41 protein-coding genes and 1 tRNA gene (2 of these 42 running past the window's edge) are annotated in these 57671 nt (G+C 72.6%); 27 read left to right on the forward strand and 15 right to left on the reverse strand.

The annotated features are described in order from the left end of the window. Both ACIP4Z_RS03010 and ACIP4Z_RS03015 read left to right on the forward strand, forming a co-directional pair. Positions 1-1774, forward strand: partial view of an alpha/beta hydrolase gene (locus ACIP4Z_RS03010; protein ID WP_401304609.1) — the 3' portion only. Its footprint begins 164 nt before the window's first position; the window shows 1774 of its 1938 coding nt (coding positions 165-1938); the start codon falls outside the window, past its left edge; the stop codon is at positions 1772-1774. An 11-nt stretch (positions 1775-1785) separates the two neighbouring features. Further along, on the forward strand, positions 1786-2289 hold the full coding sequence (locus ACIP4Z_RS03015) for a hypothetical protein (protein ID WP_401304612.1): 504 nt from the start codon (positions 1786-1788) through the stop codon (positions 2287-2289). 192 nt (positions 2290-2481) lie between these two features. Here ACIP4Z_RS03015 and ACIP4Z_RS03020 read toward each other — a convergent pair whose 3' ends face one another. Further along, positions 2482-3018 carry an HNH endonuclease gene (locus ACIP4Z_RS03020; protein ID WP_075016193.1) on the reverse strand — a complete coding sequence of 179 codons (537 nt, stop codon included), beginning with the start codon at positions 3016-3018 and terminating at the stop codon, positions 2482-2484. Between the two features lie 232 nt (positions 3019-3250). Between ACIP4Z_RS03020 and ACIP4Z_RS03025 the strand changes: the two genes are divergently transcribed. The 15 genes from ACIP4Z_RS03025 (at position 3251) to ACIP4Z_RS03095 (ending at position 23036) form a co-directional block, all read left to right on the forward strand. Beyond that, positions 3251-4318, forward strand: coding sequence for a mechanosensitive ion channel domain-containing protein (locus ACIP4Z_RS03025; protein ID WP_391046747.1), 1068 nt, complete (start codon positions 3251-3253; stop codon positions 4316-4318). Positions 4319-4488: 170 nt separating this feature from the next. Continuing rightward, a complete protein-coding gene (locus ACIP4Z_RS03030) occupies positions 4489-5724 on the forward strand; it encodes an ROK family transcriptional regulator (RefSeq protein ID WP_401304617.1) in 1236 nt (411 codons plus the stop codon). 248 nt (positions 5725-5972) lie between these two features. Then, positions 5973-7304, forward strand: coding sequence for an extracellular solute-binding protein (locus ACIP4Z_RS03035; protein ID WP_391160396.1), 1332 nt, complete (start codon positions 5973-5975; stop codon positions 7302-7304). Beyond that, positions 7304-8254 (forward strand): sugar ABC transporter permease, encoded by a 951-nt coding sequence (locus ACIP4Z_RS03040; protein WP_355337169.1) that lies wholly within the window; start codon positions 7304-7306, stop codon positions 8252-8254. The genes ACIP4Z_RS03035 and ACIP4Z_RS03040 overlap by 1 nt, the downstream gene beginning before the upstream one ends. A 2-nt stretch (positions 8255-8256) precedes the next feature. Beyond that, a complete protein-coding gene (locus tag ACIP4Z_RS03045) occupies positions 8257-9171 on the forward strand; it encodes a carbohydrate ABC transporter permease (protein WP_355337167.1) in 915 nt (304 codons plus the stop codon). Beyond that, positions 9168-10430: a 6-phospho-beta-glucosidase gene (locus ACIP4Z_RS03050; protein ID WP_401304621.1), complete on the forward strand. Its 1263-nt coding sequence runs from the start codon at positions 9168-9170 to the stop codon at positions 10428-10430. The genes ACIP4Z_RS03045 and ACIP4Z_RS03050 overlap by 4 nt, the downstream gene beginning before the upstream one ends. Next, positions 10427-11449 (forward strand): BadF/BadG/BcrA/BcrD ATPase family protein, encoded by a 1023-nt coding sequence (locus ACIP4Z_RS03055; RefSeq protein WP_355337163.1) that lies wholly within the window; start codon positions 10427-10429, stop codon positions 11447-11449. Before ACIP4Z_RS03050 ends, ACIP4Z_RS03055 begins: the two co-directional genes overlap by 4 nt. A 201-nt stretch (positions 11450-11650) precedes the next feature. Further along, positions 11651-13057: a hypothetical protein gene (locus ACIP4Z_RS03060; protein WP_391046756.1), complete on the forward strand. Its 1407-nt coding sequence runs from the start codon at positions 11651-11653 to the stop codon at positions 13055-13057. Positions 13058-13164: 107 nt separating this feature from the next. Next, positions 13165-14142 (forward strand): transporter substrate-binding domain-containing protein, encoded by a 978-nt coding sequence (locus ACIP4Z_RS03065; protein ID WP_391046758.1) that lies wholly within the window; start codon positions 13165-13167, stop codon positions 14140-14142. A 57-nt stretch (positions 14143-14199) separates the two neighbouring features. Then, a complete protein-coding gene (locus ACIP4Z_RS03070; RefSeq protein WP_401304625.1) occupies positions 14200-15495 on the forward strand; it encodes a hypothetical protein in 1296 nt (431 codons plus the stop codon). A 139-nt stretch (positions 15496-15634) separates the two neighbouring features. Further along, positions 15635-18250, forward strand: a complete 2616-nt coding sequence (locus ACIP4Z_RS03075) for a tetratricopeptide repeat protein (protein WP_355337159.1) — start codon at positions 15635-15637, stop codon at positions 18248-18250. A gap of 14 nt (positions 18251-18264) precedes the next feature. Continuing rightward, on the forward strand, positions 18265-19704 hold the full coding sequence (locus ACIP4Z_RS03080; RefSeq protein WP_401304628.1) for a PP2C family serine/threonine-protein phosphatase: 1440 nt from the start codon (positions 18265-18267) through the stop codon (positions 19702-19704). A 14-nt stretch (positions 19705-19718) separates the two neighbouring features. Then, positions 19719-21065, forward strand: a complete 1347-nt coding sequence (locus ACIP4Z_RS03085; protein ID WP_355337155.1) for a VWA domain-containing protein — start codon at positions 19719-19721, stop codon at positions 21063-21065. 106 nt (positions 21066-21171) lie between these two features. Then, positions 21172-22323: an FHA domain-containing protein gene (locus tag ACIP4Z_RS03090; protein ID WP_401304631.1), complete on the forward strand. Its 1152-nt coding sequence runs from the start codon at positions 21172-21174 to the stop codon at positions 22321-22323. Beyond that, positions 22293-23036 carry an N-acyl homoserine lactonase family protein gene (locus ACIP4Z_RS03095; RefSeq protein ID WP_401304634.1) on the forward strand — a complete coding sequence of 248 codons (744 nt, stop codon included), beginning with the start codon at positions 22293-22295 and terminating at the stop codon, positions 23034-23036. The genes ACIP4Z_RS03090 and ACIP4Z_RS03095 overlap by 31 nt, the downstream gene beginning before the upstream one ends. 56 nt (positions 23037-23092) lie before the next feature. On the opposite strand, the gene ACIP4Z_RS03100 is transcribed toward ACIP4Z_RS03095, so the two are convergent. Continuing rightward, positions 23093-24163, reverse strand: a complete 1071-nt coding sequence (locus ACIP4Z_RS03100; RefSeq protein WP_401305035.1) for a methyltransferase domain-containing protein — start codon at positions 24161-24163, stop codon at positions 23093-23095. 229 nt (positions 24164-24392) lie between these two features. Between ACIP4Z_RS03100 and ACIP4Z_RS03105 the strand changes: the two genes are divergently transcribed. From ACIP4Z_RS03105 to ACIP4Z_RS03120, 4 genes are all read left to right on the forward strand, one after another. Continuing rightward, entirely contained in the window at positions 24393-24797 is a 405-nt protein-coding gene (locus ACIP4Z_RS03105; RefSeq protein WP_355337149.1) for a globin, read from the forward strand. 132 nt (positions 24798-24929) lie between these two features. Continuing rightward, positions 24930-28469: an ABC transporter permease gene (locus ACIP4Z_RS03110; protein ID WP_401304637.1), complete on the forward strand. Its 3540-nt coding sequence runs from the start codon at positions 24930-24932 to the stop codon at positions 28467-28469. A gap of 217 nt (positions 28470-28686) precedes the next feature. Next, positions 28687-31443 (forward strand): FtsX-like permease family protein, encoded by a 2757-nt coding sequence (locus tag ACIP4Z_RS03115; RefSeq protein WP_401304640.1) that lies wholly within the window; start codon positions 28687-28689, stop codon positions 31441-31443. Continuing rightward, positions 31440-32492: an ABC transporter ATP-binding protein gene (locus ACIP4Z_RS03120; protein WP_401304642.1), complete on the forward strand. Its 1053-nt coding sequence runs from the start codon at positions 31440-31442 to the stop codon at positions 32490-32492. Before ACIP4Z_RS03115 ends, ACIP4Z_RS03120 begins: the two co-directional genes overlap by 4 nt. Before the next feature lie 151 nt (positions 32493-32643). Here the strand turns inward: ACIP4Z_RS03120 and ACIP4Z_RS03125 are convergent, their stop codons facing one another. The 7 genes from ACIP4Z_RS03125 to ACIP4Z_RS03155 all read right to left on the reverse strand — a co-directional run bounded on the left by ACIP4Z_RS03125 (position 32644) and on the right by ACIP4Z_RS03155 (position 41729). Then, entirely contained in the window at positions 32644-33327 is a 684-nt protein-coding gene (locus ACIP4Z_RS03125; protein WP_401304645.1) for a hypothetical protein, read from the reverse strand. Further along, complete coding sequence (locus ACIP4Z_RS03130; RefSeq protein WP_355337139.1) at positions 33324-33743, reverse strand: thioesterase family protein; 420 nt, start codon at positions 33741-33743, stop codon at positions 33324-33326. The genes ACIP4Z_RS03125 and ACIP4Z_RS03130 overlap by 4 nt, the downstream gene beginning before the upstream one ends. 16 nt (positions 33744-33759) lie before the next feature. Further along, on the reverse strand, positions 33760-35424 hold the full coding sequence (gene ettA, locus ACIP4Z_RS03135) for an energy-dependent translational throttle protein EttA (protein ID WP_401304648.1): 1665 nt from the start codon (positions 35422-35424) through the stop codon (positions 33760-33762). Positions 35425-35792: 368 nt separating this feature from the next. Next, complete coding sequence (locus tag ACIP4Z_RS03140; RefSeq protein WP_391046788.1) at positions 35793-37223, reverse strand: LAETG motif-containing sortase-dependent surface protein; 1431 nt, start codon at positions 37221-37223, stop codon at positions 35793-35795. Between the two features lie 248 nt (positions 37224-37471). Beyond that, complete coding sequence (gene ssb, locus ACIP4Z_RS03145; RefSeq protein WP_401304652.1) at positions 37472-37996, reverse strand: single-stranded DNA-binding protein; 525 nt, start codon at positions 37994-37996, stop codon at positions 37472-37474. Positions 37997-38121: 125 nt separating this feature from the next. Further along, positions 38122-39834, reverse strand: coding sequence for a dynamin family protein (locus ACIP4Z_RS03150; RefSeq protein ID WP_401304655.1), 1713 nt, complete (start codon positions 39832-39834; stop codon positions 38122-38124). 209 nt (positions 39835-40043) lie between these two features. After that, a complete protein-coding gene (locus ACIP4Z_RS03155; protein WP_391160611.1) occupies positions 40044-41729 on the reverse strand; it encodes a dynamin family protein in 1686 nt (561 codons plus the stop codon). A 339-nt stretch (positions 41730-42068) separates the two neighbouring features. Between ACIP4Z_RS03155 and ACIP4Z_RS03160 the strand changes: the two genes are divergently transcribed. Continuing rightward, a tRNA-Arg gene (locus ACIP4Z_RS03160) sits at positions 42069-42141 on the forward strand. Between the two features lie 255 nt (positions 42142-42396). Here ACIP4Z_RS03160 and ACIP4Z_RS03165 read toward each other — a convergent pair. Then, positions 42397-43134 (reverse strand): SDR family NAD(P)-dependent oxidoreductase, encoded by a 738-nt coding sequence (locus ACIP4Z_RS03165; RefSeq protein ID WP_401304658.1) that lies wholly within the window; start codon positions 43132-43134, stop codon positions 42397-42399. 105 nt (positions 43135-43239) lie between these two features. On the opposite strand from ACIP4Z_RS03165, the gene ACIP4Z_RS03170 reads away from it, so the two are divergent. Together ACIP4Z_RS03170 and ACIP4Z_RS03175 are read left to right on the forward strand one after the other, a co-directional pair. Next, positions 43240-43770 (forward strand): TetR/AcrR family transcriptional regulator, encoded by a 531-nt coding sequence (locus ACIP4Z_RS03170; RefSeq protein WP_401304661.1) that lies wholly within the window; start codon positions 43240-43242, stop codon positions 43768-43770. Between the two features lie 220 nt (positions 43771-43990). After that, positions 43991-44896, forward strand: a complete 906-nt coding sequence (locus ACIP4Z_RS03175; protein WP_401304663.1) for an NADP-dependent oxidoreductase — start codon at positions 43991-43993, stop codon at positions 44894-44896. A gap of 128 nt (positions 44897-45024) precedes the next feature. Here ACIP4Z_RS03175 and ACIP4Z_RS03180 read toward each other — a convergent pair whose 3' ends face one another. Continuing rightward, positions 45025-47214: an ATP-binding protein gene (locus ACIP4Z_RS03180; RefSeq protein ID WP_401304666.1), complete on the reverse strand. Its 2190-nt coding sequence runs from the start codon at positions 47212-47214 to the stop codon at positions 45025-45027. A 130-nt stretch (positions 47215-47344) separates the two neighbouring features. On the opposite strand from ACIP4Z_RS03180, the gene ACIP4Z_RS03185 reads away from it, so the two are divergent. From ACIP4Z_RS03185 to ACIP4Z_RS03195, 3 genes are all read left to right on the forward strand, one after another. Further along, positions 47345-48169, forward strand: coding sequence for a nuclear transport factor 2 family protein (locus ACIP4Z_RS03185; protein ID WP_401304668.1), 825 nt, complete (start codon positions 47345-47347; stop codon positions 48167-48169). 192 nt (positions 48170-48361) lie between these two features. Then, on the forward strand, positions 48362-49741 hold the full coding sequence (locus tag ACIP4Z_RS03190) for an MFS transporter (RefSeq protein WP_401304671.1): 1380 nt from the start codon (positions 48362-48364) through the stop codon (positions 49739-49741). A gap of 41 nt (positions 49742-49782) precedes the next feature. After that, positions 49783-51240 carry an aldehyde dehydrogenase family protein gene (locus tag ACIP4Z_RS03195; protein ID WP_391160441.1) on the forward strand — a complete coding sequence of 486 codons (1458 nt, stop codon included), beginning with the start codon at positions 49783-49785 and terminating at the stop codon, positions 51238-51240. Between the two features lie 166 nt (positions 51241-51406). Here ACIP4Z_RS03195 and ACIP4Z_RS03200 read toward each other — a convergent pair whose 3' ends face one another. From ACIP4Z_RS03200 to ACIP4Z_RS03215, 4 genes are all read right to left on the reverse strand, one after another. Next, the gene (locus ACIP4Z_RS03200) at positions 51407-52198 is read right to left on the reverse strand and encodes an ATP-binding cassette domain-containing protein (protein ID WP_391047183.1); all 792 of its coding nucleotides are present in this window, start codon (positions 52196-52198) and stop codon (positions 51407-51409) included. Positions 52199-52307: 109 nt separating this feature from the next. Next, positions 52308-53306, reverse strand: a complete 999-nt coding sequence (locus ACIP4Z_RS03205; RefSeq protein WP_401304674.1) for a sortase — start codon at positions 53304-53306, stop codon at positions 52308-52310. A gap of 241 nt (positions 53307-53547) precedes the next feature. Then, positions 53548-55800: an Ig-like domain repeat protein gene (locus ACIP4Z_RS03210; RefSeq protein WP_401304677.1), complete on the reverse strand. Its 2253-nt coding sequence runs from the start codon at positions 55798-55800 to the stop codon at positions 53548-53550. A 154-nt stretch (positions 55801-55954) separates the two neighbouring features. Then, positions 55955-57671, reverse strand: partial view of a hypothetical protein gene (locus ACIP4Z_RS03215; protein WP_401304680.1) — the 3' portion only. The gene runs 1040 nt beyond the window's last position; only the last 1717 of its 2757 coding nucleotides appear in the window; the start codon falls outside the window, past its right edge; it ends in the stop codon at positions 55955-55957.

Here is a 57671-nt window from a genome sequence, read left to right on the forward strand (position 1 = left end):
GGCAGCGGACGCCTTTCGGTCCAAGCTTTCGGCTCAGCGCGTCATGATCGGGAAACTCCGGGCCTCGTACGAGGACAACGCGACACTGCTGACGGGGTGGGCGGGCCAACTCACCGAGTTTCAGCGGGAGGCCGCCGCGCTGGAGCTTCGGGCCGCAGGGCTCGACGAAAAGCGCCGGTGTCAAATCATCGGCCCGCAGAACATCCCTGTGCCGATGCTACAGGCCAGCCCCGCTCCGCCCGGACAGACCCCGACGCCATCGATACCGCCTGAGCAACTACAGGAAGAGATATCCCGAGTTCATCATCAGGCAGAGCAGTTGCACGAGCGATATCTCGATGCTGCTCGCGCCCTTGCTCGGACGGTGGAAAATCTGCTGCCCTTGCCGACAGGGAACAGGGGCTGGTACGGGCAGGACATCGACGCCGCGCAGGAGTCCATGCTCGTCCAGCAGGAGGCGACACGTAAGGGTGGCCCGGTCCCCGTCGATCCCGCGCTGCGGGCGATTTGGTGGAACAGCCTCACCCCGGACGAGCAGGCCGTAGCGGCCCGCGAATACGCCAACGCCCCAGCCGCCGACGTCTACTCGACCCAGGGCCTGCCTGCCGGCGCGGCCGACAGGCTGAACCGGCTGAGGCTTCAGGCAGAGGTGCGGAAGCCGGGCTGCCCGCAGCGGCTGAAAGATCTGTGGGATCGGCTGACCAATAAGCATAGATACGACTTCCAGGACGACGTCTTCCTGTTGGGCTTCGACGACGTGGGCAACGGTCACGTGGCTGTATCGTTCGGCAACCCTGACACTTCGTCCAACACCGCCGTCTACGTGCCCGGAACGGGTTCTTCCCTGGACAAGGCCAACGGAGATCTGAACCGGGCGCAGACGCTGTACGCGTCGGCGAACAGCCAGAATTCCCACTCGACCGCGTCGGTCTACTGGCTCGGCTACGACGCACCCGGCTGGGACGTTCCCGGTCCGGCGTCGCAGAGCTTCGCCGACGCGGGTGCCCCGAAACTGGCCGCGTTCGTCAATTCCCTCGGGGCGACCCACCGTGGCGCGGGCCATCTCACGGTGATCGGGCACAGTTACGGTTCCACACTCGTCGGTGACGCCTTCGCGCACGCCGGAATGAAGGCCGACGACGTGATCTTCGTCGGATCACCGGGCGTCACCGTGGACAGTGCATCGCAGTTGGGCCTCGATCCCAGCCACGTGTGGGCGAGCAAGGCGAAGTTCGACCCCGTACCCGAGATCTCGGCACCGCTGAATCCGTTGAAATGGACCGACGACCACAGTGTCAGATACGGCAACGACCCGACATCCACGGCGTTCGGCGGCCGGACCTTCGACGCCGGTGACGGCACCCGCGTCGGGCACGCGCACAGTGAATACTGGGACCCAGGTCCGTCCCTGGACAACATGACGCGTATTGTGACCGGCCAGCCCGACAGGGTCACGGCAATGCCGACCGAGCACAAGGTCGGCGTCCTCCCGAACCTCGCGGACCTGCCGGTACCTGTCATCGCTGCTCCGGAGTTCGGCGGAGCGGCCCTCCAGAACCTCGGCCACCACGTGGGAGGCTACTGGGGCAAGCCGATGGAGGACGCCGGCGACGCCCTGCACGAATTCGGGCAAGCCGAGAACAACGTGGCCAACATCGGCGGTGACCTCCTGACCGGCGACCTCCACGGCGCGGGCACCGATGCCAAGGACCTCGGCAGCGACTTGAAGGACAGCGGCAAGAACGCCATCAAAACCGTGACCGACTTCTTCTAGCGGTGGGAAGCATGAGCAAGAGCGAGCGAATGGCGAAAAGCGCTGCGGTCGGCACCCTCATGGTGCTGGCGGCAACTGGGTGCGGAGGTGCGATGAACAACGGCAACGTCTCGCCCGACTCGGTCGAGAAGAAGGCACACACGCTCACCCAACAGGCCCTCGACGCCCTCACCCCGGTCATCGGCTCCGCCGACACGTCGGTCGAGCACCAGGGCTGGAAGCAGTGCTCAACCGAAACACCGGGTAATCACCGCTTCGAATACACCTACATCCTGAAACTGGATGTCCTCGTGCAGGACCCGGAGGCTGCCCTGGCCGCCGCCAAAGCCCATTTCGCGAAGGAGGGCTACCTTCCCGGCCCACCGCAGACGGGCCGGGTCAGCGCCAGTGAAGCGCATTCCACGTGGGGGGTGGCCGTAGGAGTGGACGATGACAAAAAGTCCATGTTCATCAGTGTCGACTCGGACTGCGTCTTCACCACCCACGACCCCCCGAAGACCGGCAGCTCGTCGTAGCAGGCTGCTCGCCGTCCGCAGACATCGAGGGCGGGAGGCCCGCATATATATGCGGGCACATGCACACGTCATCTCACTGAAGTTTACGCCATCAGTGGTAACGCGCCGTTCCCCGGAGGACGCTCCCGCACCCGCATCCGCGCGGATCGGGAGCGTCCTCCCGGGAATACCGGAAATAGCTGAGCCCGGATCTCAGGCTGATATGCCGTCGATCCGGGCCAGGGCGTCGTCCGCGCCGAACGGTTGCAGGTATGGCAACCAGCGCGGGTCCCTATGTCCGGTCCCGATGATCCGCCAGGCGAGCCCGGACGGCGGGGCGGGTTGATGGCGCAGCCGCCAGCCGAGTTCCGCCACGTGGCGGTCGGCCTTCACGTGATTGCAGCGTCTGCACGCGGCCACCACGTTCTCCCAGGCGTGCTGGCCGCCCCGGCTGCGCGGAATGACGTGGTCGACGCTGGTGGCGGCGGCTCCGCAATACGCGCACTTGCCGCCGTCGCGGGCGAACAGCGCCCTACGGGTCAGCGGCACGGTGCCCCGAAAGGGGACTCGCACGAATTTGGTGAGCTTCACGACACTGGGCGCGGGCAGCGCCTGTGTCTCACTGTGCAGATAGGCGCCGGATTCCTCGAGGCAGACGGCCTTGTTGTTGAGCACGAGGACAAGCGCACGGCGGAGCGGTACGACGCCGAGCGGCTCGTACGACGCGTTCAGGACCAGGACATGCGGCACGGATGCCTCCTTTAACGCCGGCGGCGCGTGGCTCGCGCCGGGACGATCTGGCCTAAGTCTCTCCGGAAGGCGGCCCATGGCGCCACCATGCCCGGGTAACGGACCGAGGGTGTTTTGCAGCACACCTGTGTTCATCCCCACGATCGTGGCCTGCCCCTCCTCCCGCACGGCAACGAGACGGCATCGGTCGTCCCGTTAGTGTGGAGGCTTGTTTCCCACCGGAGGTTCCGCAGTGCCCACCGCGACGTCCACCGCCGCCGCCGTACCGTCCCGCCTGTTCCCGCTCGCCGCCGGAGACCGTGATTCGTCGGTCTACCGGGCCGGCGGCTGGATACAGGAGAACTGGGCGAGCTGGCTGAGCGCGGGGCTGCGCATTTTGTTGATCGTCGCCATCGCGATCGTGCTGCGTTCGGTGGTGCGGCGGACGATCAGCAGACTCATCGACCGGATGAACCGGGGCGCGGAGGCCGCGGCCTCCACCGCGCTGGGCGGCCTGCTGGTCAACGCGGAGCGGCGCAAGCAGCGCAGCGAGGCGATCGGCTCGGTGCTGCGCAGTGTGGCGTCCTTCCTGATCCTGGGCACGGCCGCGCTGACCGTGCTGTCGGTGCTCAAGATCAATCTGGCGCCGCTGCTGGCCAGCGCCGGGGTCGCCGGGGTCGCGATCGGCTTCGGCGCGCGCAATCTGGTGACGGACTTCCTGTCCGGCGTCTTCATGATCCTGGAGGACCAGTACGGCGTCGGCGACGTGATCGACGCGGGGGTGGCCAGCGGCACCGTCATAGAGGTGGGGCTGCGGGTCACCAAGCTGCGCGGTGACAACGGCGAGATCTGGTACGTGCGCAACGGCGAGGTCAAGCGGATCGGCAACCTCAGCCAGGGCTGGGCGACGGCCGTGGTGGACGTGCAGGTCGGCGCGGGCGAGGACCTTGAGCGGGCGCGCCAGGTGATCGCGGCCACCGGCGAGGACATGGGCAAGGAGGACCCCTGGGACGAGATGCTCTGGGAGCCCGTACGGGTCCTCGGCCTGGAGTCGGTCGGCACGGACTTCGTGGTGATCCAGACGCACGCCAAGACGATGCCGGGGCGGGCCACCGATGTCGCCCGTGAGCTGCGCTGGCGGATCAAGCGGGCGTTCGACGAGGCGGGCATCGTGATCTCCGGCGGCACGCCGACGGTGGAGGTCACCGAGGCGACGGTGCCCGAGGGCGCGTCGGAGGTGGCCGAGATGCGGCGGCAGACCGCCGTGGAGGACGCGCGCCCCGCGGCGCCCGTGCCGCCGCCCGCCTCCGGCGAGCGCTGACCCCCGGCACCTGTCGCTTTGCCGAAGCCCCTGGCACCCTGATGGCGCCGGGGGCTTCGTTCATAACGACTTGGCCGTCCTGCCGTCGACCCCCCTTGACGCTCCGCCAATGGCGGGCCTACCTTTCGTTTTGCCAATAGGAAACTTTCCTAACAGTGAACTGAGGGAGGATGGCGCGCATGGCTGGCACCCCTGGAACGCCGCGCGTACTGCGCGCCATGAACGACCGCGCCGCACTCGACCTCCTGCTGGAGCACGGCACGCTCTCCCGTACCCGGATCGGTAAGCTGACCGGACTGTCCAAGCCCACCGCGTCGCAGCTGCTGGCGCGCCTGGAGGCGGCGGGGCTGGTCCAGGCCACCGGCACCACGGCGGGCCGCCCCGGCCCCAACGCCCAGCTCTACTCGGTCAATCCGGCCGCCGCGTACGTGGCGGGACTCGATGTCAACTCCGAGCGGATCAGGGCCGCGGTCGCCGACATCACCGGCCGTACCGTCGGCACCTTCAAGCTGCTCACCCCGCGCCGCCGCACCGCGGGCAACGCGGTGGAGCAGGTCGTGCAGGCGGTGGACGGCGCGGCCAAGGCCGCCGGGCTGAACCGCTCCGACCTGCACCGGATCGTCATAGGCACGCCCGGCGCCTTCGACCCCAGCACCGGACGGCTGCGCTACGCCAGCCACCTGCCCGGCTGGCACGCCCCCGCGCTGCTGGACGAGCTGGCCGCCGCGCTGCCGATGCCGCTGGAGTACGACAACGACGTCAATCTCGCCGCCGTCGCCGAACAGCGGATCGGCGCCGCCCGCGAGCACGACGACTTCGTGCTGCTGTGGAACGAGGAGGGCATCGGCGCCGCCATCGTCATCGGCGGCCGGCTGCACCGCGGCTGGACCGGCGGCGCGGGCGAGGTCGGCTTCCTGCCGGTGCCCGGCACCCCGCTGGTCCGCAACGTCACCAAGGCCAACAACGGCGGCTTCCAGGAACTCGCGGGCTGCAACGCCGTGTTGCGGCTGGCCAGGGAACTCGGCATCGACGTCCCGGCCGGCACCCAGCAGGACGCCGCCGCCGAACTGCTCGCCGAGGCCGCGCTGCGGCGCACCGCGAGCGAGGAGACCGGCGCCGACAGCGGCCCGTACGGCGAACTGCTCGCCCGGTTCGCCACCGGCACCGCCATCGGTCTGGCCTCGCTGGTCGCCGTGCTCGACCCGGCGATGATCGTGCTGTCGGGCGATGTGACCGTGGCGGGCGGCGAACCGCTGCGCGCCCTGGTCCAGGCCGAACTCGCCGAACTGGCCGTACCCCGGCCGCATCTGGTGCTCGGCACGGTCCAGGACCACCCCGTACTGAGCGGGGCGCTGGAGAGCGCGCTCGCCACCACCCGCGACGAGGTGTTCGACACCTCGCGCTGACCCCGCCCCGACAACGGACCCCGCCACCCCGAACCGCCCGAGCCAGAGCCAGAACCGCCACAGCCAGAACCACCAGAGCCCAGAACCCGCGTACCCCGCAGATCCAGCGGACCGGCACACCCCGCCGCTCCGGTGGTCCCGCACACCCTCAGCACACCCTCAACAGGCCCTCAGCACACCCTCGACCAGTCCTTGAAAGCAGTACTTGAAAGGCCCGCAAGGCCCGAAGATCCCCCGGAGGAAGCGCAGTGTCCCGTCTGACGAAGGCAGCCGCCGCCGTAGCGGCCACCGCCGCGATATCGCTGCTCGCGAGCGCATGTACCGGCCAGAGTTCCGGCTCGGCCGACGACGACGCCAGCAAGGACGTCTCCATCACGTTCTGGCACGGCTGGACCGCGCCCAACGAGCTGAAGGCCATCAACGACAACGTCGCCCGGTTCGAGAAGGCCCACCCCAACATCCACGTCAAGGTGCAGGGCAACATCACCGACGACAAGATCAACCAGGCGCTGCGCGCGGGCGGTTCGAAGGCCCCCGACGTCGTCTCCTCCTTCACCACCGACAACGTCGGCCAGTTCTGCTCCTCCGGCTCGATGGCCGACCTCGGCCCGTTCCTGACGAAGTCGAAGATCGACCCGGCCGCCACCTTCCCCAAGCCGATGCTGGAGTACACCCAGTTCAACGGGACCCGCTGCACGCTGCCGCTGCTCGGTGACGCGTACGGGCTGTACTACAACAAGAAGGCGTTCGCCGCCGCCGGGATCAGTGCGCCGCCCAAGACGATGAGCGAGTTCAAGGCCGACGCGATCAAGCTGACGAAGTCCAAGGGCGACTCGTACAGCCAGCTCGGCTTCATGCCGAACTTCCACGGCTACGAGTCCACCACCACGCACCTGGCCGCGCAGTGGGGTGTGAAGTACTTCGACGCGAGCGGCAAGTCCCAGGTGGCCAAGGACCCCGGGTTCGCGAAGATGTTCGGCTGGCAGCAGGACATGGTCAAGTCGCTGGGCGGCTTCGGCAAGCTGGAGAAGTACCGCAACACCTTCGGTGACGAATTCGGCGCGAAGAACCCGCTGCTGACCGGCCAGGTCGCGATGGGCATGGACGGCGAGTGGCGGCTGGGCATGGCCAAGGACGCCGGGATGAACGACCTCGGCGTGGCGCCCTTCCCGGTCCCCGACGACCAGGCGAGCACGTACGGCAAGGGCTACCTGTCCGGCACGATCATCGGCATCGCCAACACCAGCACGAAGAAGAACGCGGCCTGGGAGCTGGTGAAGTTCATGACCACCGACACCGACGCGGTCGTCTCCTTCGCCAACGCGATCCACAACGTGCCCTCCACGCTGGCCGCGCTGAAGTCGCCGAAGCTCGACGCCGACCCCGGCTTCAAGACCTTCATCGACATCGCGCAGAACCCGAACAGCACCACCACCCCGCCGAGCATCAACGGCGGCGCGTACCAGCTCACGCTCCAGGACTTCGGTTACGCCTACGAGTCCGGCAAGTCCAAGGACCTTGAGCAGGGTCTCCAGGGTGTCGACGCGCAGGTCGACAAGGACATCGCGCAGGCCAAGTGATGACCGCCGCCCTCCATCCCCTGCTGAAGGCCAAGCGCCGCAAGTCGGCGCTGCGCACCCTGGCCTTCCTGTCCCCCTGGATCATCGGGTTCAGCGTCTTCTTCGTGTACCCGCTGGTCTCCACCGTCTACTTCTCGTTCATGAAGTACAACGGCATCAACGCGCCGACCTGGGTGGGCGGCAAGAACTGGTCGTACGTCTTCTCGGACTACCCGTTCTTCTGGCCCGCGCTGCGCAACACGCTGTGGCTGGTCGTCGTGATGGTGACGCTGCGGGTGCTGTTCGGACTCGGCATCGGCCTGCTCATCACGAAGATCAAGACGGGCGCGGGCTTCTTCCGTACGGCGTTCTACCTGCCGTACCTGGCCCCGCCGGTCGCCGCGACGATGGCGTTCGTCTTCCTGCTCAACCCCGGTACGGGACCGGTCAACCACCTGCTGGGCGACTTCGGTCTGCCCACCCCGGGCTGGTTCACCGATCCGCACTGGTCCAAGCCCGCGCTGACCATGCTGGCCGTGTGGGGCATCGGCGACCTGATGGTGATCTTCATGGCCGCGCTGCTCGACGTGCCCAAGGAGCAGTACGAGGCGGCGGAGCTGGACGGCGCGGGCCCCTGGCACCGCTTCCGGTTCGTGACGCTGCCGAACATCTCGCCGATCGTGATGTTCGCGGTGGTCACCGGTGTCATCCAGACCATGCAGTACTACACACAGCCGCTGGTCGCGGGGAAGGTCGCGAGCGGGGTGATCGGCAACTCCGGCCAGCAGGTGGAGCCCGGCTACCCCGACAAGTCGACCCTCACCCTGCCGCAACTGGTCTACGAACGCGGCTTCCAGCGCTTCGACTACGGCTCGGCGTGCGTCATCGCCCTCGTGCTGTTCGTGCTCTCGATGGCGTTCACGGCGCTGCTGCTGCGCCGCCGCAACGGCTTCCTGTCGGCGGAGGACTGATCATGACCCAAGCGACCATCGCGCCCGGCGGCGCCGTCCGCGACTCCGCCGCGGGCCGCGGCCCCGACCTCCGCGCCCGGCGCAAGGCGCGCCGCAAGGAGACCCTGCACTGGATCGCCGTGCACTCGCTCGGCATCGCGGCGGCGGCCTTCTTCGTGCTGCCCTTCGTCTTCGTCTTCCTCACCGCGGTGATGAGCGACAACCAGGCGCTCACCCGCGACCTGTGGCCCGACCACTGGCAATGGTCCAACTTCCGCACGGTGTGGGACACCCCGGGCTTCCTGACCTGGTGGCGCAACACGCTGGTGTACGCGGTCGGCGGCACCGTGCTGACCGTGGTGTCGTCCCTGCCGGTGGCGTACGCGCTCGCCAAGTTCCGCTTCCGCGGCCGTAATCTGGTCATGGTCCTGGTGATCTCGACGATGATGCTGCCGCCGCAGGTGGTCATCATCCCGATGTACCTGTTCTGGACCAAGCAGTTGGGGATGGACGGCAGCCTGTGGCCGCTGATCATCCCGATGGCCTTCGGTGACGCGTTCACCATCTTCCTGCTGCGGCAGTTCCTGCTGACGATCCCCAAGGAGTACACCGAGGCCGCCAAGGTCGACGGCTGCGGTGAGCTGCGCACGCTGCTCACCGTCATCGTCCCGATGATCAGGCCGGCCCTGGCCGCGGTGGCGCTCTTCCAGTTCTTCTACTGCTGGAACGACTACTTCGGGCCGCAGATCTACGCCAGCTCCAACCCCGGGGCCTGGACGCTCAGCTACGGACTGGAGTCCTTCAAGGGCGCACATCACACCAACTGGAATCTGACCATGGCGGCCACCGTTCTCGTGATGGCCCCGGTGATCGTGGTCTTCTTCTTCGCGCAAAAGGCCTTCATCGAAGGCGTGACCCTGACGGGAGTCAAGGGATGAAACTGGCAGTCGTGGGCGGCGGGTCCACGTACACCCCCGAACTCATCGACGGATTCGCGCGGTTGCGCGACACTCTGCCGATCGAGGAACTGGTGCTGGTCGACCCGGCCGCGGACCGCCTGGAGTTGGTCGGCGGGCTCGCCCGGCGGATCTTCGCCAAGCAGGGCCATCCGGGCACCATCACCACCACCGCCGACCTGGAGTCGGGGGTGGCCGGCGCGGACGCCGTGCTGCTCCAGCTCAGGATCGGCGGGCAGGCCGCGCGCAACCAGGACGAGACGTGGCCGCTCGAATGCGGCTGCGTCGGCCAGGAGACCACCGGCGCGGGCGGTCTCGCCAAGGCGCTGCGCACGGTCCCGGTGGTCCTCGACATCGCCGAGCGGGTGCGCAGGGTCGCGCCGCAGGCGTGGATCATCGACTTCACCAACCCGGTCGGCATCGTGACCCGGGCGCTGCTCCAGGCCGGGCACAAGGCCGTCGGGCTGTGCAATGTGGCGATCGGCTTCCAGCGCAAATTCGCCAAGCTGCTGGACGTCTCGCCGGAGCAGGTGCACCTGGACCACGTCGGGCTCAACCACCTGACGTGGGAGCGCGGGGTGCGCCTGGGCGGGCCGCAGGGCGAGGACATGCTGCCCAAGCTGCTCGCGGAGCACGGCGACACGATCGCCGCCGACCTGCACCTGCCGCGCGAGATCGTGGACCGGCTCGGCGTCGTCCCCTCGTACTACCTGCGTTACTACTACGCGCACGACGAGGTGGTGCGCGAACTGCGGACCACGCCGTCGCGGGCCTCCCAAGTGGCCGCGATGGAGAAGCAGTTGCTGGAGATGTACGGCGACCCGGCGCTGGACGAGAAGCCGGAGCTGCTGGCCAAGCGCGGCGGCGCCTTCTACTCGGAGGCCGCGGTGGCGCTGGCGTCCTCGCTGCTGCGCGACACCGGCGATGTCCAGGTGGTGAACACGTACAACAACGGCACGCTGCCGTTCCTCGCCGACGACGCCGTCATCGAGGTGCCCGCGGTGGTCGACGGGAACGGCACGAAGCCGCTGCCGGTCGCGCCGCTCGACCCGCTGTACGCGGGCCTGATCGCCAATGTCACGGCGTACGAGGACCTGGCGCTCGAGGCCGCGCTGCGCGGCGGCCGGGACCGGGTGTTCAAGGCGCTGCTGTCGCACCCGCTGATCGGCCAGTACGAGTACGCCGAGGCGCTCACCGACAGTCTCGTCGCGCACAACCGGGAGCACTTGGCGTGGGCGTGAGCCGGGAACCGCTCGTCCCCGGTGGCGTCCTCGCCATCGACGCGGGCAACAGCAAGACCGACGTGGCGCTGGTCGCCGCCGACGGAACGGTGCTCGGCGCCGCCCGCGGCGGCGGCTTCCAGCCGCCGGTCGTCGGGGTCGGGGCAGCCGTCGACGCCCTCGCGCGCATCGTGGAGCGCGCGGCGGCCGACGCGGGCCTGCGGCGTGCCGCGGACGGTTCCGACAGCGCCGATACGGGGACACCTCTGGTGGAGCACACCTCGGCCTGTCTGGCCAACGCGGACCTGCCGGTCGAGGAGCAGCAGCTCGAAGCGGCGGTGCACGGGCGCGGCTGGGCGAGGTCGACGCGCGTCGCCAACGACACCTTCGCGATCCTGCGGGCGGGCGTGGACGCGCCCCGCGGGGTGGCGGTGGTGTGCGGCGCGGGCATCAACTGCGTGGGCATGCTGCCGGACGGCAGGACGGCCCGTTTCCCGGCGATCGGCAAGATCTCCGGGGACTGGGGCGGCGGTTCGGGTCTCGCCGAGGAGGCCCTGTTCCACGCCGCCCGCGCCGAGGACGGCCGGGGCGGACCGACGGCGCTGGCGGCCACACTGCCCGCGCACTTCGGACTGCCCACGATGTACGCGCTGATCGAGGCGCTGCACCTGGAAACGATTCCGGCGGCCCGCAAGTACGAGCTGACGCCCGTGCTGTTCGCGACCTCCGACGCGGGGGACGCGGTAGCCCGCTCGATACTCGACCAGCAGGCCGACGAGATCGTGGCCCTGGCCACGGTGGCGCTGGCCAGACTCGACCTGCTGGACGAGGAGGCCGACGTGGTGCTGGGCGGCGGGGTCATGGCGGCCAGGAATCCGTATCTCATGGACGCCCTGACCGAACGGCTCACCGCCCGCGCCCCCAAGGCCCGGCCGCACGTCGTGACGGCGCCGCCGGTGCTCGGCGCGGCCCTGCTGGGTCTGGACCACCTGGCGGCCCCGCCGCGGTCCCACGCGGCACTGCGGGCCCACTACGCGTAACGCCTCACACCGCCCTGTTCGGTTCCCGGTCACCCGGGAACCGAACAGGGCGGTGACGCGTGTGGGGGGTTAGGGGAGCAGGCAAGGCGGTCGTGCGGCAAGATCCACCGGTTGGCTAGGTGGATGCAGGTGGCTGCGGCCATACTGCTGGCTGAGAGCGTGACTTCCGCGGACGCGGTGGTCGGTCCCGGGGGAGGGTGAGTGACGCAGACGCCGACGATGGGCGGGGGTTCGAACGGGCTGAACCGGGCGGGGGTACCGGCGCAGCGCCGCCGGGCCTGGGTGGAACGTACGGATCAGCTCAAGGCCGCCGCCACCACGGAGCCGGGCCGGCTGCGGATCATCGGCGCCGTACTGGCCCTGCTGGTCGTGGCGTTCGGCGCCGTCACGGCCTGGCAGGTCAGCGACCGTACGACGGCCGCGGGCAGCGTGCTCCACCACAGCGGGCCGCTGAGCGCGGACGCGGCGGAGATCTACCGCAGCCTCGCCGACGCCGACGCGACGGTGGCGGGCGGCTTCCTCGTCGGCGGCCAGGAGCCGCGCTCGGTCACCGACCGCTACGACAAGGACATCGACACCGCGGCCGAGCTGATCACGCACGCCGCCGCGAACACGCAAGGGTCCGCGGAGGCGAGCGCGCAGATCTCCTCGCTCAACCAGCAGCTCCCGCGGTACACCAAGCTGGTGGCCACCGCCCAGGCCAACAACCGGCAGGGCCTGCCGCTGGGCGGCGCCTACCTGCGGTTCGCCAACGAGCAGATGCGCAAGCCCGGCGGGCTGCTCGACGCCTCCAAGAAGCTGTACGAGGCGGAGTCGGCGCGGCTGGACGACGACTACTCCGGCGCCAAGGCGCTGCCCTACGCCTCGTGGGCGCTGGGCATTGTGGCGCTCGGCGGCCTGGTGTGGGCGCAGCGCCGCCACTACCGGCGCACCAACCGGGTGTTCAACCACGGCATGCTCGCCGCGTCCGCCGCCTGCGCGGTGGTCCTGCTGTGGCTGGTGGTGGGACACACGGTGGCGCGTACGCAGCTCGACAACTCCGACGCGCACGGCGCGGAGTCGATGAAGGTGCTCAACAGCGCGCGGATCGCGGTGCTCCAGGCCCGCGGCGACGAGAATCTGACGCTGGTGGCCCGCGGTTCCGGCAGCGCATACGACGCGACGTTCCAGAGCGGCATGGAGACGCTGGCGGGCAAGGACCCCAAGGGTGTGGGCGGTGAGCTGGCGAAGGCGCTGAAGCTGGCCGACAACACGGCGGGCCGCACCCCGGTCGATTCCGCGATCAAGGGTGTGCAGGCGTGGCGCGGCAGGCACGATGTGGCCAGGGCGAGTGACAACAACGGTGACTACGCCACGGCGGTCGCCGAGGTGATCGGCGGCAAGGACAGCAAGGGCAAGACGGTCACGGAGACCACCGGGCAGTGCTTCGACGTGGTCGACGCCAGTCTGGAGAAGGCCGTCGCGCAGGAGCAGCACGAGTTCCAGCAGGCCGCGAGGAACGGCCACGGCGCGCTGTCGCTGCTGCCGTACGGCGCGGCGGTGCTCGCGGTGCTGGCGGCGGCGGGCGCGGTGTTCGGCATCGGGCGCCGCCTGTCGGAGTACCGGTGATGAGCGTGCGGAACGAACCCGGGGTGAGGCGGACTGTGGAAGCGATACGGCCAGGACGCGGCAGGCGGGCCAGGGCCAGGCTGCGCGGCTGGGGCGGCGTCGCGGGGATGGCCTCGGCGTGCGCGCTGGCGCTGAGCGCCGCGCTGCTGCTGCCGTCGGACACCGCTCCCGCCGCCGACGCGGGCAGGACCGCCCCGCGGGCGCCGGTGACGCACGCGCAGTACGCGGCCGACGACGCGTGCGAGAACTCCGCGACGGCCCTGGACCCGGCGACCGGCGCGGTCACGAGCCTCGACCCCGACGGCGGGACGCGGGACGGCGCGGCGGTGGAGCGGATCAGGCGGAACAAGCGGCTGATCGTCGGTGTCGACCAGAACAGCTATCTGTGGGGTTACCGCGACCCGGTCTCCGGTGAGATCACCGGCTTCGACATCGCCATCGTCAAGGCCATCGCGAAGAGCATCCTCGGCGAGAACGCGCAGGTGCAGTACCTGACGATACCGACCGACCAGCGCGTCCCGATGATCCTGACCCACAAGGTCGACATGGTGGTGCGCACGATGAGCATCACGTGTTCCCGGCTGACCGAGAAGGACAAGCAGATCGCCTTCTCCAGCGCCTACTTCATGGCGGGCCAGCAGCTTCTGGCGCCCGAGGGCTCCCCCGTCACCGGCTTCGACGACTCGCTGAGCGGCAAGAAGGTCTGCACCGCGTCCGGTTCGACCGGTGAGACCAAGCTCCAGGCGGACCCGCACGGCGCGAAGATCATGCTGGTGCCGAACCAGCTCGACTGTCTGGTGCGGGTGCAACTCGGCCTCGCAGACGCGGTGTTCACCGACAACGCGCTCGCGGCCGGCCAGGCCGCGCAGGACCCGTCGATGCGGCTGGTCGGCAAACCGGTCACCACCGAGCCGTACGGTGTGGCGATGAACCTGGCGGACACCGACCTGATCCGGCAGGTCAACCAGGTGCTGGCGACGTACAGCGGCGGCGGCGCCGACAGCGAGTGGATGCGGCAGTACCACCGCTGGCTCGGCCAGCACCTGTCCGGGATCACCGGCCCGCCGGAGGCCCACTACAAGTAACGGCGCGACGCAGTCGGGGGCACCAACAGCGCACACGGACAGCGGAAAGAGGGTGTGATGGCGGTCGCTGGACCCACCGGACCGGTCATGGGACGGGAAGAGGTCGACCGTGCCCTGGAGCGGCTCGGCACCGAGCACGAGGCGATCGAGTCCTCGCTGCTCGCCCTCCAGGACCACTCGGGCCGCCGTCTGCTGGAGGGCGCCGAGCTGACCGGCGTCACCAAGGAGCGCTGGGCGGAGACCGACGCGGCGATCACCCTGCTGTGGGCGCATTTCGAGGCGTACACCGAGGCGTTGGACAGCGCGCGTGAGCTGCGGGCCAAGCGCCGCTGGCCGACGCAGACCGAACTGCTCCGGCTGACCGAACTGCTGCGCGGCGAGGGCGTGACCGTCACCGGGGCCGCCACCCCGGACGCCGCCAGGTCGCTGACCGGCCCGGCGAAACTGACCGAGAAGTTCAGCCTGGAGCAGTTGCTCGCGCGGATGAACGGCTGGTACGACCAGGCCATGGAGACGGTGGCCGCCGCCGACTCCGTGTGGTCGGCGCTGCCCGCCAGGATCGACCTGCTGGCCGCCGAGACCCGGCGGGTCCAGTCGCTGGCGGACTCGGTGGGCGTACGGCCGGGCACGCACCCGGCGGGCGACGAACTGGCCGGTCTGATCGACGACTTGGGCGTGCTGCGCGCCCGTACCGTCTCCGACCCGCTCGCCTTCTGGCGGGCCGCACCCTCGCCCGGCCGCCCCGACACCGAGCGGTACGAGCAGGCGGGCCGCCAACTGGAGCAGATCCGCCGCGAGGTGGAGGCGGTGCTGCACGTACGGGACGACGCCGAGCACCGGCTGCTGCGGCTGCGTGACGTGCTGTCGCGCGCCGACCGCACGCTGACCGAGGCGCGCAGCGCCCGGGTCGAGGTGCTGTCGAAGATCCTGGCGTCCGACGTGCCCGCGGTCAGCGGCCCGGCGGCGGCGCTGCACGAACAGCTCGCGTCCGCCGAGGCGTTCTGGCGCGGCTCGCAGTGGCACCGGCTGTCCCCGCTGCTGGACGGCCTGGAGGAGCGCGCGGACGAGGAGCTGCTGCGGGCCCGTGACTCGCTGACGGCGGTGACCGCGCCGCTGGCGGTCAGGGCGGAGCTGCGCGGCAGACTGGACGCGTACCGCGCGAAGGTGGCGCGGCTGGGGATGGCCGAGGACCCGCTGCTGATCGAGCGGTACGACCAGGCGCGCCGTCTGCTGTGGAGCGCGCCGTGCGACCTGGCCGCGGCCGAGCGCACCGTGCAGCGGTATCAGCAGGCGGTCGCGGAGGTCACCGTGCCGCGGACGTCGGGGCCGCAGGACAGCAGGGGGCCGGTATGACCGGGACCGCCGGAATGTCGTCGTCGGACGGGACCGTTGCGTACAGGGCGCGCGTGGCGTACGCGCGACAGGGGAAAGGCTGAGGGGGAACACCGTGAGCAAGTGCCAACGGCCCGGTTGCGGCGGGACCTTGGAGGACATGGGCGGCGGCGAGCTGTACTGCGACACCTGCGGCCTCGCGCCGCTGCCGGTGGCCGCGCAGGGCGGCGCGGGTCCGGTGGGCGCGGCGGGCTCGGTGCCCGGCGCGCGCGGCGCGGACTCGGGCCGCTCCGGCCGTTCGGTGTCCTCGCAGACCTCGTCGCACTCCTCCTCGCGGTCCTCCAAGTCGTCCTCCCGCGCCTCGCGCCGTTCGGTCTCCGGGCGGCTGTCGCGGTCGCTGAGCGGCACCGCCACCGGCCGTTCGGTGTCGGTGCGCAGCAGCCGCAGTTCCAGCAGCGGCTCCACCCGCGGCAAGCTCGGCGCGGGCCTGGTGTCGGTGCCGACGGTGCCGCGGCCGGACCCGGCCGCCGCGGTGCTGGAGAACCCCGAGGTGCCCGAGCGCAAGCGCTTTTGCAGCAAGGGCGACTGCGGCGCGCCCGTCGGCCGCAGCCGCGGCGACCGCCCCGGCCGTACCGAGGGCTACTGCAGCAAGTGCGGCCACCCGTACTCGTTCTCGCCCAAGCTGCGGCCCGGCGACATCGTGCACGGCCAGTACGACGTGGTGGGCTGCCTGGCGCACGGCGGTCTCGGCTGGATCTACCTGGCGGTGGACCGGGCGGTGTCCGACCGCTGGGTGGTGCTCAAGGGCCTGCTCGACACCGGGGACGAGGACGCGCTGGCCGCGGCCGTCTCCGAGCGGCGCTTCCTCGCCGAGATCGAGCACCCCAACATCGTCCGGATCTACAACTTCGTCGAGCACCTCGACCAGCGCACCGGCACCCTCGACGGGTACATCGTGATGGCGTACGTCGGCGGCAAGTCGATGAAGGAGATCGCCAACGAGCGGCGTACGCCGGACGGCAGGCGCGAGCCGCTGCCGGTCGCGCAGGCCATCGCGTACGCCATCGAGGCGCTGGACGCGCTGGGGCACCTGCACAGCCGCAATCTGCTCTACTGCGACTTCAAGGTCGACAACGCCATCCAGACCGAGGACCGGCTCGAACTCATCGACATGGGCGCCGTGCGGCGGATGGACGACACCGAGTCGGCGATATACGGCACGGTCGGCTACCAGGCGCCCGAGGTCGCCGAGGTCGGCCCCTCGGTCGCCTCCGACCTGTACACGGTGGCGCGGACGCTCGCGGTGCTGACCTTCGACTTCCAGGGCTACACGAACGTCTTCGTGGACAGCCTGCCCGACCCGGGCAACATCGAGGTCTTCTCCCGCTACGAGTCCTTCTACCGGCTGCTGGTCCGCGCGACCGACCCGGACCCGGACAAGCGGTTCTCCTCCGCCGAGGAGATGTCCGACCAGCTCCTGGGCGTGCTGCGCGAGGTCGTCGCCCTGGAGACCGGCCGCCCGCGGCCCGCGCTGTCCACCCTCTTCGGCCCCGAACTGCGCGTGGTGGACACCGAGTTGGTACGGCCGGTGACCGGTGACACCTCGACGCTCGGCGCCGACCGCGCGCTGGAGAAGGCGTCGCGGCGCCGCGACCGGGTCGGCGGCAACGGGTCGGCGCCCGCGCTGCCCGCCGGAAGCATCCCGGCCCAGCCCGCGGGGCTGCCCGCGGTGCCCGGCCCCGGCGCGTACAGCCCGACCGTGATCGGCGCCCCGCTGCCCAACTGGGGCCCGCCGCCCGCCACCAGCCCCACCGTGTCGCGGCTGAACGCGGGCGCGGCCGTACTGGCGCTGCCCGTACCGCATGTCGACCCCGCCGACCCCAACGCGGGCTTCCTGGCCGGGCTTTCGGCCGCGGCCCCGGCCGAGCTGGTGGCGGCGCTGCACTCCGCGCCGCAGGACTCGGTGGAGAAGCGGCTGCGGGAGCTGCGGGCGCGGCTGGAGATGGCCGACCTCGACGGCGCCCAGCAGGTGATGGCGACGCTCGCCGACGCCGAGGACGACGCCATCGACTGGCGGGTGGTGTGGCACCGCGGCCTGGCGGCGCTGTGCACGGGCGACCACGAGACGGCGGCGCTGAGCTTCGACGCGGTCTACGACGCGTTCCCCGGTGAGCCCGCGCCGAAGCTGGCGCTGGGCATCTGCGCCGAGGTGCTGGGGCAGTTGGACAACGCGGCCGAGTACTACCGGCTGGTGTGGACGACCGACCAGAGCTATGTGAGCGCGGCCTTCGGTCTCGGCCGGGTGCTGCTGGCCTCCGGCGACCGGCAGGGCGCGGTACGCGTCCTGGAGTCGGTGCCCGAGTCGTCGATCCACTTCACCGCCGCGCGGGTGGCGGCGATCAGGGCCCGGCTGCGGGACAGATCGCCGCAGGAGCCGCTGCTGGCCGACCTCCAGGCGGCCGGGCTCCAGGTGGAGGAGCTGCAACGGCAGGGCCTGGACTCCGACCGGCGCGAGCAGCTCGCCACCGAGGTGCTGGGCAGCGCGCTGGACTGGGTGCTGGCGGGCCGTGTCGGGGACCTCCCGGCGGGCGCTCCGGGCGTACCGTCAACAGCCGGACCGCACAAGGCCGTTCTGGGCTCCGCCCTGAACGAGCGGGACCTGCGGTTCGGCCTGGAGCGCTCGTACCGGGTGCTGGCCAGGCTCGCCCAGCAGGGCAGTACGAGGATCGAACTGGTGGAACGCGCCAACCGCTTCCGCCCCCGGACGTGGGTGTAAACGAGATGCCGCCAATGCCCGAGTCGCCGCCTTCCACGACGACGCTGTGCCCCTCCTGTGCGGAGCCGCTGGACGCGGAGGACCGCTTCTGCGAACACTGCGGCGCGGACCTCAGCCTCAGCGCCTCCGGCGCGGACCCGTCAACGGCGGGGTCCGCCGCGTCGCCTTCCGGCGCGGAAGCGCCCGGCGCCGCGGGCGGTCCGGCGGGAGCCGCGCCCTCGTCCGCCGGACCGGCGGGCACGGACGGCGACCCGCACGGCGGCGCGCGCCCACAGGCCGCAGGCGGCGGCCAGGAGGGTCAGCTCGGCGGCGGGCTCGGCGGCACCGGGCAACCCGGCGGTGGAGCCGAAGGCGAAGGCCCCGCGACCGACGCGTTCCTGCTCGCTCCCCCGCAGGCCGCGGCGCAGCCGGGCGGCGGCGGCGACACGCTCGCGCTCGGGGTGCCGCTGGCCGGTGCGAAGGTGTCGGATCCGCGCGAGGAGGAACCGGCGGAGGAGAACGGCACGGTGTGCGTGGCGTGCGGCCTCGGCGGGGTCGACGCGGACGGGTACTGCGAGCACTGCGGGCACGCCCAGCCGCGCAAACGGGACCACCAGGAGCAGGAGTTGGAGGGCGTGGCCGCGGTGAGCGACCGCGGGCTGCGGCACCACCGCAACGAGGACGCCTTCGCCCTGTCCACGACCTCGCTGCCGGACGGCACCCCGGCGGTCGCCGCGGTGGTCTGCGACGGCGTGTCCACCGCGTACCGCCCGGACGACGCGTCGGCCGCCGCGTCGGTGGCGGGCAACGAGTCGCTGCTGGCCTCGCTGGAGCGCGGCGCCCCCGCCGAGGAGGCCATGCGCGGCGCGCTGATGGCGGCCTTCGACGCGGTGAGCGCGCTCGCCGAGGAGGAGACCCAGGACGGCGTCCCGCACCACAACGCACCGGCCTGCACCTGCGTCAGCGCCGTCGTCACCGGCCCGGTCTTCACCGTCGGCTGGATCGGCGACAGCCGCGCGTACTGGATCCCCGACGACCGCGACCGCCCGTCGGCCCGGCTCACCGAGGACGACTCGTGGGCGGCCAGGATGGTCTCCGCCGGTCTGATGACCGAGGCGGAGGCGTACGCGGACGACCGGGCGCACGCGATCACCGGCTGGCTCGGCGCGGACGCCGTCGAGGTCGACCCGCATGTGGCGGCCTTCCAGCCGGAGAGCCCCGGCGTCATCGTGGTGTGCACCGACGGGCTGTGGAACTACGCGGAGTCGGCCGCCGAGATGGCCGAGGTCGTACCGCCGGACGCCAGGACCCGCCCGCTGCACAGCGCGCGGACGCTGGTCGGGGTGGCGCTGGACGGCGGCGGCCACGACAACGTAACGGTCGCGGTGCTGCCGTTCCCGGCCGCCGTGTCGCGGGCAGGATTCCCACCCGCCCAGGTCACGGAGGGCCTGGGCGGGGCTGTGAACGGGCTTTAAGGAGCGCAGTACCGATGGCCAAATTCTCGAAGTCGAACGTGCCGCAGTTCTCGGTCGACATCTATCAGAACGAGTTCCTTCCCGAGGGCGGCCGCGAGGTCAACGCCATCGTCACCGTGACGTCGACCGGCGGCGGCACCTCGGGCGGTCAGCCGCTGCCGGGTCCGGCGTCCGCCGCCGGGGGCGCGGCGCCCAGCGCGGGCGTGGTCATCATGGTCGACTGCTCGGGCTCGATGGAGTATCCGCCGACGAAGATGCGCAACGCCCGTGACGCCACGGCCGTCGCGATCGACACCATCCGCGACGGCGTCGCCTTCGCGGTGGTCGGCGGCACCCACCAGGCGCGCGAGGTCTACCCGGCCAACGGCACGCTGGCGGTGGCCGATCCGACCACCCGCGCGCAGGCCAAGCAGGCGCTGCGCAAGCTGACGGCGGGCGGCGGCACCGCGATCGGCACCTGGCTGCGGCTGGCCGACCGGCTGCTGGCCAGCACCGACGTGGCCATACGGCACGGCATCCTGCTCACCGACGGCCGCAACGAGCACGAGAAGCCGGAGGACCTTCAGGCCACCCTCGACGCGTGCACGGGCCGTTTCACCTGTGACGCGCGCGGTGTCGGCACCGACTGGGAGGTCAAGGAGCTGACCGGGATCGCCTCGGCGATGCTCGGCTCGGTCGACATCGTCGCCGATCCGGCCGGACTCGCCGCGGACTTCCAGGCGATGATGGAGAACGCGATGGGCAAGGAGGTCGCGGACGTCAGCCTGCGGCTGTGGACCCCGCAGGGCTCCGAGATCGCGTTCGTGAAGCAGGTCGCGCCGACCGTGGAGGACCTGAGCGCGCGGCGCACCGAGGCCGGTCCGCGCGCGGGCGACTACCCGACCGGGTCGTGGGGCGACGAGTCCCGCGACTACCACGTGTGCGTGCGGGTGCCGGTGGCCGGAGTCGGCCAGGAGATGCTGGCGGCGCGGCTGTCGCTGGTGCTGCCGCAGCCGGACGGCACCGTCGAGGTGCTGTCGCAGGGCCTGGTCCGCGCGGTGTGGACGGACGACATGGCCGCCTCCACCCGGATCAACCCGCAGGTCGCCCACTACACCGGGCAGGCGGAGCTGGCGCAGGTCATCCAGCAGGGTCTGGAGGCCCGCAAGTCCGGTGACATGGACGGCGCGACGGCGAAGCTGGGCCGCGCGGTGCAGCTCGCGAGCGCGTCGGGCAACGAGGACACCGCGAAGCTGCTGTCGAAGGTCGTGGACGTGGTCGACGCGGCGAGCGGTACGGTGCGGCTGAAGGCCAGGGTCGCCGACGCGGACGAGATGACCCTGGAGACCCGGTCGACGAAGACCGTGCGTGTGAAGAAGTGACCCGTGCGGTCGCGACATGTGACGACGTAACGTGTGAGGACGTAACCGTCAGCAGCTCGCACGGATTGTGACCCCGCCCTCGGCGGGCGGAGGGGGAGCCAGCACCATGCCGACTTGTCCGAACGGCCATCAGTCCGGGACCGACGACTGGTGCGAGGTCTGCGGGATGCGGATCGCCGTGCCGTCGTCCTCGTACGGGACCCGGCCGCCGTCCTCGTCGGCGTCCGCGTCCGCGTCGGCGTCCAGTTCGCCGGTGTCGACCTCGCCGGGGGCGTCGTCGCGCGGCTACGAGCCGGACGGGCAGGCGGCGCCGGAGGTGTGCCCGCAGTGCGGGACGCCGCGGGAGGGGATGGCGCTGTTCTGCGAGGAGTGCCGTTTCAACTTCCAGACGCACACCTCCACCACCTTCGTCGCGCCGCCCGCCCCGCCCGTTCCGCCGCCGACGGCGTCCGGTTTCCCGCCGTATCCGGACTACGGCTCGCAGCGGTCCCGCCCCTCGCAGGTGAACCGGCCGGCGGAGCCGCTGCCGTCGCAGTCGGTGACGTCGGGTTCCGGGGACTTCCTGCTGGACCCGCCGTCCTCGCAGGTGAAGGCGGTGGGGACGGGTCCGGCTCCGGTGGCGGAGCCGGAGGTCTCCGCCGAGCAGCCGCCCGCCGCGCGGCCGACGCCCACCGAGGCGTCTGCGGCTCCGCCCGCGTCCGCCACGCGCCGCCCGATCGAGGGCGGCGGCCCCGAGCACGCGCCGTCCTCGCCGGCGGCGCCTCCGTTCCAGAACCCGTATCTGTCCGGTGAGCAGTCCGGGCCCTCGGTCTCCCCCGGGTCCGGCCACGAGCCGCCCGCGGCGTCCGCCGGTACGGCGTGGGTCGCGGTGATCGGCGCGGACCGGGAGTACTTCACCGCGATGATGGCCCGCAGCGGCCCGGACGCGGAGGGCCTGTACTTCCCCGCGTTCTCGCCGGAGATCCAACTGCCCCTGATCGGCAACCAGATCACCATCGGACGGCGCCGCCAGAGCACCGGTGAGGCCCCCGACATCGACCTGTCCCGCCCCCCCGGGGACCCGGGCGTCTCCCACCAGCACGCCGTGCTGGTCCAGCAGCCGGACGGCTCCTGGGCGGTGGTCGACCAGGACTCCACCAACGGCACCACGGTCAACCTGGGCGAGGACGCGATCCGCCCGTACACCCCGATCCCGCTCTTCGAGGGCGACCGGGTCCACGTGGGGGCGTGGACGACGATCACACTCCGCCGGGCGTGACGCGGGTGTCCGGTACGGGAGCGGCCCTGCGCCGCCTCGACCTGGGCCGGTTCGTCCGGCCGGGCTCCGAGACCGCCGACGGGAAGCCGCGGGTGGAGCCCGCGCTCGGCTATCTGGTCGAGCACGACGGCGAACTCCTGCTCTTCGACACCGGGATCGGCACCGCGGACCCCGAGACGGACGCGCACTACCGCCCGTACCGCCGTCCGCTGCCCGACGCGCTCGCCGCGGCGGGGGTGACGACCGCGGACATCGCGCTGGTGGTCAACTGCCATCTGCACTTCGACCACATCGGCGGCAATCCGCTCTTCCCCGGCACTCCGGTGCTGGTGCAGGACGCCGAGCTGGCGGTGGCGCGCGGCGGCAACCACACGCCCGAGCATCTGGTCGGCTTCCCCGGCGCCCGCTACGAGGAGCTAACCGGTGAAGTGGAGATCCGTCCGGGGCTGTGGATTCTGCCGACGCCTGGTCACACGGTCGGTCACCAGTCGCTGGTGATCCGCAGGCCGGACGGGACGGTGATCCTGGCCGGTCAGACGCACACCTCGGCGTCCGACTTCGCCGCCGCGCAGGGCGCGGTCCTGGCCGCCGCCGGCGGTGCGGGAGCGCCGCTGCCCGAGCCCGACCCGTGGGTGGAGCGGCTGCTGGCGTACGACCCGCGGCGGATTCTGTTCGCGCACGACGCGGCGGTCTGGGAGCCGCTGTCCGGCTGAGGGCTTCTCGGCCGCCGCGGCTCAGAGCGGCGGGGGGCTTTTCCGGCCGCCGCGGCTCACAGCGGCCAGCGGTACGGGCCCGCCGGGTCGTCCAGCCAGGTCCACTGGCGGGGGCCGTCGACGGTGAGGCCGAAGCGGGACCTGGCCGGGTGGCCGAGGTCGCGGAAGACGGTGTGCGCGGACTCGGCGAGCGCCCACAGGTCGCGGGGGCCGCTGACGCGGGTCGTGCCGTCGGCGGTGACGCGGGCGGTGGAGCCGTCGGCGGCCAGCAGCCGGGCGGTGCCGGTCCCGGGCGACCAGGTGAGGTCCAGCGGGCCCGCGACGAGGGTGAGCAGGAAGCGGAAGAGGTCGTTGCCGATGATCCGCGGCGGTGTGCGGGTGGCCCGTACCGCCTGCGCCGCGTCGTCGGCGGCGGGCGCAGGGGCCGTCGTGGAGGGGCCGCGCAGCGGGACGAAGAAGGCCGGGGTGGCCAGGAAGTGCCCTTCGGCCTCGGTGGCGCTCCGTACGGTGAGCGCGATCAGCCCGGTCCCGAGGGGCGCGAGGATCCGGGCGCCCGGCCGGCACTGGGCGAGCCAGGCCGCCGGGATCGCGGGCAGTTCGCAGGTCGCGATCACCCGGTCGTACGGGGCGCCGGCCGGGTGGCCGAGCGCGCCGTCGCCGGTGACGACGGTGACGGAGCGGGCGGCGGGTGTGCCGTACGCGGCCAGGTGCGCGCGGGCGGCGGCGGTGATCCGCTCGTCCAGGTCGATGGTGGTGACGGCGTCGGGGCCGAGCCGGTGGGCCAGCAGCGCCGCGTTGTAGCCGGTTCCGGCGCCGATCTCCAGGACGCGGTGGCCGTCCGCCACGTCGAGCGCTTCGCACATCAGGGCCATCAGCGAGGGCTGGCTGCTGGAGGAGAGCAGTTCGCCGTCCACCACGTCGGTGGCGATCGGCCGGTCGGCGTAGCTGCCCGCGAGCCAGCGCAGCCGGTGGCGCGGGTCGGGGTCGGCGGCGGTGAGCCGGTCCTGCCCGCCGCCGTGCGCCGAGCGCTGGTAGTCGGGTACGAACAGGTGGCGCGGCACCTCGGCGAAGGCGGCCCGCCAGGCCGGGTCGGTGAGGCCGCCGCCCGCGACGATGCGGCGGACCATGCGGGTGCGCAGCGCGGAGGCCGCGGCCCGGTACCGCCCGGCCGCGCCCGTACCCGTATCCGCGACCGCAGCTGTATCCGTATCCGTATCCGAGGTCGTACCGTCCGCGCCCGTGTCCGTACCCTCCGTGCCCGCTTCCGCGTCTGTGTCGGCCATGCCTCCATCGTGCGCCCGCGGGCCCGGTCCTACGACTCCGGTACTCGGCCGGTCCTTCTGCGACCATGGGGGTGTGAATGAGATCCCGCGCGGCACGGTGCAGCAGCAGACGTTCTACGAGCTGGTCGGCGGCGAGGAAACCTTCCGCCGTCTGGTGCACGTCTTCTATCAGGGGGTGGCGGGCGATCCCGAACTGCGGGCGATGTACCCCGAGGAGGATCTCGGCCCGGCGGAGGACCGGCTGCGGCTCTTCCTCATGCAGTACTGGGGCGGTCCCCGCACGTACAGCGACGAGCGCGGCCACCCGCGGCTGCGGATGCGGCACGCGCCCTTCGAGGTGAACAAGGCGGCGCACGACGCGTGGCTGCGCCATATGCGGGCGGCGGTCGACGAGTTGGGCCTTGAACCCGCGCACGAACAGCAGTTGTGGGACTACCTGACGTACGCCGCCGCGTCGATGGTCAACACCCCCGGCTGAAAACGGCCCTGAGCGGAGGCGAATCGTCCGCTCAACGGTCGGTCACGATCGTATTCCGACAACCTCCGGCACCGTTCACCACGCCCTCCCCCTTTGAGACCATCCGGTCAGCGACAGGACGGGGGCTCGCCGGTGACCGGTTTCGTGCTGCTGCGCGTCCGCGCGCACCGGTTGCTGCTCGCCGCCGCGCTGCTCACGGTGGTCCTCACCACCTCCGTGCTGGCCACCTTCACCGCCTTCACCGGCGCGATCGGCGACGCGGCGCTGCGCCGCACCCTCCAGCACCAGGCCGCGGACCGGTCGACGGTCGAGGTGCAGGCATCGGTCACCGGGCCGACGCGGGACGGGCTGGATTCGGCCGTACGGCGCATCGTGCCCGACGCCTTCGACGGGCTCCCGGCCACGGTCAGGTCGAGCACCAGGTCGGGCCCGTACGGGCTGCCGTTCGCGCTGCGCCCCGCCGGGTCGCCGAAGGGCGGGGACCCGGATCTGACGCTGCTGGCCACCTTCGACCGCTCGCGCGTCACGATCACCGAGGGCGCCTGGCCGACGCCCGCGGCCAAGGGCTCCCCCGAGGTGCGGGTCGCCATGCCGGTGGTCGCGGCCCAGGCGCTCACCGTGCGCACCGGCAGCGTCATCACGCTCACCGACCGGCTCGGCGGGCCGCCGCTGCGCATCCGCGTGACCGGCCTCTACCGCCCCGCCGACCCCGCCGCGCCGTACTGGCATCTGGACCCGCTGCGCGGACGCGGCATCCACACGCTGTCGTTCACCACGTACGGGCCGATGCTCGTGGACGGCGGCACCTTCGGCTCGGGGCGGGTGGCGCCCGCCGAGATGTCCTGGCAGGGCACGGCGGACTTCGGCGGCGTGGGCGTGGGCCGGATGGACGCGCTGGAGCGCAGCGCGAAAGCGGCCGTCGCCGACCTCCATGACGCGAAGCCGACCGGCTCCGCGCAGGTGTCGAGCGAGCTGCCGACGCTGCTCGACGGGCTGCGCCGCAGCCTGCTGGTGACCCGTTCGACGCTGCTGATCGGCGCGCTCCAGCTCGTCATCCTGGCGGCCTTCGCGCTGCTGCTGGTCGCGCAACTGCTGGCCGAGGAGCGGGCCGGGGAGACCGCGCTGCTGCGGGCCCGCGGCGGCTCCCGCTCGCGGGTGGCCCGGCTGGCGGCCGGGGAGGCGCTGCTGCTGGCGGTGCCCGCCGCGCTGATCGCGCCGCTGCTCGCCGGTCCCGTCACGCGACTCCTGGCGGGGACCGGCGCGCTGGCCCGTACCGGCGTCACACTCGGCGGCGGCAGTGGCGGCGCGGCCTGGCTCGTGGCCGTGTGCGCGGCGCTGGCCTGCGCCTTCGCGGTGATCGTGCCCGCGGTGCGCGGCGGCGGCTCCTTCACGGCCGAGCGCGCGGCGCGGTCCCGGCGGGGCGCGCTGCCGGGCGCCCTCCAGGCCGGGGCGGACGTCGGGCTGCTGGTGGTCGCCGGGGTCGCGTACTGGCAGTTGCAGCGCCGGGCGTCCGGCGGCGGCGTGCTGAGCGCCGACGGCGCGGGCGGTCTCGGCGTGGACCCGGTCCTGGTGGCCGCGCCCGCGCTGTGCCTGCTGGCGGGCACGGTGCTGGTGCTGCGGCTGCTGCCGCTGGCGGCCGGGCTCGGTGAGCGGCGCGCGGCGCGCGGTCGCGGGCTCGCGCCGGCCCTGGCGGGCTGGCAGTTCGCCCGCCGTCCGCGGCGCGGCGCGAGCGCGGTGCTGCTGCTGGTACTGGCCGTGGCGATGGGGATGTTCGCGATCGGGCAGGGCGCGAGCTGGGACCGTTCGCAGCGCGACCAGGCGGACTTCACCGTCGGCTCCGACATCAGGGTCACCGGGATGACGACCCCGCCGTTCGGGCAGGCCGGGATCTACGCGAAGGTGCCGGGCATCACGGCGGTGGCCCCCGCGGCCCGCGACGAGGTGCTGCTGACCCAGCAGCGGCACGCGACGGTCCTGGCCATCGACACCGAGCAGGCGGGCAGGGCGATGCGGTTCCGCTCCGACCTCACGGCGGGGCGGCCGGTCGCGGAGCTGCTCGCGCCGCTGAGGGCGGGAGGGAAGGGCGGGGCCGCGGGGAGTGGCGGGGATTCGGGCCGGGCTGCCGGGGATTCGGGCGGGGCCGCCGGGAGCGCAGGGGATTCGGGCGGGGTCGCCGAGGATTCAGGCCGGGCTGCTGGGGATTCGGGCGGGGCCGCCCGGAGCGCCGGGGATTCGGGCGGGTTCGCCGTCCCCGGTGACGCGCGCCGGGTGGAGTTCACCGCGTCACTGCGGGCGGTGGACCGGCACGGCCGCCCGATGGCGTCCGCCAACGGCCCCGACCACCTGACCGCCGCGCTGACGGACGCCACGGGTGTGGTGTACGAGTTCGAGCTGGGCGATCTGCCGCCGGACGGCGCCCCGCACCGGCTCACCCTGGACCTGGCCTCTGCGGCGGGCACGGCGGGCGGCGGGCCTGCGGGACCGCTGCGGCTGACCCGGATCGACACCGTCTTCTCGCTGCCGGGCGTGAAAGAGACGCACCGACTGACGATCTCCTCCGCGCGGGTCGTCGGGCCGGACGGCGGCGGCGAGGCGCTGAGCGCGGCGGGTACCGGTACGGGGCGGGGCGCCGCCTCGTGGGACGCGCGCGCGGACTTCGACGACCCGAGCCTGGCGGGCGATCCCGGTGCGGTGCCGCCGTCCGCCGAACCGCCCGTGCTGGCCGGCCCCGCGCTATTCGGCCTGGAGTACGCCACCGGTTCCACGGAGGTGGTCCCGGACAGCTGGCAGGCGCCGCCGACCGCCACCGTACGCACCCGCGTCGAATCGCTCGTGCCGCCCGAACTCCCGGCCGTCGCCACCGACTCGTACCTCAAGGCGGTCGGCGCGAAGGTCGGCGGCACCGTCCGGCTCCAGCTCAACGGTGTGGACATCGTCGCCCGCGTCACGGCCGCCGTCCGCGCGATCCCCGGCACGGCGGACCGGAGCGCCGCCGCCGCGGACGGTACGCAGGACACGCAGAGCCGTGAGGACCTGGACGCGGGCGCCCTGCTGCTCGATCTCCGGTCCGTCGACCGGCTGTTGGAGTCGCAGGACGCGCGTTCCATGGAGCCCACCGAGTGGTGGCTGGCCACCGGGCCCGGCACGACCGCGCGGGTCGCCGCCGCGTTGCGCGCCCGAACCGACGTCGACGTGGTGCTCGTACGGGACGAGACCGCGGCGGATCTGCGGGCCGATCCGCTGGGCGCGGGACCGCAGTCGGCGCTGCCCGCCGCGGTGATCGCCGCGGCCGTACTGGCCGCGGTCGGCTTCGCGGTCAGCGCGGTCGGCGCGATCAGGGAGCGCAACGGCGAATTCGCGGTGCTGCGCGCCCTGGGCACCCCGCGCCGCCAGTTGGCCCGGATGATCGCCGCGGAACAGGGGACGCTCGTGCTGATCTCGCTCGTCGTGGGCGTGGTGCTGGGCGCGCTGCTGACCCGGCTGATCACCCCGCTGGTCGTGCTCACTTCGCAGGCCGCCCGGCCCGTCCCCGATCTGCTGGTCGAGATGCCCGCGGGGCCGCTGGCCGAACTGCTGGGCGTCGTCCTGATCGCGCCGCTGGTCGTCGTCCTCGCCACCGCGGTGCGCCGCGGCGATCCGGCGGCGGCGCTGCGGCGGCAGGGGGAGGACTGAGATGCCGGACGACAACTCGCGTGAGGGCGGGGGTATTTCGGAGGGCGCGTCGGGGGGTTCTTCGGAACGGGCCTCGGGGCGGCGGGCTCCGGACCGGGCTCGGGAACGGTCCTCGGAGCGGGCTTCGGGGCGGCGGGTTCCGGACCGGGCTTCAGGGCCGGCTTCGGGGCGGGCTTCTGTCGGCACGCCGGTGCCCGGTGCTGACAGTGGCGCGCGCGTGGACACCTCCTGGGTACGGGTCAGGCTGCGGTCCGCGCCCGCCGCCGCGCTCGCGACGGCCGTCCTGGTCCTGGTCACCGCCTTCCTCGCCGCGGCGCTCCCCCGCGCGGTCGACCGCTACGAGGACACCGCGCTGCGGCAGGCCGTCCGGGACGCGGCGCCGCTCGACCGCGGTGTCAGCCTGACCGGCCCCTACAGGCCCGAGTTCACGACGACCGAGCTGCTGGACCCCACCGCCGTCGACCATGTGGAGACGGTCTTCCAGCGGATGGCGAAGCCGCCGCTGCGGCTGCGGAAGGACCGGTCCGTCATCGGGGTGCGCGCCTCGGAGGCGCCGGTGCCCGACCAGGGGCTGCCCCGTACCTCCGAACTCTTCCCGGCCGCCAGCCTGGTGGCGCAGGCGGGACTGGCCGGGCACGGCCGCCTGGTCGCCGGGCGGCTGCCGGCTCCCGCGCCGGACGGGGGCGTTCCGGCGCCGCTGTCGGTCGAGGCCGCCGTCACCGTACGGACCGCCGAGGTCATGCGTCTCACGGTCGGTCAGACCGTGCACCTGCACGGCCGCACCGCGACCGCGCTGACCGTCCGGATCTCGGGCATCGTCGCGCCCCGTGACCCCGCCGACGACTTCTGGACCGAGAACAGCGACCTGCTGACCCCGCAGCTGTCCGCGCCGCCGACCCCGCCGGGCAGCGAGCCCAAGACGTACTGGCACTTCTCGCTGCTCGTCGACCGTACGGCCGCGCGCTCGATGCCGCTGCTGGGCACGCTGGTGACCCGGTACTGGCACCACCCGCTGGCCACCGACGGCCTGGCCGCGCACGATGTGCCCGCGCTGCAAAGGCAGTTGGCGTCCTTCAACGCGGGGCCCGACTCGGTGGCCCTGCAACAGGCCACCGACCCCGACATCCGGCTCACCGGCGGCCTCGGCACCGTGCTGGACGGCTACTCCGACGACCGGCGGGCGGTGTCGCCGCTGGTACTGATCGCGGCGGTCGGCGTCGGCACGACGGCGTTCGCGGTGCTACTGATGGCGGGCGGCCTCGCCGCCGAGCGGCGGCGCGGTGAGATCGCGTTGCTGCGCTCGCGCGGCGCCGCCCTGCGCGGCGTCTTCCGGCGGCTGCTCGGCGAGACGACGGCCGCCGCCGTGCCGGGCGGCGCCGTGGGCGTCGCCCTGGCGCTGCTGGCGCTGCCGGCCTCGCGCTACGGCACGTCGCTGCTGCTGGGCGCGGCGGTCACCGCGGTCGCCGCGCTGGCGCTGCCGGTCCGGGCCGTGGCGGCGGCCCGGCGGCCACGCGCGGCGGGCCGCGAGGACGTCACCGCTGCCCGGCCGTCGCGCCGCAGACTGGTCGCGGAACTGACCGTCACCGTCCTGGTCGTGGGCGCCGTACTGACCCTGCGGCGGCGCGGGACCGACAGCGGCGGCGACCCGTATCTGGCGGCGGCCCCCGTGCTGGTCGCCGTCGCGGCGGCGCTGGTGCTGCTGCGCCTGTATCCGCTGCCGCTACGGCTGTTGGCGCGCCCCGCGGCCCGGCTGCCCGGCGCGGTCACCCATCTGGGCCTGGCGCGCGCGGGCCGCTCCCCCGCCACCAGCCAACTGCCGCTGCTGGCGCTGCTGGTGGCCCTGACCGTGGCGTCCTTCGGCGGCTCGGTGCTGGCCGGTATCGACCACGGCAGGGACCGGGCGGCGAGCGTCCTGGTCGGCGCGGACGCGCGGGTCGACTCCCGCTTCGGGCTCCCCCGCCAACTGCCCGACGAGGTACGGAAGAAGGTGCCCGGCGTCGGCCGGGTCGTCACCGCCCGCGTCGAGCCGAACAGCCCGACCGCGCCCTTCGGCCTGTCCTACTCGCTGGTGATCGTCGACCCGGCCGCGTACGCGTGGCTGACCCACGACATCGGGCTGCCCGCCTTCCCCGCGCAGGCGTTCGGCCACGATCCGGGGCGGGGGACGCTGCCCGCCGTGCTCAGCCCCGGTCTCGCCTCGCTGCTCGGCGACGGAACGGCCCGGGTGGACGCCGCCGTCGGCGCCGTCACTGTCAGGACCGCGGCCGTCCTGACCAGCACCCCGGCCGCGCCCGGCGCCGAGTTCGTGATCGTCTCCGCGGCGCAACTGGCCGCCAGACACCCGGACCTGGCCGCGTACAGCCAGTACAGCGGTCCTACGGTGCTGCTGGCGATGAACGCGCCGGGCAGTCACATCGACGGCGGGGCGCTGCGCGCGGTCGCCAAGGAGCCCGCGTCCTTCGTGACGGTGCTGACGCGCGGCGAACAGCGGTCCCGGCTGGGCGACTTCCCCTTGCAGCGCGGCGCGCGCTCGATCTATCTGGCGGCGGTCGCGGCGGGCGCCGCCTTCAGCGCGCTGGCCCTGCTGCTGTCGCTGCTCCAGGCCGCGCCGCAACGGGCCACGCTGCTGGCCAGGTTGCGCACCATGGGCATGACGCGGCGGCAGTCGCGGCGGCTGGTCCTGCTGGAGATGCTGCCGCAGGCGCTGCTCGCCGCCGTCGGCGGTGTCCTGGTGGGCCTGGCGGTGGTCCCGCTGCTCGGACCGGGCGTCGATCTGCGGGCGCTCACCTTCGGCGGCGGCGAACAGGGCGTGGAACCGGCCGACTTCGGGCTCGGCCTGCGGGCCGATCCATGGTCCCTTGCCCTGCCGTCGGCGGGGCTGCTGATACTGGCCTGTGCGGTGCTGCTGATCCAGGTGCGGGTGAGCGGACGGCGGCGGGAGAGCGCGGAGTTGAGAGTGGGGGACCGGGTATGACGGGCGAAGCGGGCGGCGAGGTGCGCGGAGCGGTGGCGGGTCCGGTGACGGGACCTGACCGCGCTCCCGTCAGCAGTCTCGCGGATCTGGAGCGGGCGGTCGCCGAGCGGCGGGAGCGGCCCGCGTACGGCAAGGACGCGCTGATCAGTTGCGACCGGCTGGTGCGGATCTTCACCGCGGACGGGGTGGAGGTGCAGGCCCTCCAGGGGCTCGATCTACTCGTCGGCAAGGGCGAGTTGATGGCCCTGGTCGGCGCGTCGGGCAGCGGGAAGTCCACGCTGCTCAACATCCTGGCCGGGCTCGACGTGCCGACCGCGGGCGCCGCGTCCGTCGGCGGCTACGACCTGCTGGCGATGGACGCCGCGTCGCGGCTGCGGTACCGCAGGGAGGTGGTGGGGTTCGTCTGGCAGCAGACCGGCCGCAATCTGCTGCCGTACCTCACGGCCGCGCAGAACGTCGTCCTGCCGATGCAGCTCGCCGGCCGCACCGGCGGGCTGCGCACGAAGCGGCAGCGCACCGCGCAGGCCACCGAACTGCTCGGCATGCTCGGCGTCGGCTACTGCCACGACCGGCACCCCGGCCAGATGTCCGGCGGCGAGCAGCAGCGCGCCGCCATCGCCGTCGCCCTGGCGAACAGCCCGTCCGTCGTCCTCGCCGACGAGCCCACCGGCGAACTCGACTCCGCCACCGCCGAGCAGGTCTTCGCCTCTTTCCGCACCGCCAACGAGGAGTTGGGCACCACGGTCGTCGTCGTCACCCACGACCACGCCGTCGCCAACGCCGTCCGCCGCACCGTCGCCATCCGCGACGGCCGCACCGCCTCCGAGGTCGTCCGCCACACCGAGGTCGACGAACACGGCCAGGAGTCCGTCGTGGCCCGCGAATACGCCACCGTCGACCGCGCCGGCCGCCTCCAACTCCCCCGCGACTACACCGACTCCCTCTCCATCCGCTCCCGCGTCCTCCTCGAACTCGAACCCGACCACATCTCCCTCTGGCCCGACCCCTCCCAACCCCCTCAGCGGACGGAGGAGCCCCAGGACGGCTGACGGCCACCCACGTCCGCACACGCGACGACGAGCACCCTGGGGCCGAACGCGGCACGGCAGCCGCCCCGACGGCGGGTGGGGCCCGCGGGGGGCACCCGCAGGGGTGGAAGCACCTGCACGGGTGGGCGGGTGGGAAAAAGGCGGACAGGCCCTAGGCCGGGGTGACGGTCAGACCGGAGGCCGGCGCGGCAGCGCGTACGGCCACGGAACCGAGCGCCGTGCGCAGCCGCAGCCAGGGCCCGGCGGACAGAAGCACGGCGTCCTCGGCTCCCCGCAGAAACCCGAGGGCATGGGCGGCGTGCACCGCCCGCAAGGGCAAGCCGGTACCGGGAAGCGGCCGAGCCCACAACTCCTCGGCGAGCGCGTCGAGTCCGGCCCGCGTACGCCCGGCCTCGCCCAACTCCTCCGTACGCGTGCGGAATTCCCCGATCACGCGGGCGGCAGCCGCCCGCACGGCGTCACCGTCGACCTCGGTGACCCGCAGCCAGCCGCCGCGCGGCGGCAGCAGCCCGGCCCAGGAGGGCCCGGTGACGGACCCGGGCAGCACCAACTCGCCCCCCTCCGGAGGAGGCACGGCGTCGAGGAGCTGCCCGGCCGACACGGTCGCGTCGACCGCCGCCCCGACCCCGTCCTCGGCCAGCGCCGCGGTGCGGACCGCGAGGACGCCCCCGAAGGGCGGATGGCCGAAGACCCCGAGGGCGGCCTCCCCTTCGGCAGACCTGAGCCGTACGACCGCAGCCTTGTCCCAGCGGATCAGCCGGCCGAGGAAGGCGGCCAGATCGGCCGCCTCCCCCGCTCGCGCCAGCGTCAGCGTCGACCGCGCGGGAGCGGTCATACGGTGACGGCCCCGTCCAGATACCGCTGGAGGAACAGCTTCTCCTCCGCGGTGATCCGCCGCGGCCGTCCGGCGGCGAGGTTGTACGGGACGACGACCGTGGAGGCCCGCACGTACACCGTCTCGCCGTCCTTGACCTCGTAGTGGACGGTCAGCGACGCCGCGCTGATGTCCGAGACCCACGTCTCGACGGTGACCGGCTCGTGCCGGTGCACCAGCGGACGCAGGTAGTCGATCTCGTGGCGGGCCACGACGGACCCGCCGGTGAACGACACGCTTCCCTCGCCCGGCGCCAGCCGGAACATGAAGTCGATCCGCGCCTCTTCCAGATACCGCAGGAAGACCACGTTGTTGACGTGCCCGAAGGCGTCCATGTCCGCCCAGCGCAGCGGGCAGAGGAAGATGTGCCGTGCCATCACAGATACCGTGCCCTCAGCCGCGGGTCAGCTTCTTGTACGTGGCGCGGTGCGGCCGGGCCGCGTCGGCGCCGAGCCGCTCCACCTTGTTCTTCTCGTACGACTCGAAGTTGCCCTCGAACCAGTACCAGCGGCTCTCGCCCTCGTACGCGAGGATGTGCGTCGCCACCCGGTCGAGGAACCACCGGTCGTGGGAGATCACGACGGCCGCGCCGGGGAACTCCAGCAGGGCGTTCTCCAGCGACGACAGGGTCTCGACGTCGAGGTCGTTGGTGGGCTCGTCGAGGAGCAGCAGATTGCCGCCCTCCTTGAGGGTGAGCGCCAGGTTGAGGCGGTTGCGCTCACCGCCGGAGAGCACGCCCGCGGGCTTCTGCTGGTCCGGGCCCTTGAAGCCGAAGGCCGAGACGTAGGCGCGGGACGGCATTTCGACCTGGCCGACGTTGATGTAGTCCAGCTCGTCGGAGACGACGGCCCACAGCGACTTCTTGGGGTCGATGTTGGCGCGGCTCTGGTCGACGTAGGAGATCTTGACCGTCTCGCCGACCTTGATGGAGCCGGAGTCCGGGGTCTCCAGGCCCTGGATCATCTTGAACAGCGTGGTCTTACCAGCGCCGTTCGGGCCGATGACGCCGACGATGCCGTTGCGCGGGAGCGTGAACGACAGGTCGTCGATCAGCACCTTGTCGCCGAACGCCTTGGAGAGGTTGTTGACCTCGACCACGATGGAGCCCAGGCGCGGGCCCGGCGGGATCTGGATCTCCTCGAAGTCCAGCTTCCGCACCTTGTCGGCCTCGGCGGCCATTTCCTCGTAACGGGCCAGGCGGGCCTTGGACTTCACCTGACGGCCCTTGGCGTTGGAGCGGACCCACTCCAGCTCTTCCTTGAGGCGCTTGGCGCGCTTGGCGTCCTTCTGCCCCTCGACCTTCAGGCGGGCCGCCTTCTTCTCCAGGTACGTGGAGTAGTTGCCCTCGTAGGGGTGCGCCCGGCCGCGGTCCAGCTCCAGGATCCACTGGGCCACGTTGTCCAGGAAGTACCGGTCGTGGGTGACGGCGACGACGGTGCCGGCGTACTGCGCCAGGTGCTGCTCCAGCCAGTTCACCGACTCGGCGTCCAGGTGGTTGGTGGGCTCGTCGAGGAGCAGCAGGTCGGGCGCTTCGAGCAGCAGCTTGCAGAGCGCGACGCGGCGCTTCTCGCCGCCGGAGAGCGTGGTGACCTGCCAGTCGCCGGGCGGGCAGCCCAGGGCGTCCATGGCCTGTTCGAGCTGCGCGTCCAGGTCCCAGCCGTTGGCGTGGTCGAGCTGCTCCTGGAGCTTGCCCATCTCGTCCAGCAGCGCGTCGGAGTAGTCGGTCGCCATCAGCTCGGCGATCTCGTTGAACCGCGTGAGCTTCGCCATGGTGTCGGCGGCGCCGTCCTGCACGTTCTCCAGCACGGTCTTGGACTCGTCGAGCTGCGGCTCCTGGAGCAGCATCCCCACCGAGAAGCCGGGCGACAGGAACGCGTCACCGTTCGACGGCTGCTCCAGGCCCGCCATGATCTTCAGGACGGTCGACTTACCGGCGCCGTTCGGCCCGACGACGCCGATCTTCGCTCCCGGCAGGAAGCTCAGCGTCACGTCGTCGAGGATCACCTTGTCGCCGTGGGCCTTGCGGGCCTTGCGCATGGTGTAAATGAACTCAGCCAAGAGAAACCGTCCGGCAATCGAGTAGGGCCACAGTGCGGCACCGCCGCGTGAGGGCAGATACACCCCATCTTGCCGTACGTCCACCCATCCGTGCGAACGGGTCCCTCCCCCACCCCCGCCCGGCGGCCGCCCGGCGCTTGGCCTCCCGGTGGGTCAGCACGACGCCGCCCAGCATCAGCCCGCTGACGAAGAAGGTTCTGACCACGTGTACGTCGTGTACGTCTCGCGTGCCTGCTGAGCGCCGGCGGAAGCCGATCTTCGCACGAGCGTCGCGGTAGGCGTCGCGGACCGGACGGGGGCGGGTGTGCGAACGGGTCCTGCCGCACCCTCCGGTGCGGCAGGACCCGTTCGCGGTGGGGCGCCCCGGGTCAGGCGGTGGGGGTGTTCTTCTTGCGGCGGAAGAAGAAGGCGGCGGCGCCGCCGAGGACGACGAGGGCGATGGCGATGCCCGCGATCATCGGGGTGGCGCTGCTGCTACCGGTCTCGGCGAGATCGGTGCCGCCCGTGGTGCTGCCGGAGGTGGCGGGGCTGGGGGCGTTGGTGGGGGTGGCCGTCGGGGTGGGGCCGGGGGTGGTGGCGGTCTTGCAGTCCAGGACGCCCTCGAAGGTCTTCACCTGGTCGTTGGGCAGGGTGATGTCGATCTTGTACTTCTGGTCCTCCTGGACGGGGACCGTGACGGTCTGGGACTTGCCGGGCGCGACCGTGTAGCTCTTGCCTTCGAGCTCGAAGGTGAAGTCCTCGTCGCCCTGGTTGGCGGCGGTGACGTCGACCCCGTTCTTGGCGCAGACGACCTGCGCGGACAGCGCCGGGATCGGGCCCTTCCTGGCCCAGGACAGGGTCGCCGCCGCGGTGACGGTGGTGCTCTGCGAACCGGCGAGGATCTGCGACTGGCTGGAGGTGTCAGTGGCGGAGAAGGCACGGCCGACGGATATCTCGGTGGTGGCCGCGACGGTCACCGGGGCGGTGCCGTCCGCGGTGCCCGCGGGGACGTCGAAGTAGAGCGCGGTGCCGTTCTTGACCGGACCGCTGATCGCCTTGCCGTCCTTGTCGACGATCTTGACGCCCGCCGGGGCGTCGGCGCCGAGCTTGACGTCGACCGCGTCGGCGGTGGTGTGCACGGTCACCGGACCGAGCCGGTCGCCGGACTTGCCGGAGACGGCGGGCGGGTCGAGCGTCACCGAGGGCTTGGGCTCCTCAAGGGTCTGCGCGTGGCTGTCCAGGTACTCCGCGAGCGCCTTGGCGTCGCTGTCCTTGGCCTGCACGTTCACCCCCGGGTCGGACAGGTGCCAGATCGCCACCTGCGTACCGGCCGCGGCCAGGCCCGGCGTGAGCGGGTGGTCGAGGGTGACCCCGGCGGCCTTGAGGGTGTCCGTGACGCCCGCCACGTCGACCTTGGGGTAGGAGTTGTTGAGGATCCAGGCGATCTTGCCCGCGTCCTTGTTGTCCTTCAGCGTCGAGTTGTCCCAGGTGACCTCGTTGTAGGTCGCCTTGTCGACGGTGTGGTGATTGAAGTCGATGCAGTACGTCTCGATGCTGCCGCCACCGGTCACGGCCATCGAGAAGAGTCCGGCGGTGACGTCGTACTCGTCCTTGGCACCGGGGTTGACGACGGCCTGGTCGGCCTTGTCCTTCTCGATGCCGCCGAGCACGGCGGTGGCGCCCGTGGCCGACGGCGTCGTGCCGTCGTTCGGGGCGGCGACGGCCGCGCCCGCGCCCGCCATCACGCCCGCCGCGAGCAGGCCCGTGGCAATGCCAGCCGCCGCGAGGCGGGCGGCGCCCCGCCTGTAGGTCTTGAACATGGATTTCCCCTCCGGGCAAGGCGCGTTGGTCGTTCAGAGGATCGCCTTGCCTGCGCAGTTCCGGCCCCCGTGCGTGCTGAACGAGGAGATCCTAGGAACCAGGCGTCACACGCTCACCAAGAGAGTCCCCGCAGCGCCTTTTCGAATCCCAATCGTTATCGGCACAATTGCATGATTCCGTGTTTGTCGATAAGTCATCGACAGAATTCATCCCGGGAAATGCCGCCGAAAGCGGATACTCCGGATACTCAGGGCGCCCCCGCGGGAACGGGCGGCGCCGGATCCGGCCGGGCGACCACCGGCGGCGTCTCGGCCGCGTTCCCGGCCGTGTTCCCGGCCGCGCTCCCGACCGCATTCCCCACCACGGCCCCCGCCGCTCCGGACGCGGACGCGGCCCCCGCCCCGGTCATGCTCGCCGCGACCCGGCTGAACCGCGAGACGCCCCGCGCCAGGTCGTGCCCGACCGCCACCGCCTCGATCTCCGCGGTCAGATAGCGCCGACCCTCACGCTCCTCCTCACGGATCCTCAACCGCCCCTGGACGAGCAAGGGTTCACCGACTCCGACCGATTCCTTCACATGCCAGGCCAGCGTCCGCCACGCGCACACCGTGTAGAAACTCGTGGCCCCGTCCGTCCACGCGCCGCGCTCGGCGTCCCACCGGCGCGAGGTGGTCGCCAGCCGGAAGCGGGTGACGGCCACACCGGTCGCGGTCTGCCGGGTCTCCGGCTCGGTGGCCACATTTCCCACCACGGTCACAAGCGTCTCGTTCATTTCTCTGCCCTCCCTGCCGATCGCGCCCCCCGCGGGACGCCGTAAGGACATCGTGCAGGAATTCGACCAGGCATGGAGAAACCGGCCGGAATCTGTGGATTACCGGCCGGTTGTGGATAACTTCGTCACTCGGACGAGTGGTCTCCCAGAGAAGTGCGGACGGAATGCGCCGCGTGCGCGGAATGCGCCCCGGCGACCACCGCGTACTGCTCGCGCACCTCGCGGTACCGCATCAATTCGGCCGCCACCGGTTCGAGCACCCGGGCCCTGCCGCAGTCCGCCGCCGCGTCCCGCAGCCGCCGCTCGGCGGCCTGGCCGTACCGCCGTGCGGGCCCGCGGGCCGCGAACCGGCAGGCACCGGCGAGGGCCGGGCCGCCGAGTCCGCCGACCGCGATCATCACGACCGGCAGCCACCACGTCAGATCGAGCGAGCCCACCGCGACCGAGATCAGGCAGACCGCGCCTGCCACGGCCAGCGCCATCAGCAGCCACTGCGCGCCACCGGCCGCCGACCACCAGCCGGGCCGCTCCGGCGCCCCCGGCCGCGCCCGCGCCGCAGCGCCGTCCAGCGCCTCCGGCAGCCCGTCACCGCCGCGCCGGGCCGCGTCACGTACCGCCTGTGCCCAGGGCGCGGGCAGCCCGCGGGACGCGTCGGCCGCCACGCCGCGCACCGCCTCGTCGACCACCGGCCGGGACGCGGACAGCCCGCCGCCGCCCGTACGGGTCGCTCGTACGGGTGAACCCTGCGCCGGGCGCTCACCGCGGGAACCGGCGCCGACCGCGGCCCGTTCACCGATCAGCCGGCCCCACGGCGTACCGCAGGCATCCTCCGCCGCTCCCGCCCAGTCCCGTTCCGCCGACTGTCCTGCCCCGGCCGCGCCCACCGCGTCCGCGAGCCGGTCCACGAATTCCTCGCGCGCCGAGTCCGTGAGCCCGGCGCCGCCCTCGCCGACGTAGAGCGGGTGCAGCCTGCTCGCCGTGCGGTCCATGTCGGCCGCCAGCCGCCTTCCGGCCGCCGCGCGGTCGGTGACGAGCTGGGCCAGTACGGCGCGCAGGTCCGCGACGCCCTCGCCGGTCAGCGCGGACGCGGAGAGCACCACGGCGCCGTCCTCGCCGTGCTCGCCGACCGCGAGGCCGTCCTCGTCCAGCAGCCGCCGCAGGTCGTCGAGGACCAGGTCGACCGAGTCGCCGGGCAGCCGGTCGATCTGGTTGAGCACCAGCACGGTCACGTCGGCGTGCCCGGACAGCGGGCGCAGATAGCGCTCGTGCAGGGCCGCGTCGGCGTACTTCTCCGGGTCGAGCACCCAGACGACGACGTCCACCAGGCCCAGCAGCCGGTCCACCTGATCGCGGTGGCCGGTCGCGGCCGAGTCGTGATCGGGCAGGTCGATCAGGACGAGCCCGTCCAGGCTCTCGGCGCGCCCGGTGGCGCCGTCGGCGGCGAAGGCGCCCTCGGTCCCCGACAGCTCCTCCGACAGGTCCCCCGGCCACTCCCCCGCCGCGTCCAGCGCGCCGCGCCTGGCGTAACGGTCCTGCGGCGCGATCCCCAGCCGGTCGAGCAGCCCGGCCGCCCGCTCCGGCTGCCAGGCGCAGGCGACCGGCTTCGCGGTGGTCGGCCGCCGTACACCGGTCTCGGAGAGCGCGAGCCCCGCAAGAGCGTTGAAGAGCGTGGACTTCCCGCTGCCGGTCGCCCCGGCCAGCGCCACCACCGTGTGGTCGAGCGACAACCGCCGCCGCTCGCCCAGGCGTTCCAGCAGCTCGCCGGTCTCGGCCAGCGCGTCCGGGCTGATCCGCGTCCTGGACAGCCCCAGCAACTCGCCGAGCGCGTCCACCCGCACGGTCAGCGCGTCCGTAGCGCTCCCCCGCCCCTGAGCGACCGACGAAGAGACGGCGGACGAAGAGACGGCGGACGGAGAAGCGGCGGACGGAGAAGCGGACGGCGCGGAGGACGACGGGCCCGGGACACGTCCCGGCCCGTCCCCCGCCGCGTCCGCGGACCCGCTCGCCGCCGATCGTGCCGAACTGCCGGTCGTCGTGGCCACCGTGGTCACCTTTCCCTCTGGAGTACGGACAGCGCCGCGATCAGCGACGACTGCTGCCGCGCGGTCACGTCGTAGCCGTCGACCGGGGCCAGCCGCCGGTCCCGCTCGGCGCGCAGCAGCCCTGCGACGGCGTCGTCCAGCCGGTCGCGCGCGGTGTCGCGCAGCCGCAGCGCGGCCTGTACGCCGACGGTCTCGGCCAGGCGCTCACCCGCGGCGCTCCCGCGCTTGCCGCCGAGCAGCGCGGTCGCCAGCAGCGCGGCCACGTCCTCGGGGTCGACGGGCGGCCGGTCGGCGTCGCGGGCGGCCCGCGCCTGCGCGTAGGACAGTTCGGTCAGGCCGCGGCGCCAGCGGCGTACGCCCTTGTCGATCCGGGCGGCGACGGCGACGCGGTCGCGGTCGGGCCGCGCGGAGGGCTCGCCGAGCAGCGCCGATCCGGCGCGGTCGCGCTGCCAGTTGGCGACGACGCGTTCGTCGGCGGCGTCGGTCTCGGTCCGCAGCAGGGCCGCGAACTCCTCGGCGAGCGCGTGCTGGAGGGCGTCGGGGCCGCACGCGGGGTAGCCCTGCCAGTGCGCGAGGGCCTCACCGGCCAGCGGGACGCCCGCGCCGATCGCGGTGTCGATCCGCTCCCCGGCCTGTTCGTACGCGTCCTCCGCGCCGCGCGCCAGGCGTACGGCGGCGGCGTGCTGGGCGGCGGAGGCGGAGGCGAGGGCGGGCAACCGCCCGCGCAGGGAGTCCAGTACGCCGACGGCGGTGCGCTGGGCGGCGTGCTGGCGGGCGGCCGGGTCCTGGGCGCAGTGCGCGAGCCATTCCCGCAGCGCGGCCACCGCGGTCTGCGGCAACAGGCCGCCGCCGCCCGCGGATTCGGGCAGTTCGGGGACGGTGAAGCGGGGTACGTCGCCCAGGCCCGCCTTGCCGAGCAGCGCCGCGTAGTGCCTGCCGACGTCGTCCGCGATCTGGTGCGGGACGCGGTCGAGGACGGTGGCGAGCGTGACGTCGTACTCCTTGGCGGTGCGCAGCAGATGCCAGGGCAGGGCGTCGGCGTAGCGGGAGGCGGTGGTGACCAGGACCCAGATGTCGGCGGCGCAGATCAGCTCGGCGGCCAGTTCCCTGTTGCGGGTGACGAGGGAGTCGATGTCGGGGGCGTCGAGGAGCGCGAGGCCGCGGGGCAGGCTGTCGTCGGTCTCCAGACGCAGTTCGGCGCCCCCGGATTCGCCGCGGTCGGTACGGTCGCCCCGGCCGCGCCGGTCGTCGTTCCGGTCGCCGCTGTCGCCCCGGCCCGGCCTGCCGCCCCCGGCCGCGCCGCCCGGGCCCACCCGTTGGCGCACCGCCCAGGCCCTGTTGAGGCCCGGCAGGACGCGCGGGTCCGCGAACCAGGCGCGGTCCTCGGGGTGGCAGACCAGCACCGGGGTGCGGGTGGTCGGCCGGAGCACCCCGGATTCGCTGACGCGGCGGCCGACAAGGGAGTTGACGAGGGTCGACTTGCCCGCGCCCGTCGAACCGCCCACGACGGCCAGCAGAGGGGCCTCGGGCGCCTTCAGCCGGGGCACCAGGTAGTCGTCGAGCTGGGCGAGCAACTCCTGTCGGGTACGCCGGGCGCGGGCGGCTCCGCGCAGTGGGAAGGGGAAGCGTGCGGCGTCGACGCGGTCGCGCAGCGCGGACAGCGCGTCGAGCAGCTCGGGCCGTACGTCCAAGATCGCCACACCCGCAGAATGCCCCATATTGGAGCATTTTTGAAGCGTATTTCGGGTAAATCACCCCATTCGGCCCGCACTACATGAAATGGGGCGGCCCATGGTGTCGATGGGGCAGAATGAGCCATCGGCATAACGAGTGCACAACAGCAGCGATCCGAGGCGTCAAAAGCGATGCACGTTCTGCACATGCCTGCGATTATCGGACCACTTCACCGAACCTCCACAACGTGTCACGCGGGTGAAGCAACCGGCGGCAGGCATGTAGCGCCCTATCCTTGACCTCGGTACAAGGTCACGGAACCACCCAGGGGCGGAGACAGCCGCGGCCACTGTCCGGCCCCCGTAGCTCAGTGGATAGAGCAGGCGCCTTCTAAGCGCTTGGCCGCAGGTTCGAGTCCTGCCGGGGGCACTCCTATCCGAACGGACCCTTCGGCCCGTCCCAGGGTATTTCCGCAGGTCGGCCCTTTCAGCACTTCCGTCGAACCGGTGACGCGGCAGGCGGTGTGCCACCGCCCTCATGTCCGGGAAGTCCGGTTGATGCTGGCTGGATCCGGCCATCTACGGCCGGCCGTCCCGCATGCTTGCCCGCCTCGCCCTCGAACTCGCCAGCCACGCCACGCGGCCGCCGACCGGCGAGGACACCGGGCTCAACCCCTCGTCCGAATCAGCGGGTCTGATCGGTCGGTCGGATCAGGATCTCGTTGACCGCGACGTGGTCGGGCTGGGTGAGCGCGTACAGGACGGCGTCGGCGATGTCCTCGGCGTTGAGCGTCCGCATCGATTCGGCATAGGTCTTGGCGTAGTCCCGCAGGGCGGGGTCGGTGATGTGGGTGAGCAGTTCGGTCGCGACCATTCCGGGTTCGACGACGATCACCCGTACGCCCTGGGCGGTGACTTCCTGCCGCAACGACTCGGCGAAGGCGGTGACGCCGAACTTGGTGGCGGCGTACACACCGCCGCCCGCCGACGCGGTGCGCCCGGAGGTCGAGGAGATCTGGACGACGGCGCCCCTGCTTTCCAGCAGGTGGGGCAGGGCGGCATGGGCGGTGTACATCGATCCGAGCAGGTTGGTGTCGACCATGCGGCGCCACTCGGCGGTGTCCGCGTTCAGGATCGGTCCGTTGAGCATGACGCCCGCGTTGCTCACGAGGGCGTCGAGGGCGCCGAAGCGGTCGACGGTGGCCGCGACCGCGTCCCGTACGGACTGACGGTCGGTGACGTCGAGCTCCAGGACCAGGAGTTCACCCGGCGCCTCCTGCGCGAGCGACGTCAGACGGTCCGCCCAGCGCGCTCCGACAGCCACCCGGGCGCCCGCCTTCGACAGGGCGAGCGCGGTGGCCCGGCCGATGCCCGAGGAGGCGCCGGTGACCAGTGCGGTCCTGCCGTCAAGGGTGCTGTTCATGTCTTCCTCCGGTGGTGCGCCGCGAAGACGGCGCGTGATGAAGCGGCGGTGATCCGCGAGGCGTCATGGCGACGGCGCGGCCGGCCCGACAGAAGGTGACCGCCGATGGGCGAGATCGCCCAGCGTGCCGGCCTCGCCAAAGGCACCGTGTTCCGGCACTTCGCCTCGAAGGAGGACCTGCTCGCGGCCATCATGCTGCGACTTCTCGACCGGCTGACCGGCACGGCGGAGCGCCTCGCCGACGCGGACGACGCGGCGCTGGCACTGGCGGAGTTCATGGCCGACGGCGTCGGGGCGCTGGCCGCCGACCGCGCCTTCTGTGAAGTGATCGGACGCCCCTCGCTGGATCACGCCGGGGTGCGGGACGGGATCGGCCGCCTCCGCGACGCGGCCGACGTGCTCACGGCCAGGGCGCAGGAGCAGGGCACCGTCCGCGGGGACGTCACGGGAACGGACATCGTGCTGCTCCTCGCGGGCATCCATCAGACGGCGGCGCCCCTGCTGGCCGCACAGCCCCAGGCGTGGCGCCGCTACCTCGAACTCGCCCTCGACGGGCTCCGTACCACCGGCGCCCGTACGCTGCCGCATCGCCCGGACCACCTGGACCTCGGCGAGAACGCCGCCGCGCGGTCCTGACTCGCGGACCCTGGCTTTCTGTCGCCCGGCCGGACGCCTACCCGGAGATCACCGGAGACGAGGTCGTCAAGGGTCTGGTCACCGTCCGTGGCTACACACCGCGGGCCTACGCGTCCTCTGCCCCCCTGACTGCCCGACTTGCCTCTGACACTGATGTCAGGTTTTAGCCTGGTCGATGTCAAGGCACACCAAGCCGTCGGGACGAACAAGGCAGGACATCATGCGCGCAGCCCGGTACCACGAGTACGGCGGTACGGAGACCCTCACGGTCGAGAAGGTCCAGGACCCGCTGCCGGGTCCCGGAGAGATCCGCGTCGCCGTCGTGGCGGCCAGCGTCAACCCCGTCGACTGGAAAGTGCGCAGCGGGGAGGTGCGCGACGTACTCCCAGTGGACCTGCCCGCGATACCTGGCCGCGACGCCGTGGGCCTGGTGGACATGATCGGGGAGGGCGTCACCGGAGTGAACGTGGGCGACCGCGTCTTCGGGCTGGGCGGAGTCACGGGGGCGACGGCGGAGCTGGCCGTGCTCTCGGCGTGGGCGCCCGCGCCCGCCGCGTGGACCGACGAGCAGGCGGCCGGGGCGGGTCTGGTGTCCGTGACGGCGCTGAGCGGGCTCAAGGCGCTCGGCCCGCTCGCGGGGCGCACCCTGCTCGTCGAGGGCGCCGCCGGAGGCGTCGGCGGCGCGGCGGTCGAGATCGCGGTCGCCCTCGGAGCCACCGTGATTGGAACCGCCAGTGAGCGCAACCACGCCTTCCTCACCTCACTCGGGGCCCTTCCCACCACCTACGGTGCCGGCCTGTCGGAACGTCTCGCCGACCTGGCCCCGAACGGGGTCGACCTCGTACTCGACGCCGCCGCCTCCGGCTCCCTCCCCGACCTCATCGAGATCGTCGGCGACCCCGCCCGCGTGCTGACGGTCGCCGACTACGCGAACGCAGAACGTCTGGGGGTCCGTATGGCCAACGCGGTGAACGATTCCACGCTTCTCGCCGAAGCGGCCGCGCTCGGCGCGCAGGGCCGGTACGCACCGCGCGTCGAACGGACCTTCCCGCTGGAGGAGATCGCGCGGGCCCATGCCCTCTCCGAACGCGGACATGTGCGGGGAAAGATCGTGATCCTCATCTGACGTCGGCCGTACGCGGTCCGAGGGGGCGCGGCTCCCCGGCGCCGTCGACGGTCTCGAATCCCGCCGCCCCCCTCGCGGGAACCTCCGGACACCGACCGGACACCGCCGGTACGGGCGGACGGCTCAGCTCAGTCCCGGCCCGAGACGGTGTCGGCGCGCCGGACGAGCTCCCGGAACCGCTCGCCCAGCTCATCGGTGTCCCGCAGGGGTGCGTCCGGCCCCGCCGCGTCCTCCCACCACCGCGCTGACGCCAGGTCATCGAGGTCCGCCGCCACGGCCGCGGCCACGCCCGCCAGGCGCGCCCGGTACCCGTCCTGTTGGGGGCCCAGCTCGCTGGCGACGGCGAGCATCGAGGCCGCGTCGGTCAGGCGCCCTTCGCCGCGGGCCGCCTGCGCGCACTCCGCGAGGACCGCGGCCACCGAGAACTCGCTGCCCAGCTCCCGCGCCGTGGCCGCGGCGGCGCGCCAGTGCCGCGCCGCCGCGGACCGGTCACCGCGCAGCAGCGCGCCGTCCCCGCGGCCGATGAGCACGTGCACAGCCGCCCACACGTCGCGTTCGACGTCGAGGCGCGCTTTGACGTGGGCCTCCGCCCTGGCCAGCAAAGACACCGAAGCGTCGAAGTCCTCCAGACGCAGCGCCGCCGCCGCCGCGAAGATCGCCGCTTCCGCGGCCAGCGAGGTGTCGTCGATCCGCTCGGCCAGCCGCATCGCCCGCTCCGCGGTGGCGAACAGGTCCGCGGCGACGCGGTGGAACCCGGCACGCGCCACCAGCCAGCGGGCCCGGCCCCGCTCGCTCAGGTCGTGCTCACGCAAGCGGTCGGCCCAGTCGAGGCCCTCGTGGGTGTGCCCGGTCATCCACAGCGGCAGCCACACCGACCACAGCAGTTCGGCGGCGTCGTCGTGCCGACGGGAATCGACGAGGTGATCGAAGCCGAGCCGCAGCACATGGCGATCCGCCTCAACCTCCACGACGGCCGTCAAGTCGCCGCGGCCACGGATTCGCGCACCCTGTTCGCGCGCTGCCCGCAAGGCCCATTGGGCCACGCTCCGACGGATGTGGTAGCGGTCGTTCGGCCCGAGTGCCTCGAACACGTACCGGCGGACCGGTTCCAGCAGCCGGAACCGCGCGACCGGTCCCGCGTCGGCGCCGCGGGTGACCAGGGAGTGCTCGACCAACTCGGCGAGCGCGCCCACCGCGTCCGACGCATCCGGCGCGGCGACCGCCTCGACGATGTCGAGGGAGAAGCTGCCCGGGACCATGGCGAGCCGGGGAAGCAGTCGCCGGGCCGCGGGGCCGAGCATCCGGCAGCTCCACTCGACGGTGGCCGCCATGGTGCGTTGCCGCGCCGGCAGGTCCCGCGGGCCGGCCACGGGCAGATCCGCCAGCTGATCGGCCCGCTTGAGCAGTTCCCGTGGTCCGAGTCGGGCGGCGGCGGCAGCCAGGAGCTCGATGGCCAGCGGCAGCCCGTCGGCCCGTCGGCACAGCAGCGCGACGGCGGCGTCGTCCCCGCTCCCGGTCGGCGGCGCGCCGGCGGCGGTGAGCCGCTCGCCGAAGAGCCGGACGGCTGCGGCCGGGCCGAGGGGAGCGATGCGCACCTCACGTTCCCGCCGCACCCGCAGCGGGACGCGGCTGGTGGCCAGGATCACCGCGTCGTGGGATGCCGTCAGCAGCTCGGCCAGCTGCGGGCCGCAGGCCGTGACGCGCTCCAGGTTGTCGAGGACGAGCAGAGCCGACGTGCCGGTGAGGTGCGCGGCGAGGCCGGTCACCGTGTCGCTGTGGGAGCCCGCGGAGCGGGACACGGCGGCGATGGCGTCGTCCGGGTCGGTGACGTCGGTCAGGTCCGCGAAGTACACGGCCCCCGGATGGTCCGCGGCGACCGCGTCCGCGGCCGCCAGCGCGACGGTGGTCTTGCCCACCCCGCCGGGGCCGGTGAGCGTCACCAGCCGGCCCGGCGCGGTGCGCAGGGCGGCGACGATCTCGGCGACCTCGCCGTCCCGCCCGATCACCGGGACGGCCGGGGGTGAGGGCGGGCGGGGTGTCAACGTGCGGGCCGGCATTTCGGACGTCCCGTCCCCGGCCCGGCCCAGGATGGCCAGCAGCGCCATGCGGTCCGCTTCGCGGAGCTGGAGCGCCGAGGCCAGCGACCGCACCGTGTGCGGCTGGGGCCGGGTCCGCCGCCCCCGTTCCAACGCGCTGACCGCCTCGACGGAGAGTCCCGCGGCGGAGGCCAGCTCCTGCTGGGTCAGCGACCGGGCTTCCCGCAGGCCGCGCAGCATGGCCGCGAAGCTGGTCGTCTTCGGCCCCGGCCAGTCGTTCATGACTTCGATTATGCCTGTCAGGGCCGGGACGCCGTCCGGGCAGTGTCCGGGCGGTGTCAGGTCGCCCGGCGGCACCCCGGACCTCCATGCTCGACGGTGACAGAGCGAACCAGAACTAGGAGATCGCCGCATGCTCCCCCAGGCCCTCCACGCACTACGCGAAGCGATCAACTCCCACGTGCCGGAGCGGATCGCCGACTGCTTCACCGACGACTACGTGGCCGAACGACCGCTGCGACCGGCCGAGGGATTCGTCGGCTCCGACCAGGTCGCCGCGAACTGGACGAAGATCCTGGCCGGCTTGCCCGACATACGGGCCGAGGTCCTGCGCCATGCGCAGAACGGCGACGAATCGTGGTCGGAATGGGAGATGCGGGGCACCGCCCCGACCGGGGCGACGGTCGTACTGCGCGGCCCGGTAATCCTCACCGTCCGCGACGGACGGATCGCATGGGCCCGGTTCTACCCGGACCCGGTCACCACGGACGGCGGTCCGACCCACACCACCGTCTCCCGCGTGCTGCACGCCCCGGCCGAACAGATCTTCGCGGTGCTGCGCGACCCCCGGCGCCACGTCGAATTCGACGCCACCGGCCGCCTCAGGCACGCCGAAACCTCCCGCCCGGTGGACGCCGTCGGTGACACTTTCGTCATGGCCATGCACAGCGAGCTCGGTGACTACCGGACCGAGAACCACGTCGTGGCCTTCACCGAGGACCGTGTCATCGCCTGGGCGCCCGGCCACCCGGGGCAGCGCCCGCAAGGTCACCGCTTCACCTGGAAGCTCGCCCCGACCGGCGAGGGCCACACCGAGGTGACCCAGACGTACGACTGGACGGCGGTCACCGACCCGGCAGTGGTGCCCCGCCTGCCGATGGTCTCCGCCGACGAGCTCGAGGGGTCGTTGACCCGCCTGGCCGCGGTCGTCCCACCCGCGCGCGACGTCGCGTCGTAGCCGTAATCCGAGACCCGCGACTCAGTCTCGACGGCGACGTCGTCACAGCGGACATCGGACCCGCGGATCACCCCGCCGACCTGCCGTTCCTCGGTGGTTCGTGATCCGCGGGGTCCGATGGCCAGGTGGCGGGATCTCACGTGCCCGAGAAGGCGCGATCGCCAGTCTCAGGACGGAAAGCGAAGGCCAAACATGACATCTCATCGGTTGGCCCTGCCGGTCTTGTTGACCGGAACCTTCATGGGATTCCTGGACTCTTTCATCGTGATCGTCGGTGTTCCGTCGATCGCCGAGGACCTGAAAGCCTCGATTGCCGACACGCAGCTCGTTCTCTCGATCTACGTCGTGACCTACGGAGCCGCGCTGGTGATCGGCGGGCGGCTGGGAGACCGGTTCGGCCGGCGCCTGATGTTCGGCATCGGGATGGCGGCCTTCACGCTCTTCTCCCTGGGCTGCGCACTCGCTCCCAGCCTCCTGGTGCTCGTCGCCATGCGCGCGTTTCAAGGCTTCGCGGCCGCGGTGATGCTGGCCCAGGTGCTCGCCACGATCCAGGCGGTGTACGAGGGCGAGCCGCGTCGCCGCGCGGTGCTGGCCTATACGACGGTGCTCGGCGCTGCCGCGACGCTCGGTCAGCTGATCGGCGGCGGGCTGCTGGCCGTCGACATCGCCGGCGTGGGCTGGCGTGCGCTCTTCGCGATCAATGTGCCGATCGGCCTTGCCGCGCTGCTTCTCGTCACCAGGGCGATCCCGGAGACGCGCGCGCCCGAGCCGGTGCCGGTCGACGTGCTCGGCGGCGGCGTACTGGCCGGCGCATTGATCCCGTTGCTGCTGGGCCTCGGCCTCGGGCCCGACCACGGCTGGCCCTGGATCGCGTGGGTGCTGCTCGGCGCGGGTGCCGTGATCGCGACGGCGATGCCCGGAGTTGAGCGCCGGGCCGCCGCTCCGCTGCTGTCGAGGCAGCTCCTGCGACAGAGGTCGATCCGGCTCGGGCTCGTCGCCACCGTGGCGTTCTACGTGGGCAACAGCGCGACTTTGCTGGGAATGACCTTGTACCTGCAGGAGGGGCTCGGGATCGGCGCGCTCGGAGCGGGGCTGGCGTACCTTCCGCTCGGCGTGGCGTACATGGCGACGACTCTCGCGGCCCGTCGGCCCGGTGCCCCCACCGGTCCCCCGGCGATGCTGTGGGGCTCACTGGTCATGTTCGCCAGCCTCGTCGCCGCGATCTGCGCCGCACTTGCCGGAGCGGGAGCGGTCGTCATCGCGCTGATGACGGCGGGCTTCGGCGCGGGGATGGGCTTCGCCTACCCGGCGATCATCGCCTCCGTACTCGCCCGCGTACGGGAAGGGGACGAGGGCGCCGCGTCGGGTGTCCTGCTCACCACCACGCAGGTGGCCAACGCGGTGGGTTTCGCGCTCGTCAGCGCCGCTTGGAAGGCCACCGGCTCCCTGGCCGCGTCCCTGTCCATCGCGGCCGTTCTCCTGACCGGTGTCGCCGCGGTCGGGCTCCGGCTGCGCTCCGGGGACACCGGCAAGCAGCCTTCGTCCCGCCTTGAGCCGAGCGAGACGTCGTGACCCCGCGAGGAACCGCAACATCCATCAGAGAAGGAGCAACGATGCTTTTCCCTTCGAACGAGACGAACCTCCTTCACCACACGTTCGCCCACCTGATCGACGGCGAGCTGGTGCCCGGAGCCGCCGCCTCGCAGATCATCGACCCCGGGAACGGGGAGGTGATCGCCACCGCCGCGGCCGCCGACGAGGACCAGCTCGAGCTCGCGGTCAAGGCCGCGAAGACCGCCTTCCCGGCCTGGCGCGCGACGCCGTTCGCCGAACGCGCCGAGGTCGTACGGAGGATCGCCGACGCGGTCGAGGAGCACTACGACGAATTCTTGCGCATCCTGGCGCTCGAACTGGGCAAGCCCCTGCCGATGCTGCGAGAGCTGGATCTGGACTGGACGCTCAGGTGGGTCCGTCACTTCGCCGAACTCGACCTCTCGCCCGACGTGGTGCACTCGGACGCGCAATGGAGGGTGGAGCGCCACTACCAGCCGATCGGTGTCGTCGCCGCGATCGTCCCGTGGAACATGCCGCTCTTCCAGAGCCTGTACAAGGTCGTGCCGGCCATCCTCGCGGGCAACACGGCCGTCCTCAAGACCGCGCCGACCTCGCCTCTGCACGCCCTGTACCTGGGCGAGTTGCTGCGGGAGATCGTGCCTGCGGGTGTCGTGAACATCCTCGGCGACAACAGCCCCGACAAGAGCGTCGGCCCCGCGCTGGCCAACCACCCGGACGTCGGCATGGTGTCGTTCACGGGCTCGACGGCGGCCGGGCGCAAGGTCCTGGAAGCCTCGGCCACGACGATCAAACGAGTGGTGCTGGAGCTCGGCGGAAACGACTCGGCGATCATCATGCCCGACTCCGACGTGGAGAAGGTGGCACCCGAGATCTTCACCTGGACGTTCTCCTATGCCGGGCAACTGTGCGTGGGCATCAAGCGGATCTTCGTCCCCGACGCGATGTACGAGCGGTTCGCCGAGATCTTCGCGGAGCTCGCGACGTCCAAGGAGCTGCGTCACAGCCTCGACCCCGAGGCCGATCCCGCGTTCGGTCCCGTGCAGAACGCCGCCCAGTTCGAGCGGGTCAAGGAATATCTCGAACTGGCCCACAAGGACGGCACGGTCATCGCCGGCGGGGCGGTGGACCCGCGTCCCGGCTACTTCGTCCCGCCGACCGTGGTCCGCGACATCAGCGATGACAGCCCCCTGGTGCGGGACGAGACCTTCGGCCCGGTGCGCGCGCTTCTGCGCTACGCCGATCTCGACGAGGCGGTGGCCCGGGCCAACGACACCGGCTACGGGCTCGGCAACTCCGTCTGGGGACCGGACATCGAGGCCGCGGCCGAGGTCGCCGCGAGGCTCGACAGCGGCACCGTGTGGATCAACACCCACGTCGGGGGCTTTCCCGACGTGCCCTTCGGCGGGATCAAGGAATCCGGTATCGGTGCGGAGTTCGGGATCGAGGGGCTGAAGGAGTTCGTCGAGAACAAGGTCGTCTACGTCCCCGTGTCGTGACGCGTGGGTCCGCCCACCTGCCCCGCGGCTGGGCGGACCGGCGTCGGCACGCCCGGCGACTGCGGCTGTTCGGTCGCGCACGTCACCCGCGACCGCGTCAGGCCCGTCGGGACGGCGGCGAACATCCGGTCCGGGACGCGTGTGACGACGAGGGCGGCGCGGTAGGTCAGCCGAAGCGGCCGTTGACGTAGTCGGCGGTGCGGGTGTCCTGGGGGTTGGCGAACATCGCCTCGGTGGGGCCGTGTTCGACGATGCCGCCGGGAGTGCCCTGTTCGGCGAGGAAGAAGGCGGTGTTCTGGGAGACGCGGGCGGCCTGCTGCATGTTGTGGGTGACGATGACGACGGTGACCTCGTCGGCCAGTTCCCTGATGGTCTCCTCGACGCGGCGCGTGGACGTCGGGTCGAGGGCGGAGCAGGGCTCGTCCATGAGGAGCACGCGGGGGCGGATCGCCAGCGAGCGGGCGATGCACAGCCGTTGCTGCTGGCCGCCGGACAGGGCGCCGCCGGGCTGCCGCAGCCGGTCCCTGACCTCCTTCCACAGGCCCGCGCGCGACAGGCACTCCTCGACCAGCAGGTCCTTGGTCTGCCGCGAGGCGCGGGTGCCGGTCAGCCGCAGTCCGGCCAGCACGTTGTCGTAGATGCTCATGGCGGGGAACGGGTTCGGCTTCTGGAACACCATGCCGATGTGCCGCCGGGCCTCGGTGAGCGGGCGGCCCGCCGCGTAGATGTCGTCGCCGTCGAGCAGGACCTCGCCGCCCATGGCGGCGCCGGGGATCATCTCGTGCATCCGGTTCAGGGTCCGCAGGAAGGTGGACTTTCCGCAGCCGGACGGGCCGATCAGGGCGGTCACGCGGCCGGCGGGCATGGTCAGCGAGACGCGGTCGAGGACCTTGTGCGTGCCGAACCAGGCGGAGATGCCCCGCGCGTCCAGGGTGGCGGCGCCCGGTCCGCGCGGCACGGCGGTCTCGGGCGGGACGGTCGCGGGCAGGGCGACGGTGGTCTCTTCGGGGGTGGCGATGTCGGTCACGGCGGGCACCTCGGGCAGTACGGGGCGGACGGTGGGCGGGTCAGAGGAGGTTGGGGAGCAGGCCGGTGACCTGGTCGGCGACCTGGAAGCCGACGACGGCGGTCAGCGGCAGGAAGACGATCCACGTCTGGTGGCGGCCCCAGCGGTGCCAGGCCCACACGGCCGCGACGGACGCCGCGAGCAGCGCCTGGAGCCACATCACCAGCTTCCACAGCTCGCTGGTGGAGGTGCCCATCGGCTGCTCGTCGGCCGGGAGGGAGCCGGGCCGGATGACGGCGTCGGGGGTGTCGGCGGTCTTCGACACCAGGTCGGCGTCCACGCGCAGCACGCCGCTGGGCAGATACGCGGGGCCGTCGGCGGTGACCAGCACCAGCCGGCCGCCTCCCGCGGCGGGCTGCGCCGGGGCCGGGTCGCCCGCGCGGCGGGCGTCGAGCACCCGGAACCGGTGGCGGCCCTGTCCTGTGGTGACGGTGAAGGTGTCGCCCGGCCGCAGACGGTCGAGCGCGCCGAACGGTCCGCCGTACGCCGCCGCCCTGCCCATCAGCACGCTGCTGCCGGACTGGCCGGGCAGCGGGGTGTCGCGGCGGTGGCCGACGCCGCCGGTGAGCACGTCGGCCGAGGTGCCCTCCGCCACCACCTCGCGCAGGTGCAGCCGGGGGATCTCCAGCAGCGCGAGCGGTGTGCCGGGCGCGAGCAGCCGGCCGCGCTCGTCGGTCTGGCCGACCGGCACGGTGCCTTCGGCGAGGCTGGCGCGCAGCGCGTCGAACCGGTCCTGCTGCGCGGACCTGTGCTGCACGCCGCTGAGTACGACGAGGTTGGCGGCCAGGCCGAGCAGCAGCACGGCGAGCGCGAGCAGCGCGCCTGCGGCGAGCTGACGGGCGGCGGGCCGCCGGGGCCGGGGGGCCGGGGCGGCGACCGCGGCGGGCTCCTCGGCGGGCGCGCCGCCGGGCGCCTCGGCCCGCGTCACCTCCTCGGGCGTCTCGGCCGGTGCCTCGGCGGAACGCGCCGCCCGCGGCGGAGTCTGGTCGGTGACCGTCACGGCGGCCTGCCTCCTCGGGATGTCCAGGGCTGGATGGGGGTGTACGGGGCTGGATGGTGGCGTGCGCAGCGGATGGGAGCGTGCGGGGCTGGACGGTGGTGTGCGGGGCGAAAGGTCCATGGGGTCACGGCGGTTCACGCGACAGGGCGCACCCGGCGATACCGAAAGCGGTCGGCGGCGACCCGTGCGCGGGTCTCCCGCCCCGGCGGACGGGTGCCGTCCGCCGGGGCGGGAGCCGGGGTCACTTCGCGGTGACGGCGAACGACTTGCTGCCGGTGTTCACGGTGGCCGAACCCGAGTACCGCAGCGTCAGGACGTGCTTGCCCTTCTTGGTGAGCTTGGCCAGCGTGACGACGGCCTTGCCGTTCTTCAGGGTGGCGGTGCCGACGACCTTCTTGCCGTCGTAGATCCGGACGAAGCCGGTGGGGGTGACGCCGTTGGCGGTGACGGCGACGGTCACCTTGCCGCGGGCCGAGGTCTTGACGCCGGCCGGGGCCTTCGTCGCGATGCGCGGCGCGGCCTTGACGACCGTGACCTTGTAGGTGGCGGCGGCGGTGTTGAGGCGGCTGTCACCGCCGTAGGACAGGGACAGGGTGTGCGTGCCGACCTTCAGCGTCCTGGGCAGCGTCAGCCACGCGCGGCCGGTCTTGTCCAGGCCGACCGTGCCGAGCGTGGTCTTGCCGTCCTTGACGACGACCTTGCCGGTGGCGGTGGCCGGGCCGGTCACGGCGACGGAGAGCCGGCCGGAGGTGCCGTAGGCCGGCTTCGCCGGGGAGACGCCGACGGCGACGCGGGCGGCGGCCTTGGTCACGGTGACCTTGGCGGTGGCGGCGGAGGCGTTGAGCCTGCTGTCACCGGCGTAGGACAGGGACAGGGTGTGGGCGCCGACCGCGAGGGTCTTGGGGAGCGTCAGCGACGCCTTCCCCGCCGCGTCCAGGGTCAGCGTGCCGAGGGTGGCCGCGCCGTCCTTGACGGTGACCTTGCCGGTGGCGGCGGACGGGCCGCTGACGGTGACGGCGAGCTTGGCGGCGGTGCCGTACGGGACGCTCGCCGGGGAGACGGCGGGGGTGATCTTCGAGGCGCCCTTCGGGACCTCGCTGACCGTGCCGGCCACCGTCACGCTCGGGCCGTCGCCGACCAGGTTGGAGGCGTAGACCTCGGCGGTGTACGCGCCGGGGGCCAGGGTCGCGGTCACCGAGGTGGCCGGGGCCTTGAGGTCGGTGCTGAAGGCGACGTCGCCCGCGCTGTCGGTGATCCGCACGCGGTAGTCGGTGACCGGCAGCGCCGGGTCGGCGGGCGCGGTCCAGCTCAGCGTGAGCTGGCGCGGGGCCGGGGCGGTGGCGGCCAGCGCGCCGACCGCGGCGGGCTTGATCAGCGAGGAGCTGTTGGTCTCCAGGCCGCCCGCCTTGGCGTGGCCGCGGACGGAGGTGTCGATGCTGCCGTTGTAGGGCTCGTTCTGGAAGCCGAACGCGGCGATGGTCTTCTCGGCCACGTCGGACGCGATGGCCGCCTTGTGCGCGCCGGCGCTCACGAAGGTGTCGTACAGGCCCTTGTCGAAGAAGGCGCTGGAGGTGTCGATGGCGCGGGTGGGCACCACGTTGTAGACGTCGCGGCCGAAGGTCGGATCGTCGTAGTAGCCGCCGAACGGGGACAGCTTGTCGTCCGCGCCCTTGACCACGGGGCTGACCGGGGTGCCCGCGCCGAGGTCGAGGGCGCCGATGAAGGCGCCGTTCTGCGCGGCGGCGGTGCTGCGGTCGGGGGCGGTGTGGTTGTTCTGCGCGATCCAGCTCGCGGCGGAGAAGGGGACGAGGTCGCCGTCCTTGAGGATGACGCCGTTGGCCTGGTTCTCCTCGACCGTCTTGCCGTTGTCGTCGGTGCCCTTGACGTTGCTGCCGAGGTTGACGACGCCGATGGCGCTCAGGAAGAACTTCCGCGTGCCGGAGCTCGACTGCGGGATGAACGGCCGCACGGGGTGGCCCGCGACCGTGGTGACCGTGCCGGAGTAGATCTCGTTGAGCTGGGTGCGCGTCAGGTTCTTCAGGAAGTCGCCCTTGGCGACGTAACCGACCGCGTCCCGGCCGAACGGGATGTACGTGAGGGTGGTGCCCGCGGTGGAGGGGGCGCCGGAGGAGCGCGCGAAGTCCACCTGGCCCGCGATGTTCACGGTGCCGCCCGGGTCGGTGTCCCCGATCAGCGAGGCGCTGAGCGCCTTCTGTCCCGCGCCCGAGCCGTTCGGACGGGTGAAGGTCACGCCGTTCGCACGGGTCTTGATGGTGGCCGAGCCCGTGGCGTCGTACGACGCCACGTCCGGCAGCGCCGTGCCGGCCAGCGCGTTCAGCACGTCCTGCGTCGTGTCGGAGCCGACGCCCACGTACGTGCCGAAGGTGCCGGGCGCGGGGTCGGCGAAGGCCGGTGCGGCGACCGTGAGGGTACCGGCCGCGATGGCCGCGGTCATGACCGCCGCGATCGTGGCGATGGGGCGCTTGGTGCGCATATCTCTGTCTCCTGATCGGGGACTCGTACTGCGTGACGGGTGGGGACCCGCCGGAGCCGGATGGCCGGTCTGGCAGGGTGGAGCCCGTCGTTCGCCCCGACTGAGACTCGGGGCGAACGACGTGTCTGGTGGGTGGCCCGGTGCGCGGGCCGGTTCAGCCGCCGGGTCGCCGACGTGGCGGGCGCAAGCCGCGCAGCCGGGCGGGGACGGCCGGCCGCGGGATGGTGAGGGAGCGTCCGCCGGGCAGGCTCAGGCGCAGCGGCAGCCGGGTACCGGCGGCGAAGGGCGCTCCCAGCGCGGCGAGCAGCCCGAGGCCGGCCCCGATCGGCACCGCGAAGCGCAGCGCGGAACCGGGGTCGGAGGGCGTGATGCCGCCCGCGACCGGCACGGTCGCCGGGGAACCGGTCGCGGCGGTGGGGCTGGGCGACGCGCCGGGCTTGCCGCCGGGGGCGGTGTGGCCGCCGGTGCCGCCGTCCGCGCTCCCGCTCCCGCCGTCGGAGCCGCCGGCCGTACCGCTGCCGCCGCCGTCACCGCCCGTGCCGCCGCCGGAGCCGGTGCCGCCGTCCGCGGCGCCCGGTTCGGTCTGCGGGGCGCCGGAGCCGCCGGGGCCGGGGGCCGGCTTCCAGGTCTCCAGGGCGGTCGCGGCCGTGGCCGCCTCGGCCCGCAGCGCGGACGGCAGCGGCGCGTAGCCGACCGGCAGCGTGCCGGGGGCGGTGCCGGGCACCTGACCGCCGGCCGAGGCGTACCGCAGCAGGTCCGCGTACTGCTTGCGGGCGGTGGGCGCCAGTTCGGCCGGGCGGGCTGCGCCGTAGACCAGCATGCTCAGCGGGTAGACGCCCTTGGCGTTCGCGGTCGGGTCGATCCGCCGTACGCCGTCGGCGGCCTTCGCCTTGTCGGCGGCGGCCACCAGGGCGGCCCTGGTCGGTGCGGTGAACTCGCCCGCGGGGTTGCGCAGCCGCGCGGTCTGGAGGCCGAAGCGGGCGGCGGAGGCCGCGTCGGTGATGGTCAGCATGAAGCGCTGCCCGGCGACCTGCGGGCCCGGCGTCTTCCAGACCGGCGGGGTGGCCAGCGGGTCCCAGTTGGACTTCCAGAGCTGGTCGCCGCGGCGGGTGCGCAGCGCGCCGGTGTAGAGGTCGTCCACGTACGGGTGGAAGTCCGTCATCTTCTGCTTCTGGCTGTCCGGGGCGCCGCTGCCGGGCGGGACGGTCTCCCAGTTGTCGTTCTTCGGGAAGTCGTCGCGGTCGGCGGAGAAGGCGTAGCCGGTGGGGTTGAGGTCGCCGTTGGAGCTGAAGAAGGGGTTGACGCGCATCCCCCAGTCGTCCGGCACTCCCGCGAGGAACTGCCGGGCCTGCCGGTCGGCCAGCACCCACGTCCACACCTGCCTGGCCAGGTCGCTGTGGCCGAAGGCGGTGATCAGGTCGGTGTCGGTGCTCGGGTTGGAGGCGACCGACAGGTCCGCGAACTCCTTGTTGTACGCGAGGAATTCGGGGTCGGTGAGCAGTCCGCCCGGATTGTGCAGCGCCCAGTCGTAGCCCTTGGCCGCGGTCAGCCGGGGTCCGCCGTCGTCGTATGTCGTACGGACCGCGCCCCAGGGCGAGTTGCGGTACGACTCGGTGAGCAGTTTGGCGACCAGCCGCGGGGTGAGGTCGAGTGAGCCGACCCGGGTGCCCGCGCGTTTCCTGACGTCGGCGGGCGCGTCGGAGCGGGGCTGGCGCTCGATGCTGAAGCCGATCACGGCGGCGGACAGCGCGACCGGCGCGTAGGTGATGGTGTCGGCGGGCCGGGTCTCGCCGGTGACCGGCAGGGTGGTGAAGACCAGGCTGTCGCCGGAGTCGGTGAGCTGGCCGCGCGCCTCGGAGTCGCCGACGGTG

The organism is Streptomyces sp. NPDC088910, from assembly GCF_044749865.1.
Taxonomy (GTDB): Bacteria; Actinomycetota; Actinomycetes; order Streptomycetales; family Streptomycetaceae; genus Actinacidiphila.

What these genes read in the sequence shown, in the direction of transcription:
- ACIP4Z_RS03015 (WP_401304612.1), top strand. Translation starts at nt 1,786, where the DNA reads ATGAGCAAGAGCGAGCGAATGGCGAAAAGCGCTGCGGTCGGCACCCTC.
- ACIP4Z_RS03100 (WP_401305035.1), bottom strand. Translation starts at nt 24,163, where the DNA reads ATGGTCCGCCGCATCGTCGCGGGCGGCGGCCTCACCGACCCGGCCTGG.
- ACIP4Z_RS03180 (WP_401304666.1), bottom strand. Translation starts at nt 47,214, where the DNA reads ATGAACGACTGGCCGGGGCCGAAGACGACCAGCTTCGCGGCCATGCTG.
- ACIP4Z_RS03170 (WP_401304661.1), top strand. Translation starts at nt 43,240, where the DNA reads ATGGGCGAGATCGCCCAGCGTGCCGGCCTCGCCAAAGGCACCGTGTTC.
- ACIP4Z_RS03065 (WP_391046758.1), top strand. Translation starts at nt 13,165, where the DNA reads ATGGCCTCGGCGTGCGCGCTGGCGCTGAGCGCCGCGCTGCTGCTGCCG.
- ACIP4Z_RS03075 (WP_355337159.1), top strand. Translation starts at nt 15,635, where the DNA reads ATGGGCGGCGGCGAGCTGTACTGCGACACCTGCGGCCTCGCGCCGCTG.
- ssb (WP_401304652.1), bottom strand. Translation starts at nt 37,996, where the DNA reads ATGAACGAGACGCTTGTGACCGTGGTGGGAAATGTGGCCACCGAGCCG.
- ACIP4Z_RS03070 (WP_401304625.1), top strand. Translation starts at nt 14,200, where the DNA reads ATGGCGGTCGCTGGACCCACCGGACCGGTCATGGGACGGGAAGAGGTC.
- ACIP4Z_RS03045 (WP_355337167.1), top strand. Translation starts at nt 8,257, where the DNA reads ATGACCCAAGCGACCATCGCGCCCGGCGGCGCCGTCCGCGACTCCGCC.
- ACIP4Z_RS03195 (WP_391160441.1), top strand. Translation starts at nt 49,783, where the DNA reads ATGCTTTTCCCTTCGAACGAGACGAACCTCCTTCACCACACGTTCGCC.
- ACIP4Z_RS03120 (WP_401304642.1), top strand. Translation starts at nt 31,440, where the DNA reads ATGACGGGCGAAGCGGGCGGCGAGGTGCGCGGAGCGGTGGCGGGTCCG.
- ACIP4Z_RS03185 (WP_401304668.1), top strand. Translation starts at nt 47,345, where the DNA reads ATGCTCCCCCAGGCCCTCCACGCACTACGCGAAGCGATCAACTCCCAC.
- ACIP4Z_RS03190 (WP_401304671.1), top strand. Translation starts at nt 48,362, where the DNA reads ATGACATCTCATCGGTTGGCCCTGCCGGTCTTGTTGACCGGAACCTTC.
- ACIP4Z_RS03030 (WP_401304617.1), top strand. Translation starts at nt 4,489, where the DNA reads ATGGCGCGCATGGCTGGCACCCCTGGAACGCCGCGCGTACTGCGCGCC.
- ACIP4Z_RS03080 (WP_401304628.1), top strand. Translation starts at nt 18,265, where the DNA reads ATGCCCGAGTCGCCGCCTTCCACGACGACGCTGTGCCCCTCCTGTGCG.
- ACIP4Z_RS03175 (WP_401304663.1), top strand. Translation starts at nt 43,991, where the DNA reads ATGCGCGCAGCCCGGTACCACGAGTACGGCGGTACGGAGACCCTCACG.
- ACIP4Z_RS03040 (WP_355337169.1), top strand. Translation starts at nt 7,304, where the DNA reads ATGACCGCCGCCCTCCATCCCCTGCTGAAGGCCAAGCGCCGCAAGTCG.
- ACIP4Z_RS03090 (WP_401304631.1), top strand. Translation starts at nt 21,172, where the DNA reads ATGCCGACTTGTCCGAACGGCCATCAGTCCGGGACCGACGACTGGTGC.
- ACIP4Z_RS03165 (WP_401304658.1), bottom strand. Translation starts at nt 43,134, where the DNA reads ATGAACAGCACCCTTGACGGCAGGACCGCACTGGTCACCGGCGCCTCC.
- ACIP4Z_RS03210 (WP_401304677.1), bottom strand. Translation starts at nt 55,800, where the DNA reads ATGCGCACCAAGCGCCCCATCGCCACGATCGCGGCGGTCATGACCGCG.
- ACIP4Z_RS03050 (WP_401304621.1), top strand. Translation starts at nt 9,168, where the DNA reads ATGAAACTGGCAGTCGTGGGCGGCGGGTCCACGTACACCCCCGAACTC.
- ACIP4Z_RS03140 (WP_391046788.1), bottom strand. Translation starts at nt 37,223, where the DNA reads ATGTTCAAGACCTACAGGCGGGGCGCCGCCCGCCTCGCGGCGGCTGGC.
- ACIP4Z_RS03130 (WP_355337139.1), bottom strand. Translation starts at nt 33,743, where the DNA reads ATGGCACGGCACATCTTCCTCTGCCCGCTGCGCTGGGCGGACATGGAC.
- ACIP4Z_RS03085 (WP_355337155.1), top strand. Translation starts at nt 19,719, where the DNA reads ATGGCCAAATTCTCGAAGTCGAACGTGCCGCAGTTCTCGGTCGACATC.
- ACIP4Z_RS03125 (WP_401304645.1), bottom strand. Translation starts at nt 33,327, where the DNA reads ATGACCGCTCCCGCGCGGTCGACGCTGACGCTGGCGCGAGCGGGGGAG.